Annotated in this window: 53 protein-coding genes, 1 pseudogene and 2 riboswitches (1 of these 56 running past the window's edge); of the genes and pseudogenes, 30 read left to right on the top strand and 24 right to left on the bottom strand. The window is 53.7% G+C overall.

Translation table 11 applies throughout. The features are described 5' to 3' along the window. Positions 1-997: the 5' portion of an NAD(P)/FAD-dependent oxidoreductase gene (locus tag ACRZ91_RS19875; protein WP_480908063.1), read on the bottom strand. It extends 254 nt beyond the left edge of the window; the window shows 997 of its 1,251 coding nt (coding positions 1-997); its start codon is at positions 995-997; its stop codon lies off the left edge, out of view. Beyond that, the gene (locus ACRZ91_RS19870) at positions 994-2,127 is read right to left on the bottom strand and encodes an enolase C-terminal domain-like protein (RefSeq protein WP_480908061.1); all 1,134 of its coding nucleotides are present in this window, start codon (positions 2,125-2,127) and stop codon (positions 994-996) included. The genes ACRZ91_RS19875 and ACRZ91_RS19870 overlap by 4 nt, the downstream gene beginning before the upstream one ends. Before the next feature lie 97 nt (positions 2,128-2,224). Here ACRZ91_RS19870 and ACRZ91_RS19865 point away from each other — a divergent pair, with 97 nt between their 5' ends. Further along, the gene (locus ACRZ91_RS19865) at positions 2,225-3,145 is read left to right on the top strand and encodes a LysR family transcriptional regulator (RefSeq protein WP_480908060.1); all 921 of its coding nucleotides are present in this window, start codon (positions 2,225-2,227) and stop codon (positions 3,143-3,145) included. Here ACRZ91_RS19865 and ACRZ91_RS19860 read toward each other — a convergent pair. Then, positions 3,106-4,800, bottom strand: a complete 1,695-nt coding sequence (locus tag ACRZ91_RS19860) for a thiamine pyrophosphate-binding protein (RefSeq protein WP_480908058.1) — start codon at positions 4,798-4,800, stop codon at positions 3,106-3,108. The genes ACRZ91_RS19865 and ACRZ91_RS19860 overlap by 40 nt on opposite strands. 103 nt (positions 4,801-4,903) lie before the next feature. On the opposite strand from ACRZ91_RS19860, the gene ACRZ91_RS19855 reads away from it, so the two are divergent. The 9 genes from ACRZ91_RS19855 (at position 4,904) to pta (ending at position 13,301) form a co-directional block, all read left to right on the top strand. Further along, positions 4,904-5,608 carry a GntR family transcriptional regulator gene (locus ACRZ91_RS19855; RefSeq protein WP_480908056.1) on the top strand — a complete coding sequence of 235 codons (705 nt, stop codon included), beginning with the start codon at positions 4,904-4,906 and terminating at the stop codon, positions 5,606-5,608. Further along, a complete protein-coding gene (locus tag ACRZ91_RS19850) occupies positions 5,605-6,318 on the top strand; it encodes an aspartate/glutamate racemase family protein (protein WP_480908055.1) in 714 nt (237 codons plus the stop codon). Before ACRZ91_RS19855 ends, ACRZ91_RS19850 begins: the two co-directional genes overlap by 4 nt. A 139-nt stretch (positions 6,319-6,457) precedes the next feature. Beyond that, a complete protein-coding gene (locus tag ACRZ91_RS19845; RefSeq protein WP_170475290.1) occupies positions 6,458-6,856 on the top strand; it encodes a 5-carboxymethyl-2-hydroxymuconate isomerase in 399 nt (132 codons plus the stop codon). Between the two features lie 3 nt (positions 6,857-6,859). Continuing rightward, positions 6,860-8,371: a 5-carboxymethyl-2-hydroxymuconate semialdehyde dehydrogenase gene (hpaE, locus tag ACRZ91_RS19840; protein WP_480908053.1), complete on the top strand. Its 1,512-nt coding sequence runs from the start codon at positions 6,860-6,862 to the stop codon at positions 8,369-8,371. Between the two features lie 42 nt (positions 8,372-8,413). Continuing rightward, complete coding sequence (gene hpaD / locus ACRZ91_RS19835; RefSeq protein WP_480908051.1) at positions 8,414-9,265, top strand: 3,4-dihydroxyphenylacetate 2,3-dioxygenase; 852 nt, start codon at positions 8,414-8,416, stop codon at positions 9,263-9,265. A gap of 91 nt (positions 9,266-9,356) precedes the next feature. Next, positions 9,357-10,211, top strand: a complete 855-nt coding sequence (locus ACRZ91_RS19830) for a fumarylacetoacetate hydrolase family protein (RefSeq protein ID WP_480908049.1) — start codon at positions 9,357-9,359, stop codon at positions 10,209-10,211. Beyond that, positions 10,208-11,008, top strand: a complete 801-nt coding sequence (hpaH, locus tag ACRZ91_RS19825; protein ID WP_480908047.1) for a 2-oxo-hept-4-ene-1,7-dioate hydratase — start codon at positions 10,208-10,210, stop codon at positions 11,006-11,008. The genes ACRZ91_RS19830 and hpaH overlap by 4 nt, the downstream gene beginning before the upstream one ends. Positions 11,009-11,021: 13 nt before the next feature. Next, positions 11,022-12,086: an aldolase/citrate lyase family protein gene (locus ACRZ91_RS19820; RefSeq protein WP_480908046.1), complete on the top strand. Its 1,065-nt coding sequence runs from the start codon at positions 11,022-11,024 to the stop codon at positions 12,084-12,086. A gap of 207 nt (positions 12,087-12,293) precedes the next feature. Further along, complete coding sequence (gene pta, locus ACRZ91_RS19815; RefSeq protein ID WP_480908044.1) at positions 12,294-13,301, top strand: phosphate acetyltransferase; 1,008 nt, start codon at positions 12,294-12,296, stop codon at positions 13,299-13,301. A gap of 266 nt (positions 13,302-13,567) precedes the next feature. Here the strand turns inward: pta and ACRZ91_RS19810 are convergent, their stop codons facing one another. The 9 genes from ACRZ91_RS19810 to ACRZ91_RS19770 form a co-directional block, all read right to left on the bottom strand. Continuing rightward, the gene (locus ACRZ91_RS19810) at positions 13,568-15,625 is read right to left on the bottom strand and encodes an adenylate/guanylate cyclase domain-containing protein (RefSeq protein ID WP_480908042.1); all 2,058 of its coding nucleotides are present in this window, start codon (positions 15,623-15,625) and stop codon (positions 13,568-13,570) included. A 448-nt stretch (positions 15,626-16,073) separates the two neighbouring features. Next, complete coding sequence (locus ACRZ91_RS19805; protein WP_480908040.1) at positions 16,074-17,510, bottom strand: aminotransferase class V-fold PLP-dependent enzyme; 1,437 nt, start codon at positions 17,508-17,510, stop codon at positions 16,074-16,076. A gap of 191 nt (positions 17,511-17,701) precedes the next feature. Further along, positions 17,702-18,751, bottom strand: coding sequence for a cytochrome P450 (locus ACRZ91_RS19800; RefSeq protein ID WP_480908038.1), 1,050 nt, complete (start codon positions 18,749-18,751; stop codon positions 17,702-17,704). Further along, a complete protein-coding gene (locus ACRZ91_RS19795) occupies positions 18,748-18,897 on the bottom strand; it encodes a hypothetical protein (RefSeq protein ID WP_480908037.1) in 150 nt (49 codons plus the stop codon). Before ACRZ91_RS19795 ends, ACRZ91_RS19800 begins: the two co-directional genes overlap by 4 nt. A 49-nt stretch (positions 18,898-18,946) precedes the next feature. Beyond that, positions 18,947-19,351 carry an OsmC family protein gene (locus ACRZ91_RS19790; RefSeq protein ID WP_480908035.1) on the bottom strand — a complete coding sequence of 135 codons (405 nt, stop codon included), beginning with the start codon at positions 19,349-19,351 and terminating at the stop codon, positions 18,947-18,949. Positions 19,352-19,368: 17 nt separating this feature from the next. Next, a complete protein-coding gene (locus ACRZ91_RS19785; RefSeq protein ID WP_480908033.1) occupies positions 19,369-20,661 on the bottom strand; it encodes a TRAP transporter large permease in 1,293 nt (430 codons plus the stop codon). Further along, entirely contained in the window at positions 20,661-21,203 is a 543-nt protein-coding gene (locus tag ACRZ91_RS19780; RefSeq protein ID WP_480908031.1) for a TRAP transporter small permease, read from the bottom strand. Before ACRZ91_RS19780 ends, ACRZ91_RS19785 begins: the two co-directional genes overlap by 1 nt. Before the next feature lie 7 nt (positions 21,204-21,210). Further along, positions 21,211-22,221, bottom strand: a complete 1,011-nt coding sequence (gene dctP, locus ACRZ91_RS19775; protein ID WP_480908029.1) for a TRAP transporter substrate-binding protein DctP — start codon at positions 22,219-22,221, stop codon at positions 21,211-21,213. Between the two features lie 227 nt (positions 22,222-22,448). After that, complete coding sequence (locus ACRZ91_RS19770) at positions 22,449-22,901, bottom strand: Lrp/AsnC family transcriptional regulator (protein WP_480908027.1); 453 nt, start codon at positions 22,899-22,901, stop codon at positions 22,449-22,451. A 113-nt stretch (positions 22,902-23,014) separates the two neighbouring features. Between ACRZ91_RS19770 and ACRZ91_RS19765 the strand changes: the two genes are divergently transcribed. Beyond that, on the top strand, positions 23,015-23,569 hold the full coding sequence (locus ACRZ91_RS19765; protein WP_480908086.1) for a class I SAM-dependent methyltransferase: 555 nt from the start codon (positions 23,015-23,017) through the stop codon (positions 23,567-23,569). Then, positions 23,566-24,489 (top strand): hypothetical protein, encoded by a 924-nt coding sequence (locus tag ACRZ91_RS19760; RefSeq protein WP_480908025.1) that lies wholly within the window; start codon positions 23,566-23,568, stop codon positions 24,487-24,489. Before ACRZ91_RS19765 ends, ACRZ91_RS19760 begins: the two co-directional genes overlap by 4 nt. Positions 24,490-24,640: 151 nt before the next feature. Here the strand turns inward: ACRZ91_RS19760 and ACRZ91_RS19755 are convergent, their stop codons facing one another. The 4 genes from ACRZ91_RS19755 to ACRZ91_RS19740 are packed head-to-tail and all read right to left on the bottom strand — an operon-like array spanning position 24,641 to position 27,758. Further along, on the bottom strand, positions 24,641-25,654 hold the full coding sequence (locus ACRZ91_RS19755) for a FecCD family ABC transporter permease (protein WP_480908023.1): 1,014 nt from the start codon (positions 25,652-25,654) through the stop codon (positions 24,641-24,643). Position 25,655: 1 nt separating this feature from the next. Beyond that, positions 25,656-26,603, bottom strand: coding sequence for an ABC transporter substrate-binding protein (locus ACRZ91_RS19750; protein ID WP_170543947.1), 948 nt, complete (start codon positions 26,601-26,603; stop codon positions 25,656-25,658). Positions 26,604-26,619: 16 nt separating this feature from the next. After that, positions 26,620-27,405: an ABC transporter ATP-binding protein gene (locus tag ACRZ91_RS19745; RefSeq protein ID WP_480908021.1), complete on the bottom strand. Its 786-nt coding sequence runs from the start codon at positions 27,403-27,405 to the stop codon at positions 26,620-26,622. Further along, positions 27,402-27,758, bottom strand: coding sequence for a DUF1636 family protein (locus tag ACRZ91_RS19740; protein ID WP_480908019.1), 357 nt, complete (start codon positions 27,756-27,758; stop codon positions 27,402-27,404). The genes ACRZ91_RS19745 and ACRZ91_RS19740 overlap by 4 nt, the downstream gene beginning before the upstream one ends. 238 nt (positions 27,759-27,996) lie before the next feature. Beyond that, positions 27,997-28,204: riboswitch (cobalamin riboswitch) on the bottom strand. A 332-nt stretch (positions 28,205-28,536) separates the two neighbouring features. Between ACRZ91_RS19740 and ACRZ91_RS19735 the strand changes: the two genes are divergently transcribed. Further along, positions 28,537-29,604, top strand: coding sequence for a catalase family protein (locus ACRZ91_RS19735; protein WP_480908017.1), 1,068 nt, complete (start codon positions 28,537-28,539; stop codon positions 29,602-29,604). A gap of 18 nt (positions 29,605-29,622) precedes the next feature. Further along, positions 29,623-31,275, top strand: coding sequence for a peroxidase family protein (locus tag ACRZ91_RS19730; RefSeq protein ID WP_480908015.1), 1,653 nt, complete (start codon positions 29,623-29,625; stop codon positions 31,273-31,275). On the opposite strand, the gene ACRZ91_RS19725 is transcribed toward ACRZ91_RS19730, so the two are convergent. After that, positions 31,272-34,274, bottom strand: a complete 3,003-nt coding sequence (locus ACRZ91_RS19725; protein WP_480908013.1) for an ATP-binding protein — start codon at positions 34,272-34,274, stop codon at positions 31,272-31,274. The two genes, ACRZ91_RS19730 and ACRZ91_RS19725, sit on opposite strands and share 4 nt — an antisense overlap. A 430-nt stretch (positions 34,275-34,704) precedes the next feature. Between ACRZ91_RS19725 and ACRZ91_RS19720 the strand changes: the two genes are divergently transcribed. The 3 genes from ACRZ91_RS19720 (at position 34,705) to ACRZ91_RS19710 (ending at position 37,630) form a co-directional block, all read left to right on the top strand. After that, positions 34,705-35,934 (top strand): AGE family epimerase/isomerase, encoded by a 1,230-nt coding sequence (locus ACRZ91_RS19720; RefSeq protein ID WP_480908012.1) that lies wholly within the window; start codon positions 34,705-34,707, stop codon positions 35,932-35,934. Positions 35,935-36,077: 143 nt separating this feature from the next. Then, positions 36,078-36,320, top strand: coding sequence for a hypothetical protein (locus tag ACRZ91_RS19715; RefSeq protein ID WP_170543934.1), 243 nt, complete (start codon positions 36,078-36,080; stop codon positions 36,318-36,320). A gap of 32 nt (positions 36,321-36,352) precedes the next feature. Further along, positions 36,353-37,630, top strand: coding sequence for a hypothetical protein (locus ACRZ91_RS19710; RefSeq protein WP_480908010.1), 1,278 nt, complete (start codon positions 36,353-36,355; stop codon positions 37,628-37,630). Positions 37,631-37,944: 314 nt separating this feature from the next. On the opposite strand, the gene ACRZ91_RS19705 is transcribed toward ACRZ91_RS19710, so the two are convergent. Next, positions 37,945-39,420, bottom strand: coding sequence for an aminotransferase-like domain-containing protein (locus ACRZ91_RS19705; RefSeq protein WP_480908008.1), 1,476 nt, complete (start codon positions 39,418-39,420; stop codon positions 37,945-37,947). Positions 39,421-40,057: 637 nt separating this feature from the next. On the opposite strand from ACRZ91_RS19705, the gene ACRZ91_RS19700 reads away from it, so the two are divergent. The 4 genes from ACRZ91_RS19700 (at position 40,058) to ACRZ91_RS19685 (ending at position 43,567) form a co-directional block, all read left to right on the top strand. Further along, complete coding sequence (locus tag ACRZ91_RS19700; protein WP_170543928.1) at positions 40,058-40,558, top strand: TRAP transporter small permease subunit; 501 nt, start codon at positions 40,058-40,060, stop codon at positions 40,556-40,558. Between the two features lie 66 nt (positions 40,559-40,624). Beyond that, positions 40,625-41,674 (top strand): TRAP transporter substrate-binding protein, encoded by a 1,050-nt coding sequence (locus ACRZ91_RS19695; protein ID WP_480908006.1) that lies wholly within the window; start codon positions 40,625-40,627, stop codon positions 41,672-41,674. A gap of 161 nt (positions 41,675-41,835) precedes the next feature. Continuing rightward, positions 41,836-43,143 (top strand): TRAP transporter large permease, encoded by a 1,308-nt coding sequence (locus ACRZ91_RS19690; protein ID WP_010441630.1) that lies wholly within the window; start codon positions 41,836-41,838, stop codon positions 43,141-43,143. A 13-nt stretch (positions 43,144-43,156) separates the two neighbouring features. Beyond that, positions 43,157-43,567: a universal stress protein gene (locus tag ACRZ91_RS19685; RefSeq protein ID WP_010441631.1), complete on the top strand. Its 411-nt coding sequence runs from the start codon at positions 43,157-43,159 to the stop codon at positions 43,565-43,567. 70 nt (positions 43,568-43,637) lie between these two features. Here the strand turns inward: ACRZ91_RS19685 and ACRZ91_RS19680 are convergent, their stop codons facing one another. Then, a complete protein-coding gene (locus ACRZ91_RS19680) occupies positions 43,638-43,937 on the bottom strand; it encodes a CcdB family protein (RefSeq protein WP_010441632.1) in 300 nt (99 codons plus the stop codon). Beyond that, the gene (locus tag ACRZ91_RS19675; protein WP_480908003.1) at positions 43,937-44,167 is read right to left on the bottom strand and encodes a type II toxin-antitoxin system CcdA family antitoxin; all 231 of its coding nucleotides are present in this window, start codon (positions 44,165-44,167) and stop codon (positions 43,937-43,939) included. Before ACRZ91_RS19675 ends, ACRZ91_RS19680 begins: the two co-directional genes overlap by 1 nt. A 176-nt stretch (positions 44,168-44,343) precedes the next feature. Next, positions 44,344-44,449: riboswitch (TPP riboswitch) on the top strand. A 32-nt stretch (positions 44,450-44,481) separates the two neighbouring features. Here ACRZ91_RS19675 and thiB point away from each other — a divergent pair. From thiB to ACRZ91_RS19660, 3 genes are read left to right on the top strand one after another with little or no spacing between them, the layout of a single operon-like run. Continuing rightward, on the top strand, positions 44,482-45,462 hold the full coding sequence (thiB, locus tag ACRZ91_RS19670) for a thiamine ABC transporter substrate binding subunit (protein WP_480908001.1): 981 nt from the start codon (positions 44,482-44,484) through the stop codon (positions 45,460-45,462). Further along, positions 45,438-46,985, top strand: a complete 1,548-nt coding sequence (locus tag ACRZ91_RS19665) for an ABC transporter permease family protein (RefSeq protein ID WP_480908000.1) — start codon at positions 45,438-45,440, stop codon at positions 46,983-46,985. Before thiB ends, ACRZ91_RS19665 begins: the two co-directional genes overlap by 25 nt. Then, positions 46,972-47,664, top strand: coding sequence for a thiamine ABC transporter ATP-binding protein (locus tag ACRZ91_RS19660; RefSeq protein WP_480907998.1), 693 nt, complete (start codon positions 46,972-46,974; stop codon positions 47,662-47,664). The genes ACRZ91_RS19665 and ACRZ91_RS19660 overlap by 14 nt, the downstream gene beginning before the upstream one ends. Here the strand turns inward: ACRZ91_RS19660 and ACRZ91_RS19655 are convergent. The 4 genes from ACRZ91_RS19655 to ACRZ91_RS19640 form a co-directional block, all read right to left on the bottom strand. Further along, the gene (locus tag ACRZ91_RS19655; RefSeq protein WP_480907996.1) at positions 47,652-48,131 is read right to left on the bottom strand and encodes a putative molybdenum carrier protein; all 480 of its coding nucleotides are present in this window, start codon (positions 48,129-48,131) and stop codon (positions 47,652-47,654) included. The genes ACRZ91_RS19660 and ACRZ91_RS19655 overlap by 13 nt on opposite strands. A 17-nt stretch (positions 48,132-48,148) precedes the next feature. Beyond that, a complete protein-coding gene (locus ACRZ91_RS19650; RefSeq protein WP_480907994.1) occupies positions 48,149-49,084 on the bottom strand; it encodes a 4-hydroxyproline epimerase in 936 nt (311 codons plus the stop codon). Then, the gene (locus ACRZ91_RS19645) at positions 49,075-50,034 is read right to left on the bottom strand and encodes a dihydrodipicolinate synthase family protein (RefSeq protein ID WP_480907992.1); all 960 of its coding nucleotides are present in this window, start codon (positions 50,032-50,034) and stop codon (positions 49,075-49,077) included. The genes ACRZ91_RS19650 and ACRZ91_RS19645 overlap by 10 nt, the downstream gene beginning before the upstream one ends. Before the next feature lie 91 nt (positions 50,035-50,125). Then, positions 50,126-50,728, bottom strand: a complete 603-nt coding sequence (locus ACRZ91_RS19640) for a helix-turn-helix domain-containing protein (RefSeq protein WP_480907990.1) — start codon at positions 50,726-50,728, stop codon at positions 50,126-50,128. Positions 50,729-50,873: 145 nt separating this feature from the next. Here ACRZ91_RS19640 and glyA point away from each other — a divergent pair, with 145 nt between their 5' ends. From glyA to gcvT, 6 genes and pseudogenes are all read left to right on the top strand, one after another. Continuing rightward, a complete protein-coding gene (glyA, locus tag ACRZ91_RS19635; RefSeq protein WP_480907988.1) occupies positions 50,874-52,127 on the top strand; it encodes a serine hydroxymethyltransferase in 1,254 nt (417 codons plus the stop codon). A gap of 11 nt (positions 52,128-52,138) precedes the next feature. Further along, entirely contained in the window at positions 52,139-53,518 is a 1,380-nt protein-coding gene (gene lpdA, locus ACRZ91_RS19630) for a dihydrolipoyl dehydrogenase (protein WP_480907987.1), read from the top strand. A gap of 14 nt (positions 53,519-53,532) precedes the next feature. Then, positions 53,533-54,477: a lipoyl synthase gene (gene lipA / locus ACRZ91_RS19625; RefSeq protein WP_480907985.1), complete on the top strand. Its 945-nt coding sequence runs from the start codon at positions 53,533-53,535 to the stop codon at positions 54,475-54,477. Between the two features lie 25 nt (positions 54,478-54,502). Then, positions 54,503-55,876, top strand: a complete 1,374-nt coding sequence (locus tag ACRZ91_RS19620) for an alanine/glycine:cation symporter family protein (protein WP_029621957.1) — start codon at positions 54,503-54,505, stop codon at positions 55,874-55,876. Between the two features lie 78 nt (positions 55,877-55,954). Continuing rightward, complete coding sequence (locus ACRZ91_RS19615; protein WP_010441645.1) at positions 55,955-56,377, top strand: universal stress protein; 423 nt, start codon at positions 55,955-55,957, stop codon at positions 56,375-56,377. 17 nt (positions 56,378-56,394) lie between these two features. Next, a pseudogene (gene gcvT / locus ACRZ91_RS19610) lies at positions 56,395-56,519 on the top strand (glycine cleavage system aminomethyltransferase GcvT); the annotation flags it as partial.

Raw genomic sequence — 56,519 nt, 5'->3', positions numbered from 1 at the left:
TCTTGCGCATCAGTTCAAACGGCGCGCGCGAGGGTGGCGCATCAAGTCCGCCAAACTCCACAATGCCAGCCAAACGAATGCGGCCATCCATCGGTGTGGCAACAAATTTGCCAGAAACCACCATGACCGGACTGCGCGGCATGGCAGAAGGCTCCACCAATTCAAGATGATAGCCGCGTTCGCTCTCAAGGGGAACAGAAATGCCCAGACGCTTGGCTAAAGGTCCTGACCAAACGCCTGCGGTTACGATCGCAGTGTCGCACGGGATGGTTTCCCCACCCGTACGAACGCCGGTTACCTTTCCATTTTCCTGAACCACATCATCAACCGCGGCACGAAGGATCGTGCCTCCATTTGCTTCCACATACGCCGCCAGATCTTTGACATAGCGACCCGGGTCAGTGATATGGCCGTGGTCCGAGAGCTTCGCAGCAAAACCGATGTCTTCACTATAGACCGGATCATAGGCGTGGAAGGCTGGGCCTTCCAACTCGTCCCATATGAAACCGTTCCGACGACGAATGTCCCACCCAAATGCGTCTTCCTTGTAATGCGTCCGGTCTTTGTAGAGGAACAGGTAGTCGGATGGCACGATCCACTTTTCAGCGCCAGTGCCCTCGGCCAGCGCTTTATGGTCGTTCAGGCTATCGCCAACAATTGGTGTCAGAGCTGCAGCGATGCGTTCCACATCTGATGCATTCGCATGACTCAGATAGCGGGTCATCCAAGGGACCAGCTTTGGCAGGTACCCCCATTTCAAAAACAATGGCTGCGACGGGCTGAGCAGCATTTTGGGCGCTTTTCTGAGAAGCCCCGGAACAGTCACTGGCACAATCGAGCAGGACGCCAGCACGCCCCCATTGCCGTGGGAGGTCCCCTCCCCCGGTCCCGCCTTGTCGATCAGGATTACCTTATGTCCTTCCCTCTGCAGCCATACCGCAGCAGACACGCCGACGATCCCGGCACCGATGATCGCTATGGTCTTCTTCTCGCTCACGCCGCCACCGCCTTTGCCACTGCATAATGGTCAAGTTTTGCTATATCTGGCCTATTGCCGAGACCAGGAGCGTCAGGGACGACCACCTCGCCGCCGCTGACTTGGAAGGGGCTTTCCAGAATGTCTTCTTTCAGGAAATAGGAAGCTTGGTAGAACTCACAGCCCAACGTGATCTCAGGGGTTGCCGCAATCATGTGCGTTCCTGCCAGATGTGCCAGTCCAGCCTCGAACATATCGCCGCCATAGGCTGTCAGACCGTGTGCTGCAGCAACACGGGCCACAGACTGCCCCCGGGTCAGACCACCGGATTTCATGATTTTCACAGATACCCCATCACAAATGCCCTCGCGCGCGGCACGTTCCATATCTTCAGGGCCAAAGACACTCTCATCGGCCAGCAGCGGTACGTCGATCATTTGTCGTAGCTTGCCCATCATACCGAAATGGTGGGCCCGGACGGGTTGCTCGATGAAATCCGGAGCGAATTGCGCAACATCACGTACCTGAGCGGGAGCGTCCTCAATACTGAGCCCCTGATTATAGTCCACTCGAACCGAAAGCTCCGGATAATTCTGAGCGATATACTCTAGTCGCATGATATCAAAGGCGTGATCCTTGAACCCGGTTTTGAGCTTCACAAGGCGAACACCATCCGCCTGCAACCGAGCCAAGAGGTCAATATCCTGCACAAAATCTGGATTCGCGATAGAGCAACTGAGCGGGATGGTCTCACGACACCGCCCACCCAGAAGGGACCAAACCGGAACTCCGCTGATCCTGCCTGCAAGATCAAGCAGCGCAGTCTCCAATGCGGCCTTCGCTTCGGTGCAATGTGCGACCGCATAAGCCGCCCGCGCCATGATCGCTGACCGATTAGCGACCACCTCTCCGACCACGAGTGGGCGCAGATAACGATCCAGGGCTGCGTAGGTGGCTTCGGGGGTGCCTGTGAAAACGGACCAAGGGGACGCTTCACCAAACCCTTCGTTGCCATCTTCGGACTTGAGACGCAGAACAACGACTTCGCAGACGCCTTCAACGGACCCAATACCGTGATCTCTGCGCGAGGTAACCGGCAACTCAAGGTGCCAAAGATCATAGCCTATGATTTTCTGTGACAGATTGCCCATTGCGCCCCCAGCCTATGGCGAGAGCCTGCCTTGACCGAGCTATCATTTCAAATACTATATTATCTAGAGATCATCAGAAAAAATGATACTGTAAAACATGTCCCTGCGTTTTCGTCAGCTGCAAGCCTTTCATGCAATAATGGAGACCGGAACTGTGACAGGCGCGGCTTCGGTGCTTGGAATTTCACAGCCGGGTATCAGTAACCTTCTGGCCCAACTCGAACGAGAAGCGCGGCTACCTCTATTTGAGCGTAACAAAGGGCGCCTTCTGCCTACGCCAGAAGCTGAATTGCTGTATCGCGAGGTTGATACGGTTGTTCGAGGCCTGGACCACGTGGCGCAGGCCGTCACGGATCTGCAGAACAAGCACCCCGGCCAATTGCAGATCGCCGCACCACATCTTTTATCCTTCGGCTTCATGCCGCGTGAGATTGCTCGCTTCGCCAAAAGCCGCCCGAACCTATCGGTAAGTTTTCAATCGCAATATTCCTCGAAGATTCAAGAGTGGGTAATCTCTGGCTTGTTTGAGATCGGCATTGTCGAGATGCCCATTCTGCATGACACGCTAAACTACCAAGTCTTTCAGTTTGAAACACTGGCAACCTTCCCAGAAGGAAGCCCATTGGCTGCCCATGATGTGCTCACACCCGAGATACTCGAAAACGAACCGTTCATCGTGATGGGTCCTGAACATCAAACACACAGGCGGACCAGGGACATCTTCCAATCCGCGGGGCGCACCTGGCGGACTCAGATCCACACCCATCTGTCCGAAAATCTGCTGAGCTTCGTTAAGCAAGGTATGGGGGTTGCGATGATCGACCCCTTTACCGTTACTTTTGATGGCGAGAGCGGGTATCAAACCCGCCCTTTCCGACCCGCCGTGATGCTGGATCTGGCAATCATCACCGCCAAAGGACGCCCTCTTTCAACGATTGCTCAGGATTTTCTGGCCCAACTGACCCCTTCAATTGCCTCTTACGCTACCCACTCCGAAACCGGCGCAGCGGCCTCGTGAAGCTGTTGCGAATGGATGTCGACCAGTGTGGGTCCATCATGCTCAATCGCCTGTTTCAGAACTTTCGGTAGATCCTCAGGGTCTTTGACTGTCCAGGATTTCACACCGAAGGCGCTTGCGACGGCGGCGTGGTCGGTGCGGTTGAAATCGACGTTGTAGTAGCGCTGGCCAAACCCCGCGTTCTGTCCCGCTTTGATCCAGCCAAAGACTGAATTCGAGAACACGATCGATGTGATCGGCATGTTGTGCCGCACCATGGTTTCGAACTCACCACAGGTAAATCCAAAAGAGCCGTCCCCCATCACGGAGAGCGTTTTGACCGAAGGCCGCCCGATATGTGCGCCCATAGCAGCACCCAAAGAATACCCCAGCGCCCCATGGGCCCGATTGGTAATGAAATGCCGACCGGGTTTCCGCCAGCGGTAATGTGCACTGAAATAAGGACATGGCGTGCCTGGATCAGCGACCACAATCGCATCGTCATCCAAAATATCCATCAGCGAAGCCATAACCGCTTCGGGTCGGATCGGTGTTTTGTGGCTAGCAGCGAGTGAGTTGAAGGCCGCCATCTTGGCCGCCCATGCGGCGCTGGCTTTGGCAGCACCACCAAGCTTAGGCAGATCACTCCGTTCTTCCAGCGCCTGTGCCAAAGCCTCGAGCGCCAATCGGGCGTCGGCACAAATAGCAACCTCGGTCGGATAATTGGCCCCGATCGCCATCGGATCACTGTCGATATGAATGATAGTGGTATTTCGCGCGGGGCTTCTCCAGCGTTCGGTCGTAACTGATCCGGCACGACAGCCGATGAAAAGAACGACATCGGCCGCGTCCACCACTGCACGGGTGGCTGGAACCCCGCCATTCGACCCGACGACACCCAAGGCAAGAGTATCTGTTTCGGCGATGGAACCCTGCCCGGATACTGTCGTGGCAACGGGCATATCCAACAGCGCCGCGACACGGCGCAGGGCGTCTGTGGCTCCGGACAAAACAGGTCCTCCCCCGCAGACCGCCACTGCGGATTTCGATTCCGCGAGTATTTCTGCAGCCGCCTCGATCGCGTCCGGATCAGGCCCTGCGCGCTCGGCTGGATAACTGCGATGCCGGGCATCCGCCCAGATTTCGGCCTCATCGACCGGCGCTTTCTGAGTGTCAAAGGGCAGAGCAAGATGTGTGGCCCCGGGAGTTCCAGTTGTCATCGCTCGAAAAGCAGCACGCACCATGGCTGGCAGTCGCGTGGCATCATCCAGTGATGCGTTCCACTTAGCCAGCGGTTTGAACAACGCGGGCTGGTCCAATTCGGTGAGCGGATACTTCCCCCGACTGGTCGTTGCCACATCTGAAGTAATTGCCAATATAGGGACCGAGCTTTCATTGGCCTCGACCACACCGGGTAGAATGTAGGTCGCCCCACCCCCAGAAGGGCCTTCGCATACACCTGGCTTACCAGTCACCCGTGCGTAACCATCTGCCATATAGGCTGCATGACGCTCGTCCCGGGTCAGAATGTGCTGAATACCATGATCCATGCGGGCCAGCGCGTCATAGAACGGCAGGGTTGTATCACCACACAAGCCAAACATGTGCTTCACACCATGCGCTTCCAGCATACGAACCATTGCTTCGGCTCCGGTCAGATAATTCGTTCCCGTCATGGTAGATACCCTTTCGATTCTTCCTGCACACAGTACTGTATACAGTTTTGTATATTGATTTCAAGAACGGCGTGTGGCACCTGTAGATCAAGGAGAAATGCTTATGGCGGGTCCACGCGTTGATGACATCTACGATCAGGTGAAGGCGATGGCGGTCTCATTCCGCCTGCGTCCCGGCGATCGATTGAACGAAGTCGCACTATCGAAAGAATTGGGCGTCAGCCGGACCCCATTGCGTGAGGCTTTGAACCGGCTGGTCGCAGAGAGATTGTTCGACTTTCGCCCGGGACAGGGTTTCTTTTGCCGCCCTCTGGATGCCCAAAGCATTTTTGACTTGTTCGAGTTGCGCCAAATCATCGAAACCGCCGCAGTTCGAGCGGCGTGTACTAAAGCCTCTTCAGAACAATTGCAGGCGCTCCATGATGAGCTGTATGCAACCGGTATCGATATCACCGGATTGACGGTCGAAGAAGCGGTGACCCGGGACGAGGCATTCCATCTAGGAATAGCCAAACTATCCGGAAACAAAGAGTTGCTGCAGACGCTGACACGGATCAACGAACGCATTCGCTATATTCGCTGGATTTCCATGAGCCTTGACCGGGTTCAGCGATCAAAAGACGAGCATAAACGTGTCATGCAGGCACTGATGGACCGAGATGCCGATGAAGCTGCATGGGTTTTGGGCGCCCATATCAACAAGCGGATGGATCAGGTGCAGGATGCTGTGCGCCATGGGATATCCAGCATCTACATGGAAGGTTCCAAAGATATCTCGACCCGCATCATTCAGGAGGCGCATTCATGATCGCGAAGGGCGGCAAATCTATCTATGGTGCATCCGTCGGGATTCTCATGCTGGACGCCCAGTTTCCGCGGGTTCCCGGCGATATGGGGAATGCGCAGACATGGTCGTTCCCGGTGTTGTATCGCATTGTTCGCAACGCTTCACCTGATCTTGTGGTCCGGCAACGGGCAGAAGGGCTGCTGGACGCGTTCATCGACGCCGCAAGAGACCTTGTCGAAGATGGGGTGGACGGGATCACCACCAATTGCGGCTTTCTCTCGCTGTTTCAGGAAGAACTGGCCGAAGCGGTATCTGTCCCTGTAGCAACCTCCTCTTTGATGCAGGTTGAGATGGTCAATCGCGTTTTGCCAGCGGGAAAACACGCCGGAGTACTAACCATATCCGCATCGACGCTGAGCAAAGAACACCTAAGAAAAGCTCGTGTTCCCGAGGGCACACCAATCGGCACAACCGAAGGAGGCCTCGAATTTACCTCGGCGATCCTTGATAACAAACTGACATTGGATGTGGACAAAGCCCGCACCGACAATGTCAAAGCAGCGCTTGCCCTTCAGTCCGACAACCCTGGCCTTGGCGCCATCGTGTTGGAATGCACCAATATGTGCCCTTACGCGCCGGATATTCAAAAAGCGACGGGCCTTCCCGTCTTTTCCATCGTGTCTTTCATAAACTGGTTTCATGCCGGACTAGCCCCGCCTAAGTACCTGTAAAGTCCCAGAACATAAGAACTGCCCCTACACACTTAGGAAGACCATATCACCTTCCCTACGGTTAATATGTTAAGGAAAGTGCTTGACCCCAGCGAGCATTTTACTTAACATGTTTATCAAATAATCGCAGAGAGGGACCATGCCGCATTTTCACGTCGACTACTCGGGAAACCTCGAAAATATCGTGGACATGAGCGGTCTGTGCGAATGCCTCCGTGCGACAGCGGCGGATATTGATACCTTCCCTACGCCCGGAATTCGCATTCGCGCGGTGCGGGTCGATCATTATGCCATCGCCGATGGAAACCCGGCCCACGGGTTTATCGACATCTCGATCCGCCTGCGCGCAGGTCGCAGTGAAGATGTGAAACAAGATGCCACTCGGCGCATCTTTGAAGCAGCCAATACTTATCTGGCCCCGGCCATGGCCCGCCATTCAATCGCATTGTCGCTGGAAATGCGTGACATAGATCCTGAGCTTTCCCCAAAAACCGGCACGATCCGCGACCATATGGGCGCGGCCCGTCAGGAGACCTGATACATGAGCGCACTTGACAGCAATATCGAAAAACTGGCTGGCTATCTAACCCGTTTCAAGGAAACTGGAATCAGAAACCGGATCAATGGGAAAGACCACGATGGCTCTGGTGGTGTGTTTCAATCCACGACACCAGTTGACAAAAGCACCATCTGTGATGTGGCCCGCAGCACCGAGGCTGATGTAGATGCGGCGGCCCAAGCCGCAAAGGACGCTTTTCCAGCGTGGCGGGACATGCCCGCAACAGAACGAAAGAAAATTCTGATCAACATTGCTGACGCAATCGAGACGCGCGCCGAAGAGATTGCCCTATGCGAATGCTGGGACACGGGACAGACATGGCGGTTCATGTCCAAGGCAGCTTTGCGCGGGGCCGAGAACTTTCGCTATTTTGCTGATCAGGTGGTGCAGGCCCGCGACGGTCAGCAGTTGAAATCACCAACCTTGATGAATGTTACCACCCGCGTACCGATCGGCCCTGTGGGTGTGATCACGCCATGGAACACGCCGTTCATGCTGAGCACATGGAAGATCGCTCCTGCGTTGGCTGCGGGCTGTACCGTGGTTCACAAACCGGCCGAAGATAGCCCGCTAACCGCAAGACTGCTGGTAGAAATTGCTGAAGTGGCCGGGCTTCCACCAGGTGTTCTGAACACCGTAAACGGTTTTGGTCATGATGCAGGCAAACGTCTGACTGAGCATCCTGCGATCAAAGCAATTGCTTTTGTGGGGGAAAGCCGCACCGGAAGTATTATCACCAAGCAAGGGGCAGATACATTGAAGCGGATGCATCTTGAACTAGGCGGAAAAAATCCGGTGATCGTGTTTGATGACGCCGATCTGGATCGTGCGCTGGATGCGGTAATCTTCATGATTTATTCGATCAACGGTGAGCGCTGTACTTCATCGTCGCGTTTGCTGGTACAAGATACGATCAAAGAGGATTTCGAAGCCCGCTTGATTGAACGTGTCAACAACATCAAGGTCGGGCATCCGCTGGACCCAGCAACCGAGATTGGCCCGATTGTAACCGAAGAACACTACAACAAAGTCACCAGCTACTTTGACATCGCCAAGGCTGACGGTGCCAAAATCGCTGCAGGTGGCGAAAAGGTCGGCGACGAAGGCTATTTTGTCCGCCCCACCCTGTTCACTAACGCCAATAACCAGATGCGGATTGCGCGCGAGGAAATATTTGGGCCCGTTCTGACCTCAATCCCCTTCTCGACCGAGGACGAGGCGCTGACTATGGCGAACGACACCGACTATGGCCTGACCGGCTATGTCTGGACCAACGATCTGACCCGCGCCCTACGCTTTACCGACAAGCTCGAGGCTGGGATGATATGGGTAAACTCGGAGAACGTTCGACACCTACCCACACCGTTTGGCGGGGTAAAGGCATCCGGCATAGGTCGCGATGGCGGCGATTGGAGCTTTGAGTTCTATATGGAACAAAAGCATATCGGGTTTGCCACAGGGCAGCACAAAATCATGCAATTGGGTAAGCTATAATAGGCCAACCCGCTCGAAAGACTGAAAATTCAGGAGGAGATCATGGGCGAAATCGTTCTTGCTGCAAAGATGACCCACGTACCCACGCTGCTTATGTCCGAGCAGGAAGGGCCGATAAAAGGCAAACGTCAGCCAGCCATTGACGGTCACCGCGAAATCGCACGTCGCGCGAAAGAGCTGGGTGCAACCACAGTGGTTATTTGTGACACCCATTGGGTGATCAATGCCGGGTTCCACATCAACGCGAACGAGAAGTTCGAGGGGCTGTTCACCTCAAACGAATTCCCTCAGTTCATTCAAAACCTGCCTTATTCGTATCGGGGCAACCCGGAAATGGGGGATGCGATTGCCAAAATCGCATCGGATAAGGGCGCCTATACGCTTGCGCATCATCTGGACAGTCTTGAACTGGAATATGGCACTTTGGTCCCGATGCGGTTCATGAGCCGCGAGCATGACATGAAGGTCGTCTCCGTCGCTGCTTGGGCCACGGTTCACGATCACGACGAAAGTCGGATCATCGGTGAAGCCATTCGCGAGGCGGTCGAGGCCAGCGATGAGAAGGTGCTGTTGGTCGCGTCCGGTTCCCTGTCGCACAAGATCTGGGCCAACAAGGATTACGCTGCCAATAACGGCACATTTACCATCAGCTCGGAATTCAACCGCCAGATGGACTTGCACGTTCTTGAAATGTGGAAGAACGGTGACCACACCACATTCCTCAAGATGCTGGGCGACTATGCCACTTTCTGCTGTGGTGAAGGTTCGATGCACGACACGGCGATGCTGTATGGCGCACTGGGATGGGATACCTATGACAAGAAGTGCGAGGTCGTGACTGAGTACTTCCCCAGCTCGGGCACCGGACAGACCAATGTCATCTTCCCCGTTTGAACCCTCGAATTGCTGAATCAGAACCTGAGTGTGGCGGCTAACAGTTGAATTTCAGCATGAGACCGGACCCCGCTGACGAGGACAAAAATCAATGCGCTATGCAACTTACACAGCCAATGAAGAACTATTCTACGGGGCTGTTACCGATGAGGGCATGATCGCCCTTTCGCCGGATTTTCCCCACTGGCCATCTCTGTATGATGTTATAGCTGCAGGTGCATTGGACCAGCTAGAGGCGGTTGCCAACAGAAAATCTGTGACACACACCGAGTTCACCTATGAAATGGTCATGCCCAATGCGCGGCGCATCCTGTGCGTCGGAGTAAATTTCCCTGATCGGAATGCCGAGTACAAAGATGGCAGCGCGCAACCGAAATACATGTCGCTGTTTCCACGTTTCGCCAGCGGATTTACGGGCCATGAACAAAACCTCGTTCGTCCCCCCGAAAACCACACATTGGACTACGAAGGCGAAGTTGCAATTGTCATAGGCAAAACGGGGCGACGTATCCCCAAGGATCAGGCCTATGACCATGTTGCAGCGCTGACACTGTGCAACGAAGGCACGATCCGCGATTGGGTCCGGCACGCGAAATTCAACGTCACGCAAGGCAAGAACTGGGATCGTTCTGGGTCCATCGGGCCGTGGTTGGTGCCATTTACCAACGCCTCTCAGCTGGATGACGCCCGTATCGTCACCCGTGTCAACGGAGAGGTACGTCAGGACGATACGCTGAACCGCATGATGTTTCCGATCCGACGCGAGATCGAATATATCTCGACCTTCATGACCCTGCAGCCTGGTGATATAATCGTTACCGGCACGCCCACAGGTGCGGGTGCGCGGTTTGATCCGCCTAAATACCTCAAGCCAGGCGACGCGGTCGAAATCGAAGTCGAAGGCATTGGGACTTTGCGCAATGGCATCGAGGACGAAATTGTATGACACCCGCCGAGCACGCAAAAGCCGCTGCAGACTTGCTTGACGCCGAACGCAGCGGCAATCAGATCGGCCTTCTGTCTTTGCGTCATCCTGAGATGGGGATGGATGATGCTTATGAGGTACAAAACGCTATCTACCGCGCCAAGTTGGCCGAGGGTCGCAGAGTGGTTGGTTGGAAGATCGGCCTAACCTCGAAAGCGATGCAATACGCGCTAAACATCGATATCCCTGACAGCGGTATCCTGTTTGACGACATGATCTTTGACAATGGCGCAACCGTGCCTGCCGACCGATTCATTCAGCCCCGCATCGAAGCTGAGATCGCCTTTGTCACCAAATCTCCGTTGGGTGGAGAAAACGTGAGCCGAGAAGATGTGATTGCAGCCACTGACTATGTCGCACCTGCCATCGAAATTCTCGATACGCGGATCCAGCGTGTAGACCCTGAAACCGGCAAGACCCGAACCGTGTTCGATACCATCAGTGACAATGCGGCCAACGCTGGCATTGTGTTGGGTGCCGTGCGTCATCAGATCGATGCTGCCGATCTGCGATGGGTCGGAGCTCTGACATTCCGCAACGGTGAAATCGAAGAAACCGGACTGGGAGCGGGTGTGCTGAACGACCCAATCGAAAGCGTTGTTTGGCTGGCGCGCCGCATGGCCACATATGGCCAAAGCATTGAGCCCGGCCAGATTATCCTGTCCGGTAGTTTTATCCGACCGGTCGAATGCCCTTCCGGGACCGAAATCCATGCTGATTTCGGCGCGTTTGGGTCCGTTGACATTCGCTTCGCTTAAAAGAGAGTTCGCCATGCCTGCCCCAACAAACCGCTTTAAGATCGCGCTAAAAGAAAAACGCCCCCAAATGGGCTGCTGGATTGGCTTGGCAAGTCCATACGCCGCCGAAATCTCGGCAACCGCCGGATTTGATTGGCTGCTAGTAGATGGCGAACATGCCCCGAATGATCTGCGCTCGATACTGGAACAGGTGCGCGTGATTGAAGCCTCCGACAGCATACCACTCGCCCGCTTGCCGATCGGCGAAACATGGTTGATCAAGCAATATCTGGATGCGGGTATTCAAAGTCTCCTTGTACCAATGGTTGAAACTAAGGATCAGGCAGAAGAACTGGTTCGGGCGGTTCGGTATCCGCCTATTGGGTCACGCGGTGTCGGTTCGTCTTTAGCTAGGGCGTCGATGTTCGCCGCAATCGACGACTATCTCACCACTGCAGATGACCAGATATGTCTGATCGTTCAGGTTGAAAACCGTGCCGGCATGGCGGCACTTGACGGAATACTGGAGACCGAGGTTGACGGGGTCTTTATTGGACCAGCAGATCTGGCTGCTGATATGGGCCATATCGGCCAGGCAGGACACCCAGAGGTCAAGGCCGCCGTGCTTGATGCCATAAAACGCACAGTGGCCGCTGGCAAGGCGGCAGGTATTCTGACCACGGACCCCGAGATGCAACGCCAATGTCTTGATCTGGGTGCAACCTTTGTAGCCACCGACATTGATGTAACCCGGTTTGCTAGTGCTATTCGCACGAGCGCGCAACAAGCGTTGAGCCTGCTTCCTGACCAGACAGCATCCGGGCGGATGACCTCGGCCAACAGCAGCAAATATCTGCAACAACTCTGCAAGCACTGGTCGCACAAGGCCGAGGTTGAATTCAGCGAGACGCACGGCCGGATCAACTTTTCGGATGGCAAATCTGTCGAGATGTCGGCGACCCAAGACTATCTGTCGATTGTCGCTACAACGGGCGCGCGCGGTGATCTGGAGCATTGGAAACAGATTATTGAACAACACCTCTTACGCTTCGCCTTCCGCGAAGACTGCACGCCGATCTGGGATCAGAGTTCTTCCTGATCCGTTCACGCAGATTTGACAGCGACGAGTCAACAACTGGCCCACTTCTGGTCGCTTACTGGCAGCGTCGCGCCGTTTGACGCATTGAACAAAACCATTGTTTGTGAGACGAACCGGCGCAGTGCAACTACGGGCAAGCCAATTGGTGTACTCCAATGTCCTCAACCGAGCGTTGCTGCCAATTCTAGTGGAGAAGGACGGGTACCGATGACCTTGACGCCAATCGAGCTGCTGAAGGCGAATGCGCCGACAACCCGCCCTGTTGTGGCGCTGAGCGAAGGAGCAGACCCGCGGATAGTAGCAGGGGCGCTGGCGGCACATAGTGCGGGTGTCGCCGATATCATTCTGGTCGGACCAAAAACAGAGGTTGAAGCCGCATTGCACGCCGAGGGCGCATCAGCAGGCGACGGTATCTCGATCCACGACCCGGCCCAATCTTCCCTGACTGAGGCTTTTGCAGCCGAGTATTATAACCTGCGAAAACACAAGGGTGTTGACGAAGCCAAAGCGCGGCAGGCGGCGGAAACGCCATTGGTCTATGCGGCGATGCTGGTGAGACTCGGACACGCATCAGGCACAGTGGGAGGAGCGGTACATACAACTGGCGATGTTGTCAGAACTGCAATTCAGGTCATTGGCATGAAACCTGGCGCTGGAATGGTGTCATCCTTTTTTCTGATGTACCCGCCCGAAAACGCACAACCCGGTGCACGTGCGATGCTGTATTCTGACTGCGGATTAGTAATAGACCCGAATTCGGAAGAATTGGCGAGTATTGCTGCTGCATCGGCGGTTTCCGCGCGCGCCTTGCTGCGGGAAGAACCAAAAATCGCGATGCTGAGCTTTTCAACCAAGGGCAGCGCACGCCACCCATCGGTCGACAAGGTAGTCAACGCAACAGAAATACTCCGCGCGAAACACCCGGAATTGAACGTTGATGGAGAACTGCAATTTGACGCCGCATTTGTTCCATCGATCGGCGAACGCAAATCACCCGGATCGACAGTTGCCGGACAGGCGAACATCAAGATTTTCCCAAATCTGGATGCCGGGAATATTGGCTATAAGATGACCCAGCGGTTAGGCGGTTATCTGGCAATTGGACCGGTTCTTCAGGGCCTAGCCAAACCAGCCAACGACCTCTCGCGGGGCTGTAGTGCAGAGGATGTGACACAGATTATCGCTGTGACCATCCTTCAGGCGCTTGAATCCTAAAATCAGGCACCTGGCCTTCAGTTTTGACAGGCTAGCGACCCATTCAAGACACTTGAAGGACCTGTCTGAATGGTCTCCGCCAATGCGTCTCTCCCTCACCTACCTGAAAATGAAACATCGGGAGACGATCTCCTTCGTGTCGCATTTTGCACGCTGGAAATCTGATAAATCCGAAACCTTGGTGTCAGCACCGTGGTGTATAGTTCGGCGGCGCTGGAAACTGCGGTGTAAGCACGATTTCTTGATGATCGCCCGAGCCGGTCAATTCATTTGGAGTCCGCTATAGCAACCCCGTTCCAGTCTGCCGGTGGTGGCGACACCAGATAGGTGTTTGAGCGCTCTATCATAATAGCTGAAGCCTGATCACCGCCCCGGCCTCGTTCTGCAGCTTCGAAAGCCCGGATCGCCGCTTCGAAACGGAGGTTTCGGTAGTGCTCAAGCCCTTCTTCGTAAGCTTTTATCCATGAATGCGATCCCGCAGAACTGTCGGCCATTTCGATTAACTCATAAATCACCAGACCACCTGTTCGACCATAAACTGCCAATGTGTCGAGCTCGCGTACTACAATTGAATCGCCTGCAGCACGGCGCGTTTCCGGGCCGATCAAAATCGAAGTTCTATAAATCTTGTTGGCACCTTCCAGGCGGCTGGCAATATTAACAGCGTCGCCTATCGCTGTATAATTCAATCGCTCTTCTGAACCGATATTCCCGACCAGCGCATCGCCTGTATTTAAACCCACACGTATGCTCAGAGGGCGCCCCTCATCATCTTTGATACCTGTTGCGGCAACGGATTCGACAAGATCCAAAGCCGCCCTGCAGGCATGTTCGGCGTGATCGGCGTCGGCACGCGGAGCACCCCAAAAGGCCATGACAGCATCACCCATGAACTTATCAATCGTCCCATCATGTCGGGCGATAGCGGAAGATGCAGCGCTGAAGAACGGCGCCATTAACTGAACAATTTCGGGGCCCAGCTTTTCCGAAAGCCCTGTAAAACCAGCCACATCACAAAACAGAACTGAAATTCGCTTTAGGTCTCCGCCCGGCTGCGTTTTGATCCCCTCTGCAACCAACATCCGAACAAGATCAGTTGGTACATATTTGCGAAAGGCCGATAGGCCTGCCGCCATATTCGCGGTTGCCGCTGAAAGATTCGAAAGTTCGCGAAGCTTTGAGGGTCTGCGGGTGATCTTTTCAGTATCAAATCTTTCAACGCGGCTCAGGTCTTCGACGATGCGTGCCAAAGGATTTGCGACAACCGTTCGGACAAGCCAAATTGCCAGCGCCGTTGCAACGACGACAACTCCGACCAGAATATAGAGCAAGTTCACCAGTGTCTGATTGATTCCGGACAAGAAAGCAGACTCGGGAATAACCGTCGCCACGCGCCACCCATAAAACCCCAACGGTGTCAGAGCCACTGCATAGGGCACACCATCGTTCACAATCCTAGTTGTAGAGTTCATGGACGCGCGCGAAATCGAATTCCCCAGCAGTTGCTGCCCGGACTTCTTGGCAACTTCGTAAAGCTGACCTTCACCCATCCGGGCAGGTGTGATCTCATCCGCCTCGGGATCAGGAACTGCGATCACTTTCCCGTCAGCATCAAGAATAAATGCAGCGCCAAATTCACCAGGTCGCAGTGTGCCCAGAAAACGCGACAGCCTGTCAGTTTCGATGACAACAGCCAGAACACCCTGACGCTTGCGATTTACGTCGACGGGGCCTGCAAACGCATAAACCGTCTTATGACCACCGGGCAGATCGCGGGCTTCGATCCAGTCGGCAGTGCCCCGGCCTATGAAATTCCGATACCAAGCGTGATCACGCGGATCAAAGGTTGTCGCCGAGAAAGCCCGTTCTTCGAACTGAATATCACCCGGAATAAAAATGTATCGGTCGGTCCGCAGCATTCCATCTCGGATTTCGCTGTCGATCTCGATCATCTCAAGCCCACCATCCCCCAAGCGATGAGCGGCAAAGTAATTCCCGTCTGGCCAACCAAACATGATCCACGAAATGTTTGGTTGCGCCTGCAGTTGCGACAGAAAGACAAACTCGCGTTTGTCGGCCTGTCGCGTGGCGATGACATCCTGAACAAAAATGGTTCGCACGGCTGCCCAGGCTGCCTCGGCAGATCTTAGCGTCAGGCCAACTTCGATCCGAACAGTATTTGCGATCTGACTATTGATCTCAGCCGCCAGCATTCGGCTGTTCTCGCGTGCAGTCGTCCACCAAAGCGAATGCACCAGAAAAGTTGACACGCCAATCGACAACGCAACCAGCAGAGTCACCGCGATCCCTACACTGATGCGCATGTCTGCTCCAACACGATACATCGTCGGGAAATTGCAATTTCAGTGCGCGGTTCAACCATATGATTCCTCATGCCCCGGCCCGACATGGCCAATCTACCCAGATTGACCACTAAATAGCCTGACCATTTGACGCGCCGTGCCAAATGGCCTCTTTCTCGGTGAATGATCGCACACAAACTGGTAGCAGCGTAATCAATTCACATTGAACGAACCCGCGCCTTAGAATTCGAAGGGCCAACGACTTCTACCCAGTCACGGTACAAATGAAAATCAGTCGCACTAATCCCAGGTTCAATGTTCAAGCCCCCGTGTGTGATAGAAACTGAACTTCGATATTTCAATCGTTGCAAAACGACCCGTTCCCGGCTGTTGTCACAATCAGACAGTAAGAAAATTGGCCAGACCCACGGAGGGAGGTCCGACCGCCGTAAGTTCTCGATATCGCCTACTACGCCACTTCAAGCGCGTCGGAATTGATAGCGAAACGAGCGGTTGCTGGATCGGACATGTAACGCACTTCCAACTCGTCGAGACGACCGGTCAATTCGTTCACACAATCGATGATGTACTGAACTTTCGCGTCATCCATCAGGTAACTGAAATTCAGACGTACCCAACCCGGTTTAAGCAACTCTTTTCCATCCCGCAGATCGCTGAATAGCTGTTCGGATTCAGGTTGTCCTATTTCCAGAAGCCGATGCGCATACGGACCTGCGCAGGCACATCCACCTCGTACCTGAATACCATAAACGTCGCTTAGCATTCGGGTAAAAAGCTGGTGGTGGAAACGCGATCCATCAGCACGGCTCACCCGAAATGAAAAGATTGGCAATCGATGCGGATGATCAACGCCCAACAGGGTCAGTTGCGGGTTTTTTGACCACGCCTTCAATGCCATTTCGTTCATCTCTGCTTCGCGTGCAGAGATGAAGGCCTGACCAATTTCGTCTTTGACGATAAAGGCCAGCGCGGCGCGAATATCACCAATAACATTGGGGGTGCCTGCCTCTTCGCGGGCTGCGATATCGGACGAGTACCGATGATCCCACGGAGACACGAAGGTTACAGTCCCTCCTCCTGGCCACGATGGGATATCCAGACAAACAGTATCATCGCGCACTATCAATACCCCGCTGCCGCCAGGCCCCCCCGGAAACTTGTGTGGTGAAACAACGACTGCGTCTTTTTGGCAATCATCGGCGGGGTTCATATCAATCGGCAGATAGGGACCAGCTCCTGCGTAGTCCCAGACCGACAATGCACCATGGGACTTGAGCAAGCGCGTGACCTCATCGGTCGGAGTGACAATACCCGTGACATTGGACGCTGCCGAAAAACTGCCGATTTTGACGTCAGCGTCAGCATGATCCTTCAATGCTGCTTCAAGCAGCGCCAGATCAGGGCCACCTTCTGCGGCTTCGGGGATTTCCACTACTTCAGCTTTTGATTCACGCCATGGCAGCAGATTGGAATGGTGCTCGTAAGGACCAATAAAAACAACAGCCTTGGCAGCGTCGTTGATACCAAACAGCGCGACAAGCCGGTTAAGGCCTGCAGTAGCACCAGAACCGGTAAATATCGTGCTGCACCCTGCAGCATTGGTAAGACGCGAGATTTCTGCCCGGGCTTCGGCGCGCAGACGGGTCATAAAGGAACCGCAGAACGATGCTTCGGTATGGCTGTTGGCATAATAGGGCAGCACGGAATCTCGGATATAGTCCTCAACCTGAGCAAGAGCCCGTCCGGAGGCAACATAATCTGCGTAAACGAGTGATACATCGCCAAACAGGCCCGGGATGCTTGCCCCGTCACCAATTACGCCTTCGCGCAAGTTGCGAACAAGGTTATCGGATTTTAGAGAACTACGAAAATCTGCAAGCGACATGTGAATACTCCTTTGATGAGTATTTTATATGCAAAGATAGAAAAATATGACCCAAAGTTATCACCATTGGCATATTAATCGATAATTATGAACGAATAATAGGGTCGTTATTGGGTTAATTTGCCAACCCTAATTTTCTGCCACACCGTTATCGAGGCGCTCGAGTAGCGCCACCTCCGCATTTGTCAAACTCAACGGAGAAAAACCGGCAGTGAAGTCGGGCCACGAAAAGCAAAACCCCTGAACTCTACTTCCCGCGAGGGATCGGCCTGCATATTCGGAAAACACCGGAACAAATACGGCAGCAGCGCATCGCTTACCAGACGACGATACAGATCGCCCCCCAAACACCGATGCGGACCCAACCCAAAGGTCTGGTTTGCACTAAGCGGGCGATGAATATTGAACAGATGAGGGTCCTGCCAGTAGTCTTCATCATGATTGGCCGAGCCCTGCACAACCATGATTGTTTCACCTTTGGGCAACGTTACTCCGCGTAGGGCAATTTCACTGGCAACTATACGTGGGCTGGCCTGAATAGGGGCAACCCAGCGCAGCCCTTCCTCACATGCCAAGTCCCAACGATCGGATTCTATGCAGTGATTTAGCTGATCCGGATTGCGTAGAAGCCCGTGGATCGTGGTTGAAATCGCATCACGGCTTTCGACCACCGCGCCCCCGATACAGATTTTTAGATTTGTGCGTATCTGACTCAGTGAAATTGGATTAGGCGCATTGACCATCACTGACAAAACGGAAGGATTGGGGTTTTCGCGATGAAAATCGACCATCCTGTCAAAACACCGGTTCATTTCATCGTTGGCACGATCGCTGAGCGCAAATACGGCCGGGTCAAAACCCGAGTTCATGGCCCCCGTGATCAAGGCATTCGCCCAACTGAAAAGTTGATCCTGATCGTCAGGCTGGATGCCTAAAACGTGTTGCAGGTAGAGCGCCGATAGCGGAGCTGCCAAGGTCTGGCGAAGGTCCGTTCTGGTCTGATCGCGCAAAGCGGATACAGCCAATTCAGTGACTGCTTGGAACCTAGCCCTCCAGGTATCGCAAATGTGGCGAGCATGAAAGGTTTCCACCATTGCATTTCGCTCGTCCAGATGCGCCGGACGATCTTTACGCATCAACGTGTCGCCACCAAACGCTCGTTCCATTGCCGTCCTGGAATCGGAAGAATGAAAATGTTGTGTATCCGTTTTGGCCAGATAGGTGTCGTCTGCCTTAGTCAAAACCTCCGGCCGATCGCCTCTATCCGGACCACAGGCGTTTCGCGCCGCAAACGCCGATAGACAGAGGCTGGATCTCTGTCGAGCATTTCAAGGGTCGTGTCGGAATCTACGGGAACTTCGTGCCTCGCAGCAGAGGGTTCGGTCATGGCTCTGCTCCTTGTACCCAGAAATTGGCTGGCAGCGGCATTCAGGCGATCAGGCCGCCTGAATGTTGATCTCGACTTCGGTATTCAATGAGTTGCTGACAGTGCAAATAGCTTTGGCCTGCTTCAAGATGCGGGTGGCCATCACCTCATCATCCACCACATCGCCGATGATCGTGATCTCGGCCTTCTCCAACCGACCGGGCAATTCAGGAGACTTGGTGCCTACAATTTTGACTGTGAAAGGATTCAACTGCGATTTACGTTGCGCAGCCGCCCACTCGACTGAACGTATGATACAAGAACCAAGCGAAGCAATCATCGTGTCCACCGGGGTTTCATGCGGCGGATGAGGAGTAATGTCGTCAGTATCCCCATAGGCATAGCTGAGTTGTGCACCTCCATCGAAGAACACAAAGACCGGTCCGAAACTCTTGGGCCTCACTTTCAGAACCATAGGGCTGAGCTCCTTTATCAGAATAGCAGATTTGGCAGGAAAAGCGCCAATGCAGGGAACATCGTCAGCACCAGAATGGCGAACAGATGGATCAACCAATAAGGCACTGTTGCTGCCGCAACGCGTCCCAAGCTGACTTCATTACTAGTCAGAGCCGTCAGGACAGAAAGATTAAGTCCCACCGGGGGTGTGACCTGTCCAATCTCGATCACGATGGTGATGATTACTCCGATCCAGATCGGATCAAATCCCAAGCCCGTCAAAAGCGGAAATACGACCGGCAACGTCATGATCATCAGGGACAATCCGTCGAAGAAACATCCTAGAATCAGATAAATCAGAACGACGATTAACAGCACACTGTAGGTTCCCATGCCGCTTTCTGCGACCACCTCGAGAATTTGCTGAGGGACACCCAGGATACTTGTGGATTTTGCCAAAATGGTTGCGCCCAGCACCAGAAAACCAACTGCAGCGAACAACAGAACGGACTGATACACCGCCTCAACCAATTTCTTCCAGGTCAAATCCCCCCAAATCGAAGAGATAATGACTGCCAGTACAACGCCCACACCTGCTGCTTCGGTTGGCGTTGCCAAACCACCCACAATGCTGCCGATCACCGCGAAAATCAGGGCCAGAAGTGGCCAAATCTGTTTGAAGCCTGCTAAGGCTTGCCACAACGATACCGGCTCCTGGTCACGCGGAGCGATCGACGGGTTGCGAGAGCATTTGACGAAGAGATAGGCCATGAACATCAGACCCACTAGGAAACCCGGAATAATGCCTGCGGCAAACAGGCGGCCGATCGAGGTTTCCGTCAATGCGCCGTAAATCAAGAAAGATAGGCTCGGCGGTATTAGTAACCCCAATGTGCCTCCGCCGGCCAGACTTCCAACCACGGTGTCTTTGTCATAGCCGCGCTTGGACATTTCGGGATAAGCAACCGATCCGACCGCGGCTGCTGTCGAAAGACTCGAGCCGCTGACAGCTCCAAACAATGTGCAAACCGCAATGTTAGTGTGCAGCAACCCACCTGGAATTCGCCGAAATAGAGGCGAGAATGCGGAATAGGCTTTCTCGCTGATTCCGCTCCGCAGCAACACCTCACCAAGCAAGATGAACATTGGCACCGCGCTGAGTGTGAACGAGTTGAAAACGCTCCAGATTGCGTCGATTGCAAGCGAGGTCGCGCCGTTTGAGAAAAAGTAAAGGATAATAAGCCCAGTCAGGCCCAATGCGGCACCCAAAGCGACGCCAGTACCGGCGGTGGCGACCAGCACCCCAATCAGAGTAAACCAAAATGACATTAGCGGGCCTCGTCGGTAAAGCTTTGTTCCATATCTGCTTCTGAGTCATCCACTCGGTCTAGAACACCGACCAGACGGGCCACAAAAATGGATATGGTTAGCGTCAGAGAGATCGGCATTAACGCCATCCAGGGATAGAGCAGAATCCGGGTGGTTTCCGTCTTGAGATTGCGCTTGAAAGCAAACTCGAACCAAGGAATCGTCTCGACGATCAACCAGAGAAAGAAGACTATACCAACCAGCAGCGCGGCTATCTGCACAACGACATGCATCTTGCCTTTTAGCCTGTCGGCCAACAGCGAAACGCGCACATGTTTGGCCCGCAAGGTGACCATCGGCAAACCCAAAAATAACGAGACACTCAATAACAGTCCAACCACTTCCTCGGTGATGTGAAGAGGCGAGTTGGCAAACTTACGCATCAGGACACTGGTTACGATAATGCCAACAATGGCTATCATTCCCAGTGCTGATGCCGCCGCACACGCAAGGGCCAGACGATCCAGCCCCCGCGCGATAAAGTGTTTTAAACTTGTTGCCATCTTTGAATTAGCGGCCCAAAGCGGTCAGAACACGTTCGCGGTAGGCCGGTGCGTTTCCACCAGCTTCTTCCGCCAGCATTTTCCATGTTTCGGTTACCGAGGACACAAAGAGGGCCCGGTCTTCGTCAGAGAAGTCTTCACCCCAGGTCACACCCTCTTCACCAAGTTTTTCGCGGGCAGCAAGCTCACGCTCGAAGTCATCTTCATACTGGTTGGTACGGTCCCACAAATCATCTGCCGCTGCAGTGATCGCCGCTTTGGTCGCCTCATCCGTCGCGTCCCACTTGTCGGTGGCCACACCGATTACGTATGGACCGGATGCCATCGGATAAAGGAATGACGCATACTTAGCCACTTCCTGCAACGAGACCGTATGCGCATAGAGCGCCGGGTAAAGGGCACAGTCAACGACCCCGGTCTTGAGCGCCACATACATTTCTTCTTGTGGGATGATCTGCGCGGCAACACCCAGACGGGTGAAGGTTTCGACCTGATCACGCGCCCAGACACGCAGCTTCTTTGATTTCAGATCCTCAAGGGTGCGCACGGGCTCATCCCGGCAGAAAACTGAAACCGACAGCATCGGGATTGCGACATAACCCACTGAGGACACACCCCAGTCAGCAAACTCTTCTTCATAGATATCGCGGACTGTCGGGATTGCTTTTTCGAACTCCTCGATCGAGCCGATGGTGCCCTGAACAACTACGGAGCTTAGCGCAGGAGCGTCACGCCCTAAATAGTTGGCCCACATCAGGCTCATTTCCACTGCGCCTTTGGGCAAAAAACGCAAGGTATCCGTGTTTGGCAAACCCAGCGAACCGCCGCTGTAGAGAGTAATCTCAGTGCCTTCTGCGAGTGCGCCGTTCACATCTTCAACGAATTGCTCCAGCTCAGCCGTTTCCGGGCGCGTTTCCGGAAGAAAGTTGTTAAAGCGCCACTCATCGGCCATCGCTGGCGAAATGGCTGTTCCTATACCCGAAATACTGAATGCGGCAGCTTGGATAAGTCTATTCATATCGTGTCCTCCTGATGGAAATGCTATCTGCGACCTGGTGAATATTATCACCAAAATATCAACTGATTTCAGATTATCCTGTGTATGTGGCCACAAGAATGGGGAAAACTTCGCCTAAAGCTTACGATCGCCCCTAGTGCGATTCTTCCCAATCGAAAACTATCCAATCATGCACTTACAATTAGTTTGGACCAACCAAATCGGGCTGTTCACGAGAAGATCAAGGTTCAAGAGATTTTTAATGGCCGCTGTTCAGCGATCGCTTCCATCGAGAAATAGGAGGTAACCGAGTCAAGCTCTACTTCTGAAATCAAGCGCTGATATACCATATCATACGAGTTCATATCCTCAGTGATGACCTTTATCATGTAGTCGTAATCGCCCCCGATCCGGAAAAAATCTACGACATCCGGAATTTTCAATACGGCGCGGCGGAATGCATCAAGCCATTCCGTCGAATGATGGCGCGTTTTCACCATCATGAAGACCACCAAGCCGAGGCCAAGTTTCTCGCGGTTAACGCGCACCGTCGAACCAACGATTACTCCGGTTTCGTTCAACCGCTGCAAGCGTCGCCAACAGGCGTTCTGAGACAAGTTGACCTTTTCGGCAAGCTCTCGCTGGGAAAGAGAACTGTTCTTTTGCAATGCCTCAATGATTTTTAAGTCTTTGTCATCCATTTATGCACGCAATTCATTCAATTGACCCACAAAACAACAAAAAACACAGGAATCTCTTACACACAACACAATAGTATTGGGTCTGCCACGATTTCTCTGACCCCACGAAATGAATCGAGCCCTATCAACCGCCAGACTCGTCCATCAACAAGGTCGACGCTTTTCTTGCCGAGCGAGACACCCCACGCGTTTTTGAATACGGCAGCGGTGCAAGCACAATCTGGGCCGCGCGGCGCGCTCATCATGTCACCAGTGTCGAACATGATGTCGATTGGCATCCTGTAATTTCCAACCGGCTGAGCGCGTTTTCCAACATTGAATTGAGGCTGATTGAGCCCGATGCCAACTACAATCCAGAATACGGATCAAAAAAACCTGGCAATACTTCGCGCAGCTTCGAAAATTATGTCACTGCAATCGAAGGCGCAGAAGGTCCATTCGACGTCATCATCATAGACGGACGCGCTCGGGTGGCTCGTTTGAGGCACGCGATAGCACACGTTGCACCTGGTGGCATGATCGTATTTGATAACTCCGGCAGACGGGAATATCGTCGCCCGATTGAAGCGGTGGAGGCACAGGTCAAGACCTACCGGGGGCGCGTTCCCTCACTGCCCTATCCCGATCAAACGACGCTGATCCAACCCACCCCTGTAGCAGAGAAATGACACTACCAATCAAGTTAGGGCGTGGACAGCGCCGCGCGCTACGCGTGATAGGCTGGGCCATTGTTGCCGTGACTTTGTACTATTTTACCGTCGCGGTTGCACAGCACTGGTCCCAAATTGCGGCATGGTCTCCTGGCTGGCAGGCGTGGGCAATCGTATTTGCGGCAATATTTTTTTATGCAACCGCTTTGCTGCTATTGGCCGAGCTTTGGCATGGACTGGTCCAGGGAACGCAAGACCAAACATTTTCACGTGCACTGACGTTTTCAACCTACTCCAAAACGCAGATCGCGAAATATCTACCGGGAAACGTGTTTCAATATTTGGGCCGACATGTCGTTATGGCTGACCATGGAGCAAGTCAGGGTGGGTTGGCGCTCGCAAATATTCTTGAAATTTGCACTCTTATTCTGGTCGCGGGGCTTTTCGCTCTAATCGGATTTACATTTGGTGCAGCTCCCCACGCACTAGAATTATCTGAGGTCATTCCTATTCATTGGCTTGTACCAACAGCGATGGTTATTGCCATTTTCCTGATCATACTGATTACAAGAATGCTTGGTGCGCACCCCAACACGCCGTCGCGACAAAGGCTTATCTACGGATCGTTGCTTGCTTCCATCTTCTTCTTAGCCATGGGCTTTACTTTGTTGGTATTGGTTGGATTGGTTTCCGGTGACTATGACCCTGCCATCATAGTCATTGCCGTGACGTCTTGGCTGTTAGGCTATGTCACTCCTGGCGCGCCTGGAGGGATCGGAATACGTGAGTTTGTTCTGCTCATCTTCTTACAGGCCTACATACCTGAGGCAGAAGCGCTGATTGCAATCGGGTTGTTCCGCGTGGTCACATCACTAGGTGATCTGGTATTCTTTATCGGCGGCGCTTTTCTGTGGCGTATCTCGCCAACAGTAGAATGATCATTTGATTGCCAAACTTGTAACCCGACTACACCTTTTAGATAGATTAAACTATTGAGAAGTAGGCAATTTTAGCCTTAATGCAACCATCAAAAAGCGGATGTGCTATTAAATCTGGAAAGCGATAGCTGCGGCTGTTAGTCACTTAAATTCACCGCTGGTTTCTTGCTGTTCTGAACAAAAGTAAAAATACAAAAACCGAACCTATGGAAGTCGTGACAATCCCTACTGGCAACTCCTGTGGCGCCAGCAAAAGCCTGCTGAGAATATCCGAACCGGTCAATAACGCAGCGCCAACAATCGCGGCAGTCGGTACAAGGTGGCTGTGCAAAGGTCCCGCAATTCCGCGGGCTATGTGTGGCACCATTAGGCCAACAAATCCGATCACACCCGCCACTGAGACAAAAACTGCAGTTGCCAAAGCTGCCGTGAAAAACATGCTGAATCTCAATCCCTGAACAGGGACCCCAAGAGTTGCTGCGGTTAAATCCCCCGTAAGCAGCGCGTCCAACCAACGACTGCGATACAGCGAATACGTTAGGATCAGGATCAGCCCAACACAAACAAGGGGAAACGTCTCCCAGCGGGCCAAGCCCAATCCACCTAACATCCAGAAGATCACCGAGTGGGCAGCGCGGTTGTCACCCGCAAATATCAAGTAATTGGTGATGGCTGAAAACAGGAATGAAACCGCCAATCCCGCCAGGATTAGTTTCTCAGGCGCACTTGTGCGCAAACCGTGAACCAGCGCCAATACAACGCCCGACGCGACGAGCCCTCCGCAGAAGGCGGCGAGTGGCAGTGTCCAGAAACCCAGCACATCTCCGGTTACGGTGATGACAAACACCGCACCTGCGGCGGCCCCCGAAGACAAGCCAAAGAGAAAAGGGTCGGCAAGATCGTTGCGAGTCGTGGTTTGTAGGACGACGCCAACGATACCAAGTCCGGCGCCTATCACAGCGGCGAACAATGCACGGGGCAACCTGAGATCAAACACGATCCGGTGCATCGGCGACATCTCGCCGTCGTCGATACCCGAGCCACGCATAATAGCAATAAATGTCTCAGACACCGGGATCGAGGTGGTTCCGTAAATCGTGGAAACCAGCACAAGGGCGGCCAAAATAGCCGCCCCCAGCAGAATTGTTAGGCCAAATCGGCCCATATCAATTGAGGCCCGGATGCATCGCTTGAGCCATTTTCGAGATCGCCTCAATATTTGCGGGGCCAGGTGTCAATTCTTCGTACCGCAAGCCGATCCAACGCTCATTCTTGACGGCATCTGTCTGCGACATCACCGGATGCTCTTGCAGGAATTTGAAGGTATCTGCCGCGCCGTTGCCGGTCTGATAATCCAGCAGCACCAGGAATTCGGGGTTAGATGCGGCCACGGCTTCCCAGGAACTACGCCCCCAGCTTGTATCCATGTCATGGGTGACATTCTCACCACCCGCCGCAGCGATCATAGCATCGGGAATGGCAAACTTCCCAGCAGTGAACGGTGCATCCGCCGGACCATCCAACAAGAAAACTCGAGGTTTCGGCAACTCGGTCGTTTGCGCCTCGATCGCGGCCAATTCGTCTTTCCATTCGCTCACTAGCGCCTCGGCCTTGTCCTCGACCTGCATAACCTTGCCAAGACGCAGAACATCGTCAAACAGCAGGTCCATGCTGGACTCGGGGCGATCCTTGTCCAAATGCACACAGCTTTCGGTCAGGATCATGGTTTTGATCCCGAAGGGTTCCAATGTGTCTGGTGTCACATCCCCACCCGGTTTCATTCCATAATACCAGCCCGCGAAAAACAAATCTGGGTCCGCTGCGACGAGATTCTCAACAGTGGGGTATTTCGGCGCGAGCTCCGGAATGTCACCCCGCAAGGTATCGAATTCCGGGCTGGTCTTGTACCAGCCGGTGATCCCGGTGAGGCCGACGATCTTGTCCTGTAGCCCCAAAGCAAAAGCCATATCCGTCATGTTCATGTCATGCACGACCAACCGTTCCGGCAACGTCTCAAACACAAGGGGTTCGCCGCAATTGTCCACGGTGACTTCCTGCGCTGCAGCGCTGCTTGCAATGGCAGTGACCAAAGCCACGGACCAGATGTGTTTCATCAATATTCTCCTGAGTTTATGTAGAAACAGTGGTTCTTCGGATATCAAGAGCCGGTATCACGCGACCCTCATGGTGAAAGCACAGATAATCCACGCCAAAGGTTTCACGGACCCGTTCGGGCGTCAGAACTTCGGCGACCGTGCCAAATCCGGTCAGGCGCGTGGATTTCATCAAAGCAACATGTGTAGCGAATTCAGGGATCATGACCAGATCGTGCACGATCATTACCACTGTGACCCCAAGATCAGCGACCAGCGATAGCATCCGCCCCTTTGCGTCAGGGTCCAGATGATTTGTGGGTTCATCGAGAAACAGCAATGAGGGGTTTTGTGCCAAGGCGCGCGCAATATGCGCACGCTGACGCTCGCCCCCAGAAAGCTGAGCCATCCGCTTTTCTGCCAATGGAGCCAGATCGGTGAGGTCAAGTATCCGGTTCAGTTCGCACGCATGATCTTCGGCCGAGCGATCTGCGCGAATGGGAATCTGACCCAATGCCACATAATCACGCAGTGACAGACGCCCGTCAGGAAATTCCTGCTGGCTGACAACGGCTATCATGCGGGCGCGTTCATTTGCGGATAGGTGCTTGAGGCTTTGTCCATTCATACGCACATCCCCCAATGCCAGTGCCTCGGCACCACAGAGTAGATTCAAAAGCGTTGTTTTACCTGCCCCGTTCGGACCAGCGATTGCAAGAATAGCGCCTTCGTCCAAGGCGAACGAAACGCCTTGCAACAAGATATCTCCGTTAAGCGCGTAATATTCCAGATTTTCGGCAATCAGAAAGCTTTGCTTGGTCATAGCGCTTCCTCAAGCTCAATACGCGGCAGGCGTGAGAGAGTTTTTGTGAACAATGCCCGTGGCCGATCAGTGGCATTTGTCCAACCATCGCCACTGCGCAGATACTGATGGGCAAATTCAACGATCGCGTCCAAATCTTCATCTGTAGAAATGTCACCAAATAGATATTGTGCTTTGCCAAAGGACTGAAAGCCGATGGTGGTTGGCCTTTCACAACCCGCCATACAATTCACAGAGCGGATCACAAATTCCCTCGGCAATCTATGCTTCAACGCCTGGGGTACTTTGTTTGCACTTTCGCCACTTCTGCAGCTCGCGCAGACAAGAAGGATATGATCAACATTGTTCGTCATCTCGCCACCGTTTATTGCGCAATTAAGGTTTTTGCAATGTTATATCGTAACACATTGAATATTCTGAACACCGCTTTGGGCACCCCGCGTCGGCGGTTCACGTTGTCGACAATGTATTGATCAGCGATTTTCGCATTTCTCACTCCGCTTGTTTCCAAGCGCAGACGGAAGCTGCCAGTCGTGTGCACACGTGTGAAACGTGCCATCAATACCTCCTTCCAGGACGCCCCGCCCCGGGTTGGTTGAACAATTGATGGCAGGTCTCCTGACTTGCGGGTCCGCGCTTGGCCAACCTTCCCGACCCTTGGGGTCAGTGGCTATTTGGCATAGCTCACCGCTTACAGTTGCGGGGGCAGTTACGGAATTGGCGCCGCTTGGCATTCCTCACCGTATTCCCTTTTCATCCCTCTGACGTATCGTTGGGAACCATCTGCTGCCTGAGTGCCCGAGATCAAGAAATGCGTCAATAACTTTCTGTCAGCTTAAGTCTTCGAAGGTAAGCCAACGCAACGCCAGCGAATACGGCGCCAACCGTGTCCGTTTTGAAGTCGTAAATCGATGGATCCCACCCTACCAACTATTGACCGGTATACTTCATTCTGACGCGAAAACGGCTGTTTGAGATCAAAAGGAATGAGGCAAAAAGGCTGCCATAAGTCACTTCGTTTGAAAGAAAACCCAAAAAGGGTTAATCTGCGGGCATTTAGAAGGGGCTGGCTGTCGGATATATTTGTAGAGGTTAATTATTGCCTGGGCTTGCTCGGGAAAAGGGGGTTCGTTGACACATTCTTTGCCAAACACTTCACCTGAAGACGTGGTTGACGATATCATCGATCAGAATTTTGAAGTGATCGCGAAGTGGAAAGGTCGAAGGTTAAGAGCGCAACATGGGCGCAGCCATGGATGTGTCAAAGCCACTTTCACAATCCGGGACGATCTGCCGGAAAGGTTGCGCCATGGCCTTTTCGAAAAAGCAGCAAGTTATTCTGCAGCAGTTCGCTTTTCCAACGGTGCGCATCTGGACGATCGTAAAACCGATGCCCATGGAATGGCGGTCAAACTATTTGATGTGCCGGGCACCAAACTGATCGACGTCGAGGCACTTTCACAACTCAACATCTCGCAAATCAGCGATGAGTTTGACTTTGTTCTTGTCGATCAGGACACTTTCCCCAGCTACCTTTCCGACGACTATGAACGGCTAAGCAGCCTGATCGCCACGCTGCAAGCCCTCCAGCACGCGGCAAATAAGCGTCGCAGCTGGTCATTGAAGCTGATCGCTCGAGGGTTGGTGGCCCTGTTTCGCGCATTTGCCACACAAAAAGGCAGGCGACATCTTAAGACTGCGAGCGATTTTGCCTCGAACTACATGCAGTCGCCATTTGAGGCGCATTTCTGGTCAACGACGCCCTATCGTCTGGGGACTGAACTGACAGTACGATACCTCGCCCGCAGCGTTCGCCATAAAGTAGCAACTAAACCGGTGGACGAGCATGACGGCATCAGCCTGAAACTCCGTCAGGACGTCGCCAGTGACGGCAATCGATTTGAGTTCTGTATAATCGAACCACCGCGCAGCGATGGCGACTTCGATCCGCTCGATAACCGCGTCAGATGGGCCTGCGATCCACAGCCGGACGCACCACTTGACCCGTTTCATCGCACGGTTACACCCATCGCAGATATTACCATCGAAAGAGATGCAGAATTCGATCCGCTCGATGGTGATACCCTGTCATTTTCGCCATGGCGTGTGACCGCCGAGCACAAACCTCTGGGCCCGATCAACGCAATCCGGCTTAAGACTTACCTCAGCCTCGCCCGCGCCCGTTTTCCAAACCGATGATCAATTGGAGCCATTTAGATGCTGAATATTGATGATCTTATCAATCTTGGGTTCAAGATCGCACCACGCACGACAAGCTATATCTCAGCCATGAGGCTTGCGAATGCAGCGCGGGTGCACCGGCCGCGGCCCTATACATTGGGTGCGGACTATACCAGCTGGCCAGGCGTCTATTCCAACCGTTGGATTGGTCGTCACACAACGCCCGAAGATCCTTCTCCGATCCTGCCATCGGAAAGCGAAGTGGCCGACTTATTTCGCCGCAGAACACAGATAGATGGCAGCCCGCTTACCTTGTTGTGCCCGCAAGGCACGACCGTTCTATTCATCTCGGTCGCGCAATGGTTCACCGACAGCTTTCTGCGGACCTTCGGGCCAACTGGACCGTTTGATCAGACTGATTCAAACCACGAAGTCGATTTATGCCAGATCTACGGGTTGAACGATTTTCAAACTGATATGCTGCGCGAAAGAGACCCCGAAACAGGCGAAATGACCCACCGACTGGCGTTTCGGATGGACGACAATGGCGAGATGTGGCCGCCGAAGCTGTTCAAAAAAGATCAATCCGGTGGAGTTAAGCTGGCCCCGCCATTTGATGGCAGTCTCGCCGAGGGTGATAATGCCGCGCGGCCCCTGCATGATCCGTGCAAGCTGCGCAACTCCTTGAAACGCGCACATCCCGAGCTGACGTGTCAACAGGTCGATCAAAGGCTACTTGATTTTCACGCAACCGGCCTGGACAACGGCAACGGCACGATCGGCTATACTGCCATCAACACATTGATGATGCGCGCGCACAATACATTTGCCGATCTTCTCTGGCGCGAGAAACGCGGCACTGACGGTTGGGATAAAGAGCGCGTGTTCCAAACCACGCGGTGCACTCTGATCGCGCTGCTGATCAAGCTGGTGATTGAGGACTATATCAGCCACGTGGCAAACATGCCTTTTCATCTGCCGGTCGGCGTCAACCGCTGGCAGCGTTGGCATCATTCAAACCAAATCGCGATTGAATTTAACTTGCTGTACCGTTGGCATTCAATGATCCCCGAGCGTTTCATCATCGACGGCGCTCAGGTCGAGCCGACTGGATTCCGGTTCAACCCTCGACTCGTCGAACAAACGGGACTTGAGGAAATGATCCGCTCTCTCTCGCGCCAACCCGCAGCTAGGATATCGCTGCGCAATACACCTGATTTTCTGTTCGAAAGGCCTGCAGAAGGTGTGCCCTCACCGGTCGAAGCAACGATTGCCCTTACACGCAAAGCACGACTTCCCTCACTGAACGCCTATCGTCATCATTTTAAACGTCGAGTACACTCGAGCATCGCGGATCTTGTGGGGGATCAGCCCTTCGCCGACGAGCTAATCGCCGACCTGAGCAGAATGTATTGCAATGTTGATCGGATCGAGTTGTTTCCGGGCTTGTTCGCCGAGCAGCACAAGGGGACCGTCATTATGGGTGACTTGATGACGTCAATGGTGGGGTATGACGCGATCACGCAACTCATGAACAACCCAATGGTCTCAAAGAACCTGTACTCGGCCAAGACCTTTTCGCAAACGGGTCATCGGCTGCTGCTAAAAACCTCTTCATTTGCGCAGGTCGCTGAATTTGTTGGTCTGAATCTTGCCCCGGATGACTGTGCATTGGGCCGAAGGCGCTAGGCCGAAACCCCGGCATCATTCAGCTTGGCAAGACGTGCAGCAATCTCAGGGTCAACTGGTCGCAGACGGGCCAGATCTTCTAATGCTCGTTTCTCATACAGAGCAGCTCCCTGATCACGGGCCACTTGTATCGCCGTTCGGCACGCGGCCTCGGCCTCATCAGAAGCGTCTTCCTGCTTTGCCAGCAGCGCAGCTCTGATCCGGTTTAGCTCGGCTTCGTAATTCCGCTCTCCGGTTTGATCCGCAAATCTTAAACCAGCATCAACTGCTTCCAGACCTTGCAGGATTTGACCAAGCGCGAGAAAGCCACGCGCAAGTTCAGTATGGACAAGAACACCTGCCGCCTTGGCTCCGGTCGCATGCATTTTTTCCCAGGCCGATTGCAGCAAGGCGACGCCCTTTGCTGGTTCGCCCGAACGTATCGACGCACCCGCGAGATGCGCGGTTGCAACCGCGTTGTAATATGGGCCAACACTGTCTCGCACGATCTTTGCAAAAGTCTTTGCCATATGCGGATAATCCGGATGATCGGTCTGCATGTAGATCTCGGTCTGCCAATGCATCGCATTTGCCACTGTCAGCGACTGCCCCAATGCCCCTGCAGCATCAACCGCACTTTTGGCGCGAGCCAAAGCACGTTCAGTGTTCCCCAGGAAACTGTCGACCAAGGCAGCCATGCTCTCGATCTGTAACATCGCCGCGACATCGGGATCGTTTCCTGCCTCAGCAGCGTGTGCTTCGGCGTGCAAAGCTGCTTTTTCCAGCGCAGTCGCCGCAGCTATGAACTGTCCACGCGGTGCAAGCGCTGATCCACGTATGTAATTGCCGACCATGCACGTATGGTGATCATCATGGGCATCGATCATCGCCTGTCCCCAATGCTCGGCCTTGCGATAATCCCCTTTGACCATCGCGGCGGTAAAGAGACCCCTGCCGGCGCGCACCAAAGTGCGGCGATCTCCGAGTTTCTTGGAAAGCTCAAAGCTACGGTCGAACGCTGAAATTGCAGAATCCGCGCCATATCCGATCCGGACGCGTTCGGCGGCTGCAAGCAGAAACTGCAAGGAAAGTTCCGCCTCTTCACGATGTTCGGCAGGCAGTTTCTGCAGCAATCGCAGTCCGTTTCTAACGTGCTGCGCACCTTCTTGATTGGCATGGCGACGCAGGTTTATGCGAGCGGCTTCGATCCAGGCAGCCACGGCTTTGTCGGGCGCACCTGCCAACTCCCAGTGACGTGCAATCTGTTCCGGTTTGCGGGCCGCCTCCGGCTGTTCATTCAGGGCTTCGGCTGCGCGTCGATGTAAATGCGCACGCCGGTCCCGTACGAGGCTTTGATAGGCTGCTTCGCGGACAAGTTCGTGCCTAAACCGCCAGGCCCCGCTCGCATTTTTCCCTGAACCCGGAAGGTGTTGCAGTAAACCTGTTGAGGCTAACTGGTGTATTGCCTCATCAGCTTCAGCTTCTGAGATGCCGCTGACATGCGCCATCATTGGTACGCCAAATGTACTACCTATGACTGCCGCCTCGACAGCTGTACGGCGCAATTCACCCACTTCGTCTATTTGCTGCGCCAATAGGTCGTGAAGTGTCGCGGGAATGACCCCCAGCCCACGTTGGGGTGAAGCTGCCATAGCAGTCGCGCATTCTTTGATGAAAAGAGGAATGCCGTTCCCACGGGTCACGATCTGCGCCATGGTTTCATCACTAAGCTGCGCATTTGATGCGGCACCGGCCAAAACCGCAGCGGTGTCATCATCCAGCGGTGATAGTGCAGTTATCTGCAGCGAAGGGATGCTTTCTTCCATAGCCCGCGTGACAGGATTTCGCCCGGCCAACAATAGCAGAACAGGTAATTTGCTAAGATGCTCTGCCACAGCTTGAAGAACCGAAAGGGTCGACGGATCTGCCCATTGCAAATCCTCGACCACGACAAGCACCGGCCCTTCGCGGCTTAACCCTTCAAAGACACGACGGAATATCGTAACGATTTCGGCGCGCAGCGCCTCTTCGCTGGCGGGTCCATGATCGCCGGGTCCTGGCGCGAGAACAAAAAACAAGGTGCCCAACTGGCCGTCATCCAGAATATAGCCCAGATGTTCCGTCATTCGGTTTCGTCGGATCGCGATGTCGTCGCTGTCGAGAATTCCGCACCAGCGTTCAATTTGTGAGATGAATGGAAAAAAGGGTGAGCTCACATGAAAAGGACTGCAATGATACGTCACCCAGGTCTGGGGGCCCACCGACGTACGCAGGTCCCGGATCAAGTGGGATTTTCCAATTCCTGCTTCACCTTGCAGATAAATTACCCTTCCTTTGCCGGTTTCCACGTCAGACCAAGCCGCATGAAGTTGTGCTCTCTCAGCGTCCCGCCCGATCAAAGGTATCCGGTCTTTATCCAATACCTGAATTCGGGTCTCACCTGCCAAGCGATACACTGGAACGGGCCGATCAAATCCTGCGAGGCTCTTTGCACCCAGGCCATCGAACTCAAGCTGCTCGCCCCCCAGTGCGCGGGTCGCAGCGGATATCAGCGTCCCACCGGGTTCAGCAAGGGCCTGTAACCGCGCAGCAAGATTCAGCGTAGATCCAAAGATCGCATCCGGCTGGATGTTGCTCCCGAGTGCAATATCCCCGACCAGCACGACGCCAGAAGCGATTCCGATGCGGCACTTCAATTCGGTCGGGCCAGACAACTCGGCCAGATCAGAATGTATGCGCAAAGCCGAGCGCATGGCCCTTTCGGCATTGTTTTCACAGGAAGAAGGCCACCCAAAGACCACCAAAACTCCGTCACCGACGATCTGCAGCACGCTGCCTCCAAAGGCATTGGTGGCATGTTCGACCAATTTCTGATAGCGCAGCGTGGTCGATAGCAAATCCTCGGGATCAAGGGTCTGGGCAAGAACAGTTGATCCGACAAGATCCACCATCATGACTGTGAGATGGCGATGCTCCATCGCGCCAAGATCAGTATCAGGACCAGCCGGGTATAGTACCATCAGCTCACACCGTTTTCAGACATCGCATGACTATGCGATTGTTTGCTCACAATTGAACTAACACTGAACAATGAGAACATGCCCCCCTCGCAAAGCCTCATATAAACCTGCACTCGCCATCGCAGTCTGGCGACATGTAAGCTGCGAACACAGCCTATATGATGCAAGGCTATCTGGCTATGTCCAGCGTTACTCAGGTGCAGACTGCCTTCCCGTGCGAAACTTCATTGGTCCAATTTCACCAATCACTACACAAAAATTGCCCTAAGCTCCTGTGGTCTGGTCAAACAAATCGGGGGTGGTAGTGTTTCCTCAAAATTAGGCATCTACCATTCTGGAAGAATTGATGCGATTGCAGCATTGAAAACCTCAATGGCGGTATTGTGAGACGCGGCGTGCACCGTCGTTTAACGCAGGTGGGACGATAAGAATGACAACTGATAAGCTACTTCCGGTCGGGCTGGATTCTGAAACAGGTTTTTGGCTGGACACGCCAGAGCACCAGAACTGGTTGATGGAACAGGCTCGTCATCAGCTTGAATTTTTCAGTGCAAGCTGCCGAAATGGGCCTGGTTTCTTTCTGCTTGATCATGACGGCACCCCCCTGCCTGGCGAGGTGCAGGAACTGCACACGACCACCAGAATGATCCATTCTTATGCCTTGGGTCATCTCTTCGGATTTAAGGGTGCCGAAAAGATAGTTGACCACGGTATGGCATATCTTGAGCGCTATCACCGAGACGCGGAATTTGGTGGATTTTTCTGGGCGCTGGAAGGTGACCGCGTCGTTGATGATCGCAAACTGGCTTACGGGCACGTCTTTGTTCTTCTTGCGGCGGCGAGCGCAAAGCAGGCAGGTCATCCGGGCGCGGACAGGCTCATGACTTACGCTCGAAAGGTTCTGGATACACATTTTTGGGACGAAGAAGCGGGACTGTTTTGCGACGAATGGAACAGAGATTGGACGCCGTTCTCCGACTATCGCGGGATGAATGCAAATATGCATGGTGTCGAAGCCCTGCTTACCGCTTTTGAAACAACAGGGGACAAGGTGTATTTATCCCGTGCAGGCCGCATTCTGGATTTCTTTGTCGGCAGAGTCGCACCCAAAGAAAACTGGCGATTGCCAGAACATTACACGAGCGACTGGCAGATTGATCGCGCATATGCGGGCAATCCGATGTTTAGGCCAGCCGGTACAACTCCGGGACATTCGTTTGAATTGGGACGGTTGCAACTGCAATATTGGGATCTGTCGGGTCGCCCGAACACCGGCGCACCGCATTCTGCGCGTCAGTTGATTGAACAGGCCCTGCGTGATGCCTGGCTTCCCGGCGGAGGCATCGCTTATACGTTGGACTTTGATGGACAAGTTTCAAACGAGAACCGGTTCTGGTGGCCTGTAACCGAAGCGATCAGTGCCGTCGCTGCATTGATCAGAATTGATAGAAAAGCAGAAGATGAGCGCTGGTACAGAACTCTCTGGGGTTATGCGAATGAACGATTTGTGGATCATCAAAACGGCGGCTGGTTTCCGGCTGTGGACGAAAACGGCAAGGTCGTAACATCCATCTTTAACGGGAAACCAGACATCTATCATTCCCTACAGGCCTGCCTGTTTCCGTGTTCAGGTCGCCTATCGAGAATGCTGCCGTTTTGACCTGCCAATCCCTGTCATTCAAAAGCGTGCAGAAGCCCTTCAATTGAAGAATCGGGGAAAATCTGGTAATGTAGGCATATTCAACATCATCTGACGACCCGCCAATTCGGATACGTTTCCAAACGAACGGATAGGAGAGATGAATGGCAAATCAAGCTAGCAAAAAGCACAGTACCCGCAAAGGAAATGTCGAGGTTCGACCGCAACCGTCTGCCCATTCCGCTTTAGGTGAAAGAGCAGAAGCATCGGGCCTGATGACACCCCAAACTCTTAGTGAACGCGACGAGAAGGTTTCAAAGGTTCGCCGAAAGGGTGGTCCGCCATTGGAGGAAGACAACTCTGCCAGTTCTGCAAGCGAGGCGGACCCAACCGAATTGGATTACTGACACATTTTGACATTACTATTACGGAGGCTGCCATGCCCTCGACCCATCAGCCAAGGATATTCAACACAGTAAATCTAACAGATTTTGATACAAACGGGCAAACGTCGACAGTCGGCGAGCCCACAGTCTCAAACAACGGAAATCAGATACTGGCCACTGGAAACTGGTACGCCAGCCGGTCATTGGATGGTGGCCAAAGCTGGTCGCATATGAGCCCCTTCACCTTGTTTCCGCCAGCAGATGGAGGTTTTTGCTGCGATCAGACCACCATTTATGACCCAAGCCGGGATTTATTGATCTGGCTGCTTCAATATATCGAACAGAACGGGACCAACACATTACGTGTTGCGGTCAAGCAAGGCCGCACACTTGGAAATGACAACTGGAACCTCTGGGATTTCACACCGGCGGGAATTGACCCATCGTGGAACGGCGAATGGTTTGACTACAACCATGTCTCTCTTTCAGAAAACTACCTGTATGCAGGAACCAACGTGTTCTCGGCCAGCAGCAACCTTTTTAGGAGGTGCGTCATATTGCGAATATCGCTGGACGAACTTGCAGCTGCCGCTGGATTATCTTTTGACATATTCGAAACGCAGCACAATTTCTCACTACGTTGTGTTCAGGGTGCGCGCGGTTCGATGTACTTCGCCAGCCACAATTCGAACTCGCAAATCCGCGTGTTCAGGTGGCCAGAGAACTCACCGGACGTTGATGAATTCGACATCGATGTCACTCCGTGGTTTGCGGGCAGCTATTCCGCGCCTACGGTTGGAGGCGGCGACTGGATGTCCAGGACCGATCCACGCATAATGGCCGGTTGGTTAGGGCGAGGCACGATGGGGTTCATGTGGACAGCCAACCAACAAGCCAACAGGCCAAACCCATTTGTCCGGACCGTTCGCATCGACGAAGCCACAATGTCCCTGATCGACGAGCCTGACATCTGGAATGATCAGATCGCGTTTTCCTACCCCTCTACAGCCGTCAATCGGTTCGGCGACGTCGGGCTGTCGATTTTCGCCGGTGGTGGCAATCTGCATCCAAGTCATGTCATTGGTACCTATGACGATATAGATGGAGTTTGGCGATTGTCCCTCGCCCGGCAAGGAACGCATACGCCGTCCTTGGGCAAATGGGGTGACTACACGAACTGTGCCGAGATTGCAGATGACGGGTTTACCTGGCTTGCCGCTGGCTACACGCTGCAAGGTGGGAGCACGCAAAGCGACATCGAACCAACAATGACTTGGTTCTCACAGCAGCGCTATGACGCGCCTCGACGTCATCCTCCTGCAATAGTCTAACCAACTAGATTAGTTTCAAAAGATTGGATCATACCATGCATACAGCGATGAAATCACAAGGAATAAAGTCTTTTTTGCGCCAAGAAGGACCGTGGTTGTTGAGTGCATTCGTCATAGCCGACTTATTTTATAAATGGGGCTCATTTGCATTGGAATGTGTTGGCTTCTTACTGACATGGTACGCCCTAAGCTGGATCTCGAGCCTGCTTGTGCGGGTCTTCACGGGTGAAAACTCCGCTCTCGGCGATTAAACTTACCGAACTCCTACACACAGACTTCTCGGGATCAGCTTGGGCTTCATTTCAAACAAGCCTTCACATACCCTGCAACTCAGTCACGACGTTGGATAACAGCTCAATTCCTTGCGGGATTAACCCCGGTTGGATTGATGAGACACCAACCCGGAAATGATGCTTCCCTTCCGCTGCCTTCGAGAAACACGGTCCAATCGGCTCTACGATTACGCCCCGTCTGAGTGCTGCATCACAGATTGTCTTAGCCTCGAGTTTTTCATCGGGATCGGCTAGAACGAAAACAGTACCACCGAATTCACCTGCTCTCAGAAAGCTGGGTAACCGCTCACGAATCATCGAGTCTGCCAAATGCCAGCGTTGTTGATAGTTCTGCCGCACACGGCGTAGCAAACCGTCGTAATATCCTAACCTGATGAACGCGGCGGCAGTATGTTGCAGTATCATGGGTGGGTGGCGCATCATCATGCCCCGACAATCTCGCGCTGCATCGATAAACTCAGGCGCTGCTGCCAGATACCCCAGTCGCAAACCTGGCGAGAGCCCCTTGGATAAGCTGCCCAGATAGATTAGGCGGTCGGTATCATCCAGGCTCCGCAGTGGTAGAAGCGGTGAATGACGATAGTCCACATCGCATTCATAGTCGTCTTCGACGATGTAAAAGTCATAATCTTCAGCAGCTTGCAACAGTGCGCGCCGACGGCGTTCAGACAACGTGACTGTGGTTGGGTGTTGACGGTTCGGCGTGATGAACACCAGATCCGCACCGCGCAGGCGCTCGTCAACAATGAGACCTTCCTCATCCACGGGTTGAAAGCTCACCTTACCGAAATTGGCCTGAAGAATCTTGCGAGCATCCGGATAACCCGGATCTTCCATTACCGCAGTACGTTCACGCCCGCCAAAGAGCAGGCTGGTTATAAAAAGCCCATTCTGTGAACCCAATGTAATCAGTATCGATTCACTGGGCTCGAAAATTCCCCGCCGTGGCAAAATGCGTTGCCTGACCTGTTCGACAAGTTCTAGGCTGTCATCATAAAGTCCATCTGCAGACCAGATCTTGAGGTCTTTTCGGTTCATTGCCAGCCGGGTGCACTCACGCCAATCCGCAACTGGAAACACACCATCATCGATCTGATTACACACAAAGGGATAAGCGTATTTATACCAGTCTATTGGGCGCGGGATTGTCTCAATCTCTTCAGTACGACGCAGTTTGTTCAGTTTCTGGCTAATTGATGTAGCGGGCCTGGTATTCGACCGGCCAATCGCATCACTGTCCGTTCGTATCCCGCGGTCAGAACACACAAAATAGCCGGATCTTGGCCGTGCCTCGATCAGTTGTTCTTCCTCAAGCTTACGATAGGCTGCGACAACCGTATTAATAGAAACATCTAAATCCCGCGCCAACACGCGGCAGGACGCAAGCTTCAGACCGGACGGCATCAAACCTTCAAATATGAGCCGCGATATCTGCGAGACAATTTGGTCACGCAAGCCGCTGGACTGAGATTTATCAATACTCAATCGTTGTGTCATATCCTACAGGGTCCCAGTCACAGTTTCCGCCGCGCGACTTGCAAACTGTATCCTTGTTTTCAAGTGTTCCTTGCGAAAGGCAAAAGGCAAGTTATGCCCAATCGTCGCTCCGGAATCGCAGTCGGAAACAGGTGATCTGATTACGAGTCGATTGATGATAACTCAAAAAGAAACTTCCACCAACTTCATGTAATAAAAGCGCTTCTACCAAAACGTGACTTCAATAAGTGTCCGGTAGGTGGGTATGTTCACCCGCCATCAGTATGCGGTCAGATACAAATCGTGGCGATCACCGAACGCCTCGCGCGATACAATCTGTACCCATTATTACAAGCAACTGTATCTTTCTCAGCGGTACTCCATCGCGTTTGCTGTAGCGATCCGGAAGGCTCCGCACTGAAACTAGGAGTAGTTCGGATCGTTCGATGCGATAAGGGAGGGAGACCGTTCGCATGGTTTTGCATGAGTGGAATACGCGTCAACACTCTGAGATGAGCTTCAGCCAACGACTGCATGGTATACGTCTGAGTTAGCTACCTTTGAACTTTGTCGCCAGAGACAGAGACAGAGAACATCGAAGTTACACTCGGAATTTTTGAGGGAGAACCATATCCATGAAAAACACAGTGAGGTCGGAATGCTGATGCGCGGATTGGAAAAACTGACAAGCGCAATCTCAGAGGTCATGGGCCGTATCGGTTGGTTCCTGATCTTGTATTGCATGGCATTTGGTGTGTCGGATGTGTTCATGCGCTACGTACTCAACGCACCGTCACAGTGGATTGGAACCACTTTGCAGGCAGCAATGGTATTGTTGGCCTGTACCGGAGGTGTTTACGCGCTGCAGCATGACAGCTTTGTCAAACTTGACCTGTTCTACGCAAATGCAAGCAAGCGATCAAAAGCGATCTTGGACGTCCTGACGGCGCCGATCGCTATTCTGTTTCTGGTCGCCTTGATCTGGAAAGGATACGAGGCCGCGTCATTGTCATTGATGCTCAACCAGAAAACTCCGACATCTATCCCGATCCCGATCTATCCAATCAAGTTTGCCATTCCGCTTAGCGGTGTCATGGTACTTTTGGTGGTCTTGAAACACTTGCTCCGCGATCTGCAAACGATCTTCGGGCGGGGCTAAGGCCGTTTGCCCGATTACTCATAATTTCACGAAAACAAACTGATCCACTAACGAGGAGGAACTAACATGAAACCAAACTGGTTTATGCATACCACGATGTGGGCGGGTGCCTTTGCGGTGACCGCAAGCATAGCCGTCGCTCAGGACGGGCCGCCGGATGAAGTCACTGAATGGACTTTCCAGCCCGCGTTTGACCAGACCGATGCTGGCTGGGACAACGGCCTGATCCCTTGGGTTGAAGCTGTTGAAAAAGCGACCGAAGGCACCGTTAAAATCCGCGTTGAGCCCGCCGGGGCACTGGTCAGTGGCGCAGAGGCCTTTGGCGCCGCCGCAGCTGGTTTGACCGACGGCTATGCCGGATGGGGCTCGGTCTATGGTGGCGATATGCCCGAAGGCATGCTGGCCTTTGGTATGGCCATGGGCGCCAACAACACCGAAGAAGCCTGGGAAGTGATGTGGGGCAACCCTGATTATCGCGTAGGTGACATCGTTCAGGAAGCGGCGCATGCCCGTAACCTGCATTGGGCTGGTTGGACCAATCAGGGCCCGAACGCGATGTTCACCAAGTTCCGCGTCGAAAAGATGGAAGATCTGGAAGGGCACAAAATGCGTGCCGGTGGTCCTCAGGCCATCTTCCACTCGACCATGGGCGGCGCACCGGTTTCGATGAATGGCGGAGAAATCTATACGGCCATCAAACTGGGCACGATCGAAGGCACATACTGGGACACTGGCGGCATCGACGACATGTCGTTCCACGAAGTGATCGATTATGCGATCATGCCCGGCTGGAACCCTGCCCAGCATCAGGAGATCTTTATCAACCTGCAAAGCTGGAATGCCCTGACCGACTGGCAGCGCGAAAAGATCGATGGCGTCTTTGAAGAAACCTACTTCGAAACCAGCCGCATGCATGCGGAAGGCGTGGAAGAGGCGCTGCAGATCCTGCGTGATGCCGGTGGTGAAGTGATCGAGCTGAGCGACGAAGAAGTTGCTCGTATGCGCGAAAAGTCAATTGCCGAGGTGTGGCCGCAGGTTGCAGCTGCTTCGGATGGCAACGCCAAAGGCGTCGAAATCTTCAAGAAGTTCTTGGAAGACAAGGCAAACGCGCAATAATCCTGCGCCGCGTGAAAGCTCACGCATTGCTTAAAACACTTCTGCTGGCCCGACTGTTGGGCCAGCAGATTAGATAGGCGCATGCCAGCGTTCAAAAGATTGCAGGCAAGCAACCTGACATAGACCGCGCGAACGGCCACTAGGTAAGGAAACTAAAGATCATGAGCCTCGAACTAATCACAGCGCTGTATTTCTTAATACTGTTTGGGATCCTTTTTATGGGCCTGCCAGTTGCGTTCGGTCTTGGCGGAACAGCAGTGCTGTTTGCCTTAGTTTTTGAACCCCGCGCGCTGCTTTCGGTACCAAGTGCCTTCTATTCAACACCCTGGAACTCGGTTCTGGTAACAGTTCCCCTATTCCTGTTTATGGGCTCACTGATAAGATTTTCCGGGATAGCCGAGACGGCCTATGATGCCGTGTACAAACTGATTGGCCATATTCATGGCGGTCTCGCCATGGGCACGGTACAGGTTTGTACGGTGTTTGCTGCCATCACCGGCATCACACCTCCGGCAACGACCACAATGGGTCAAATCGCTTACCCGTCAATGATGCGCTATAAATATGATCGCCGTATCGCGATTGGCTGTATCGCGGCTGGCGGTGCGTTGGGCGCACTGATCCCTCCCAGCGTTCCGTTCATCTTTTATGGTTTGCTGGCCAAGGTTTCGATCGGTGATCTGTTCATGGCAGGCCTCTTGCCGGGCCTGATGCTGGCGACATTCTATACGATCTATATCGGTGTACGCTGCAAAATTCAGCCTGAACTGGGCCCCGCGCTGCCTGCAGATCAGAAATTTACCCGCGCCGAAAAACTGACCGCAGTTCTCAGCATCTGGCCATTTGCACTGCTGATCATCATCGTTCTGGGTGTCATCTGGGGCGGAATCGCGACCCCTGCCGAAGCTGCGGCATTTGGTGCAGCAGGTGCGTTTGTCATAAACCTGATCTACGGAAAGCTGACCTGGGAAGTTTTGAAGGAATCGCTGGTTTCCACTTTGAAACTCAGCGGCATGGGTCTGTGGATCCTGATCGGTGCAACTGTCTATCTGAATGTGTTCAATACTCTGGGCAGCCAGGACCTTTTGACCAACCTGGTACTTTCCATGCCGGGCGGCAGCACAGGCATCCTGCTGATGATGATGCTGATCATCCTGGTTCTGGGTATGGTGATGGACGATTGGGCTATCATCATGCTGTGCACCCCGCTTTTCATCCCGATCATTGACGAGTTGGGAATCGACAAGCTGTGGTTTGGTGCATTGTTCATCGTGAACATCCAGATCGCCTATCTGACACCTCCGTTTGGTTTCGTGCTGTTCTGGATCAAAGGGGTGCTACCCAAAGATGTCAGCATGGGCGACGTCTACAACTCGGTTGGCCCGTTTGTTGTGCTGCAGTTTGTTGGTCTGACACTAATCTTCATCTTCCCGCAGATCGCAACCTGGCTGCCAAGCATCTTGAAATAATTCGGAGGTTCCGATGTATAACCATATCCTCGTTCCAGTCGCACCCGATCACATCAACGACTGCTCCTTGTCTCTGGATGCTGCAAGCCGTCTGCTGGCAGACGGAGGGACCGTATCGGTGCTATCGGTTCTCGAAGAACTTCCTTCGTATATCGGCTCGTACTTTCCTGCGGAACAGGTTCAGAAAAGCGTTTCAGAGTTTGAAGAAAGACTGGGCACAGCCGTGGAGGCTTCGAACATCAGTACGCATGTCGTGACCGGGCATCCCACAAACTCGATCCTCGATTGGGCTGAAAAGCACAAAGCGGATTGCATCATCGTGGCGTCGCATCAACCGGGTCTTTCGGACTATCTGATCGGCTCAACGGCTGCACGTGTTGTCCGGCATGCCCAATGCAGCGTTGTTGTACTTCGTGGAAAATAGGACCGAAGACCAATAACCTACCGCTTCTGCAAATTGTTGATGGCTGGCCTATTTGGCCGGCCATCGCTTTTCAGAAGCCTTGCATCAGCATATCGACAGCAACGGTAATTTTTTCAAACTCGTCAACGAGATTCCCTACAGGCGACTTGAGAACCCCTGTCGGAACAGCGGCCATAAACTGGGTCACCATGACAACCGGTTCATCCATAATCATGAACTCTGGGTTAAGACGGGTTGCAGGTTTCGGCGCGTACGATTTCGGCAATAGGGGTACGACCACACGTGTGTTCAAATCGCTCAGAAGATCCGATTGGACATCCAACAAGAAGCCATCGCCAGAGGGGTTGGGAAACACATCGTATTTCGGCATCAGAACTGACGAAACCGCTCCAGGGGCAATCCATGCTTTTCAACATAAGAGTTGGAGCTTTGCAGAGCTTCGGCGTTCTCCGCTTGCCATTGCTCTGCCTTGGCTGCCGCCACGGCTACACGAACCCCCTCTTCCGCGGCCCGCGAAAGGTTCACTTTCAGTTTTCGAGCCTCGGTAAGCAAAGCGGGATCGAGCGACAGATTGGTCGGTTTCCGTGCTTGGACATTCATATAATCAACCTCCTCATAAGCAAATTTAACACCATATATTATGCGCGTCAAATATGCGTATAAAAACGCGCATCAATTTCAACATCAAACTGAACGATGAGTCGGCAAAAATCGACATGCTGCAGGCTTGAAGCTCAGGATTTTGGTTGTATTTGCGCTCGTGTCACCCTAATCACAGCCCTACCTCGGGGTGCGCGCGATACTGCGCTGAGATGTCCACTGGCAAACCCGTTGAACCTGAACCGGCTAGAACCGGCGGAGGGAAAGGTACAGGTTTTGTCCATCCTTACCCTCTCGCCGCATTGGAGGATGATATGAAACATCTGGCAATTGCTGCGGGAATACTGACTGCAACATCGGCTGTTGCAGCCGACAAACCACAGTTGACCGTTTATACGTATGACAGCTTCGTCTCGGACTGGGGCCCTGGCCCGAAAGTCGAAGAAGCATTTGAGGCAGTATGTGACTGTGACCTTAATCTTGTGGGTGTCGAAGACGGTGCTGCCCTGTTGTCACGCATCCGTCTTGAGGGTGAGAACACCGATGCAGATGTTGTGCTGGGGCTAGATACCAATCTGATCGCCGCCGCCAAGGAAACCGGCTTGTTTGCCCCTCATTCGGTAACCGCTGATTACGCGCTGCCAATCCAATGGACCGACGATACTTTCGTTCCTTTTGATTGGGGTTACTTTGCCTTTGTTCACAACGCTGATGCGTCAGCGCCCGCCAATTTTCGGGAACTGGCGGACAGCGAGGCTAAAATCATCATTCAAGACCCACGCTCATCTACGCCGGGTCTGGGCCTGCTTTTGTGGGTCAAGGCGGCTTATGGTGATGAAGCCCCGGCAATCTGGGCTGACCTTTCCGACAACATCGTGACTGTGACCAAAGGCTGGTCCGAAGCTTATGGGCTGTTTCTCGATGGCGAGGCTGACATGGTGTTGAGCTACACAACATCCCCTGCCTATCATCTGATTGCCGAGGAAGATGCCAGCAAAGCAGCTGCAGCCTTTGACGAAGGCCATTATATGCAGATCGAAGTTGCGGCAAAATTGGCTGGCTCGGATCATTCAGAATTGGCCGACCAGTTTTTGAATTTCATGGTTTCCGACGCGTTCCAGCAGATCATCCCGACAACCAACTGGATGTATCCAGCCGTCACCCCGTCCTCGGGGCTGCCCGAAGGTTTTGACACTCTGGTCGTTCCTCAGAAATCTCTGATATTTGATCCCAGCGACGCTGCAACCAAAAGAGATGAGGCATTGACGGAATGGCTGGGCGCACTCAGTCAGTAAGCTCATGGCCAGGTATCAGCGCGGCGGTCCTTGTCGCCGCGCTGATATTGGGAACTTTGGCCACCGTTGGCTTACGTGCCGAAACCAGCGGCGGATTCAATCCCTCTGACTGGGCGGCACTGCGCTTTACGCTTTTGCAAGCAACGCTCTCTACAGCGTTCAGTTCTATACTGGCCATCCCAGTGGCGCGTGCATTGGCGCGGCGGCGGTTTCGTGGACGACGGGTATTGATAGCGCTCTTGGGGGCGCCATTCATCCTCCCGGTGATCGTCGCGATATTGGGACTGCTACAGGTATTTGGCCGCTCTGGATGGATCTCGGATGTTTTGGGCGTATTTGGCCTTCCCCCAATCCAAATTTACGGGTTGCATGGTGTCGTTCTGGCCCACGTGTTCTTCAATCTCCCTCTAGCAACGCGGCTGATTTTGCAAGGATGGCAGGAGGTTCCAGCAGAACGATTTCGTCTTGCCGCACAGCTTGGATGCGATGGGATGGCAATGTATCGTTTGATCGAATTGCCCATGCTGCGGCGCGTTTTGCCCGGCGTGCTGGCCGTTATTTTTGCCATCTGCCTGACCAGTTTTGCCGTTGCTCTAACGTTAGGCGGCGGCCCGCGCGCGACCACGATCGAACTCGCTATTTATCAGGCGTTTACATATGATTTCGACCTTGGCCGTGCAGCGCTGCTATCCGCATTGCAACTGGCCCTGACCGCGGCTGCCGCACTGGCGGCCCTGAAGTTTTCGAGAGGGGACGGCTTTGGGGCGGGCCTCAACCGTGCAATCCGCCGTTGGGATGGTGGAACGCCTTTGTTGGACGCGTTTTGGATTATCGCCGCAGCAACATTCCTACTTTTGCCATTGGCATCTGTGGTGATTTCAGGCGCATTGGGACTGTTCGAACTACCCACCCTAGTGTTTCGCGCAGCCGCCACTTCGATCCTCGTGGCCACCATCAGCACCATGCTTTTGTTGCTGCTCGCGGTGCCTATGGCTGTTTCTGCGGCGACCGGAAGGTACGGCATCGTTGAACTGTGCGGCATTCTCGGCCTCGCTGCATCACCACTGGTTATCGGCACCGGTCTGTTTATTCTGATCCGCCCTGTCGCCAATCCAGCTATGCTGGCCCTTCCCGTCACTGCACTGGTTAACGCCGTGATGGCCTTGCCTTTCGCGCTTCGAATACTCGTACCCGCTGCGCGCGACACGATAGAACGGCACAGACGTTTGGCCTTGTCTTTGGATATGAACAAACGCACATTTTTCACCCGCATCATAGTGATGCGTCTTCGCCCACAAATCGGTTTTGCTGCAGGTTTGGCTGCTGCCCTGTCGATGGGTGACCTTGGCGTTATCGCATTGTTCGCTGATGCGCAGATCGCAACCCTTCCATTGCAGATTTATCGCCTTATGGGGGCCTACCAAATGCAAGCGGCTGCGGGCGGAGCGTTGTTGCTGCTTCTACTTTCGATGGGTGTGTTTTGGATACTAGATCGTGGAGGGCGTTGGCATGCTGAAGCTTGATGAATGCATCATCTCGAACGGCAGCTTTCTGCTGAATGCCGATTTTGAAATCGAAACCGGAGCCAAGGTCGCGGTCATTGGCCCATCTGGCGCAGGGAAATCTACGTTGCTGGAAACCATTGCCGGATTTCGGGATTTGAAGGCCGGGCAGATGCGCTGGAATGACCAAAGTCTGACCACACTGTCTCCGGGAAAAAGACCGTTTGCGATGCTGTTTCAGGACGGAAATTTGTTCCCGCATCTGACCGCAGCCCAAAATGTTGGCTTGGGCATCCGCCCGAATGGGCGCTTGTCAGATGAAGAAAAGGAAATGGTAAGGACGGCCTTGCATCGCGTTGGCCTACCGGAAATGGGAACCAGAAAACCTGCCGAATTGTCCGGAGGACAACAGAGCCGGGTCGCGCTGGCTAGAATATTAGTTCAAAATCGAGATGTCTTGTTGCTGGACGAACCCTTTGCGGCCCTTGGTCCTGCGCTAAAGGCCGAGATGTTAGATCTGGTGGCGGATCTGGTGGCTGAGACCGGAACAACGCTGCTTATGGTCAGTCATGATCCTCAGGATGCGCTTCGGATAACCGAGCAAACGGTATTTATTACGGATCAGGTTGCACACGCACCTGTTGCAACCAAGCAGCTATTTGAAAATCCACCTCCAGCGCTGCGTGATTATCTGGGGTAGGCAAATTCATCTAGACAACCCTCAAGTAGATCTCGCACCTGCACATCCAGACCGGGCGCCTCTGACCCGCGTGGACCGGCAATGTTCAAGACTTCAACCGGATTTGTGCGCAACCAATCCCGCAGTTTTTGTTGGCAAAACTCCGTTCCCTGCCTGACATCAAGCACCAGGTAAGGCTTTCCGGCCTCCCTTGCAAAAACAACTGTTTGTTGCGTGCCAGGACTGTCTGAACCATTCACAACTATCAGAGTTGCATCGCTGGACTGAACGTTCAGCTTTGTCCGCTCGATCACTTCCGGTGAATGGGTCTCGACCAATCCAGCGTACTCAACAGAGATCAGACCGGCCTCGTTTGTTCTGCCTTTTGGAACCCAACCACCATAAAGGATATGGTGCTTTCGTGCGAAATCCAGTGCAGCCAAATCAACGCCCGATTGCCCACCCGCCACGATTTTGGAAACAGACATTCATTTCTGCCCTTTGGTTACGGTCTGATTATTCCGGTTCGGAACGGATCGTCCTCAGCAAAGATCAATGTGCTTTCAGCCATCACGTATGCTTGCCCGGTTAAACTTGGAACAACACTCCCACCCTTTCCGGGTTTATAGAACAACCGGTAGCTGCTTCCGATCACACTCTCCTGCACAATTTCTTCTCCGGCTTGCAGTTGCCCGCTGGCCGCCAGACAAGCCAAACGCGCCGAACTGCCGGTGCCGCAGGGTGAACGGTCATAATCGTTATCAGGGCATAGAACAAAGTTTCGGCTGTGGACCCCTTTATTCGGAGACTTGCCTTGCAAAATAACATGGTCGACAGGCTCGCCATTCTCACCGCCAACACCATGGGAGATACAGGCTTCGCGGATAGCAATGGTAAAGTCAGTCAATGAACGGATGTTTGCAGGTTCAACAGACATTGGGCTCGGGTCGACAATAAAAAACCAATTGCCGCCATAAGCTACGTCTCCGGTCACTGACCCGTAGCCGTCGACATCAATAGTAACCGCCTGACGCACCCGGCGGCTTTCGATATTCGTAACCTCAACGGTGTTTGGGTCCTTCAGGTCAATCACCACTTCTCCTGCAGGGGTTTCGATCCGGTGCACACCGACTCCGATCCGACCCAAATGAGCCAGTGTCACACCCAGACCGATCGTGCCATGCCCGCACATTCCCAGCACCGCATCAGCGTCAAAATAGATAACGCCCGCGGCACAGTCCGGGTTTACGGGCTCCACAAGAAGTGCACCAACCATTCCGGGCTGGCCACGCGGCTCTAGCAGAATGGATTTGTAGAACTGCTCGTGCTGCATCGCCAATCGTTCTGCCCGCTCTGCCACCGAGCCAGACCCCAGATCGGGACCGCCATCCAGAATGACACGCGTTGGCATTCCCCCGGTATGGCTGTCGATCACATGCATTCAGCAATGACCCCACCCTGTTGGACCCAGTCGTTGAACCAGTTGCGGAAAAGTTCATACTGCTGTTCGCAATAGTTTCGCTGCGCGTCAGACAACTCGTCTGTTTCGTTGAAATGCAGACGGTATTCATCTTCGCCATTCAAAACCAGAAGATGTTTATAATACAGAACGAGGTCCGTATCTTCGTCAAAACTGGCCAATACGCCAAACGCCTCATCCAATTCGCGTGCGCGCAGGCGGGCTTCGGCGTGACCAGTCGCGGCTTTCTTGGCCAGTGCCGCCAGCAGCAGTGCCTCTTTCGGCAGCGCCGTGCCGATCCCGGTAATTGACCCTGTGGCTCCACAATTTACGAAACCGTGATAGACCTCGGTGTCTACACCGACCATTAACGTAACTTGATCGTCCTTAGACGTAATGAATTCGGCAGCATATCTCAGATCGTCTTTGCCTCCGAATTCCTTGAAACCGACCAGATTTGGATGTTCGGCCCGGAGTGCGAAAAACAAGTCAGCGCGGGTCGCAAAACCGTATACTGGGCTGTTATAGATAATCGCTGGTACGTCGGGTGCTGCTGATAAGATGGCTTTGAAATGGTTCTTTTGTGCCGCGATCGACGAGCCACGCGAAAGAACACGTGGAATCACCATCAGACCTGATGCGCCCACTTTCTGCGCATGAGCTGCATGCGCGACCGCTGATTTTGAGTTAATGGCACCTGTGCCAACAACCACAGGCAATCCAGCATCAACCAGCCTTTCAACGCCTTCCATCCTTTGCGCATCCGTTAGCAAAGGCCAATCGCCCATCGATCCACAATACACCACGGCAGACATGCCGGCGTCGATCATCTCTTTGCCCTTTTTGACCAAAGCATCGAAATCCGGCGCCCGATTAGGCAGGCAGGGTGTCATTAATGCAGGCATCGTGCCGGCAAAGATATTTTGTGTCATGTGCTTCTTCTTTTGTTCGGATTGAGAGTGCTCAAATTCTAATTCCGTCCCAACAACAACGCGGTTATCAAAACAAACCGTCACATCGGTTTCACTCGAGCGATACCCACAACACCCGGGCATCTTCTTTGCTGGTTGAGATGCATCCGTGCCCCATACTGCTGTCGTAATATAGTGAATCCCCAGCTTTCATGGGCAATGGTCGATAGTGTTCGGATACAAACGTCAACTCGCCGCTGATTACATACATGAACTCTTCGCCACTGTGCCTGATCCAAGTATCATACTCTGAAATATCTCTGGCTTTGATCGTCGCGATATAGGGAAGCATCCGCTTGCTTGTGAGCTCTGTGCACAGAAGCTCATGCAAATAGGTAGGTGTGTTCTTGATTTCACCCTCACCCTTGGCGGTGAAATCGCGTCGCCCTGATATGCCGGTCTGTCCTGACTGCAGGAACAGTTGAGGCGTGCTCATACCCAGTGCCTGTGTCAGCCTTCGCACGATGTCAAAACTAGGTCGCGTTTGATTGTTTTCAATTTTCGAAAGCGTGGATCGACCGATTCCCGCTGCCCGACCAGCCTCTTCCAAAGTCCAGCCTTTTTCACGACGCGCATCACGGATCGAGCGTCCTAGTACAGCTCCATCGCCCAATTCATCCGGTCCAGAAGTATCATTTGGGTGGTCCTCAACCATATAATTCTCCCCTTTTTCTGAAGGTTAAAGGTTTCCACAACATCCTACAACTTTCCTGTTGCTAAATATTTGTTGCCTTATCGGTACATTTTCCACTATAGGAAACTTAATTTCCTTTTTGGGAGCATGGTCGATGGAGGAGATAATGTTCAAAAAGTCGCTCATTGAAGCCGATCCGGTCATCGCGTCATCGATTGCGCGCGAAGGCAAACGCCAGGCTGAACAGATCGAACTGATCGCTTCTGAAAATATTGTCTCTCAGGCTGTAATCGATGCACAGGGTTCTGTGCTGACCAACAAATATGCCGAAGGCTATCCTGGCCGCCGCTATTATGGTGGATGCGAATATGTGGATGAAGTCGAGGCCGAAGCGATCGAACGGTTGAAACAATTGTTCGGTTGCGAGTATGCAAACGTCCAACCCCACTCGGGTGCACAGGCCAACGGGGCTGTCAAACTGGCGCTGCTTAGCCCTGGCGATACCATCCTTGGCATGTCGCTGGATGCTGGTGGCCACCTGACTCACGGTGCAAAACCTGCCCAATCCGGCAAGTGGTTCCGTCCGGTCCAGTACGGACTGACCGAAGCCGGGCTGATTGATTATGATCAGGTTGAAGCACTTGCCAAAGCCGAAAAACCCCAACTGATCATTGCAGGCGCATCGGCCTATTCGCAAAAAATTGACTTTGCACGCTTCCGCGCCATCGCGGATGAAGTTGGTGCTTGGTTGCTGGCCGACATGGCCCACATAGCAGGGCTTGTCGCGACAGGTCTGCATCCCTCGCCAGTTGGCCACGCCCACGTTGTAACATCAACCACGCACAAAACCCTGCGTGGACCGCGTGGCGGGGTTATTCTGACCAACGACGAAGCGTTAGCAAAAAAGATGAACTCAGCCGTTTTCCCCGGCTTGCAGGGCGGCCCTCTGATGCATGTGATTGCAGGAAAAGCCGTTGCATTTGGAGAAGCACTGAAACCCGAATTCAAAGAGTATATGAAGCGTGTCGTGGATAGCGCGTCAGCATTGGCGAATGTAATGATAGCGCGCGGCTGCGATATCGTTTCGGGTGGAACCGAAAACCACCTGATGCTGGTCGACCTGCGCCCAATCGGCGTAACCGGAAAAGACGCTGAAGCTGCGCTCGAGCGTGCAGGCTTCACTTGCAACAAAAACAGCGTTCCGGGTGATCCCCAGAAACCAACGATCACCAGCGGCATTCGTTTGGGCACCGCAGCTGGCTGCAGTCGGGGTTTTGGTCCGGAAGAGTTCAAGCAGATCGGTCACCTGATCGGCAAGGTATTGGACGCATTGGCCCAATCGCCGGACGGGGATGAAGCCGTCGAAAAGGAAACCCGCGAAAAAGTCCGCGCCCTTTGCGCAAGCCACCCGATCTACTGAGAGAAGACCAAATGACTTACGATCTTATTGTCATCGGGGGCGGACCAGGCGGCTATGTCGCCGCGATCCGCGCGGCTCAATTGGGCATGAAAGTAGCGTGCGTTGAGGGCCGTGGTGCGCTCGGCGGGACTTGTTTGAATGTGGGGTGCATACCCTCCAAAGCGTTGCTGACCTCCTCGGCCAAATATGCCGAACTTGCACATCTCTCCTCCCACGGTATTGCGGTCGAGGGGGCCAGCATCGATGTAACAGCGATGATGGGCCGCAAGGACAAGATTGTAGGCGACCTGACCAAAGGCATCGCGTTCCTGTTCAAGAAAAACGGCGTCGATCTGATCGAGGGGTGGGCCAGCATTCCCACCGCCGGGCAAGTTAAAGTTGGAGAAGATGTCCACACAGCCAAGAACATCCTGATTGCCACGGGCTCGGAACCCACCCCATTGCCGGGAATCGAGATAGACGAGCTGGACATCCTCAGCTCAACAGGTGCGATCGCATTGGAGACGGTTCCCGAACATCTGGTGGTGATCGGTGCAGGCGTTATCGGTCTGGAGCTGGGGCAGGTCTGGGCACGTCTGGGCGCTAAGGTCACGGTGGTCGAATATCTGGATCGGGTGTTGCCCGGAATTGACGGTGAGATTGCCAAACTGGCGCAGCGCGCCCTGTCCAAACGTGGATTGAAGTTCCAATTGGGTCGGGCGTTGAAATCGGTCGACAAAACGGATGCAGGTCTGACCCTGACCGTGGATCGCGTTGGCAAGGACAAGGAAGAAGTGATTGAGGCCGACAAGGTGTTGATCGCTGTCGGTCGCCGCCCCGTCACCCGAGGGCTTGGCCTAGAGGAGCTGGGCGTGGTTGTGAACCAACGTGGCGTCATAGAAGTTGACAGTACATTCCAGACATCAGCGCCAGGCATTTACGCCATCGGTGACTGCATTCCCGGTCCAATGTTGGCACATAAAGCCGAAGAAGACGGCGTTGCCTGCGTTGAAATGCTGGCAGGCGAAGCCGGGCATGTCGATTACAACACCGTGCCGGGCGTTGTGTACACAGATCCCGAGGTCGCCTCAGTAGGATTGACCGAAGAAGCGCTGAAAGACGCCGGAGCCGAGTATTCCGTCGGCAAATTCGCCTTCATGGCGAACTCGCGCGCGCGCTCGACCGGAGAAATAGACGGTGCGGTGAAAGTACTGGCAGACACTAACGGCAAGATTCTGGGCGCGCATATCTGTGGCGCTCATGGTGGCGATCTGATCGCAGAATTGGTGTTGGCGATGACCAAGGAGGCAACCGTGTCCGAAGTTGCTGCAACCTGCCATGCGCACCCTGCGATGGGTGAGGCTGTCAAAGAAGCCTGCCTCGACGCCCTAGGCCGCGCGATTCACGCCTAAACCGGAGCCGCCAGATGACCATCCAGCTTCGTCCCCGTCACCCGGAAAAAGCCAAAAAGGCAGATAGCGTTATCCCACGCAAACCCAAGTGGATTCGCAAGAAAAAGGTAGAAGGTCCCGAGTTTTATGAAACCCGCCGCCTGATGCGGGACCACGATCTCGTGACGGTCTGCGAAGAGGCAGCCTGCCCAAATATGGGTGAATGCTGGTCTAAGCGGCACGCTACCATGATGATTATGGGCGAAGTCTGCACGCGTGGCTGTTCATTCTGCAATGTCTCAACCGGGCGTCCCGATGCCCTGGATGTTTTCGAACCTGGTCGGGTGGCCGCAGCGGTGAAGAAACTGGGCTTGCGTCATGTCGTCATCACATCTGTTGATCGCGATGACCTAAACGATGGCGGGGCTGAGCATATTGCACAGACAATCCGTGCGGTCCGCCATCAGAACCCTATCACAACGATCGAGGTTCTGACCCCCGATTTTCTGGGTAAGGGAGAAGCTGCAGAAGTGGTGTTTGAGGCTGCTCCGGATGTGTTCAACCACAATCTTGAGACTGTTCCGCACCTCTACCCAACTGTACGCCCGGGTGCGCGTTACTATACTTCGCTACGGTTGCTGGACGATGCCAAACGCGCAAATCCCGAAGTTTTCACCAAATCCGGTTTGATGGTCGGATTAGGTGAAACGCTGAATGATGTCCGACAAGTCATGGATGATCTGCGTGCTGCAAACGTCGATTTCTTGACAGTCGGTCAATACCTGCAGCCGACGCCGAAACATCACCCGATCGACCGATTCTGGACTCCGGAAGAATTCGCCAAACTGGAACAAATCGCGCGTTCCAAGGGCTTTTTGCACGTGTCAGCAACCCCGCTGACCCGTTCGTCGTTCCACGCGGACGAAGACTTTGCCGCCCTTAAGCAAGCCCGCCAGCGGGCCATCGCAAACAGGGCATAAACCTGACGCAAATGGGAGGGAAACCATGGAAGCGTTAAATTCAATCGTAGGGGCTATTAATAGCGTCGTGTGGGGGCCGCTAATGCTGGTCCTCATCCTCGGCGTTGGCTTCTTCCTGCAAGTGGGGCTGAAGTTCATGCCGATCCTGCGCATCGGCACAGGCTTCAGCCTGCTGTTCAAAGGCCGTGAAGGTCAGGGCGAAGGGCAGATCAGCCCGTTCAACGCGTTGATGACCTCGCTGTCGGCGACAATCGGTACGGGTAACATCGCCGGTGTGGCCACTGCTGTCTTCCTGGGCGGTCCGGGCGCCTTGTTCTGGATGTGGATGACCGCCCTGGTGGGCATGGCCACCAAATATGCCGAAGCTGTCTGCGCCGTGAAATACCGCGAGAAAGACGAGCTGGGCAACTATGTCGGCGGTCCGATGTACTACATCAAAAACGGTCTGGGTGCGAAATGGGCCTGGCTGGGCGTTGCGTTCGCTCTGTTCGGAGCTGTCGCAGCCTTTGGCATCGGTAACGGTGTACAGGCCAACGGTGTCGCCCAGGTTCTGGAAGCGAATTTCGGTTTCAACACCTCGGTCACCGGTGTTGTTCTGATGGTTCTGACAGCAGCCGTGATCTTGGGCGGCATCACCCGGATCGGTGCAGTTGCCGGTAAGTTGGTTCCGTTCATGGCAATCGCCTACATCATCGCGGGCTTGCTGGTACTGCTGATCAACATCGGCAACATCGGACATGCGCTGTCACTGGTCTTCACCTACGCCTTCACCCCCTCGGCCGCCGAAGGTGGTTTCGCGGGTGCCGCTGTTTGGGCTGCGATCCGCTTTGGTGTGGCACGTGGTGTCTTCTCGAACGAAGCGGGTCTGGGTTCCGCTCCGATCGCGCACGCCGCAGCCGAGACCAAAGGTCCGGTCAACCAGGGCCTGATCGCGATGCTGGGGACGTTCATCGACACTATCATCGTTTGCTCGATCACCGGTCTGGCGATCATCTCGTCGGGTGCATGGACGTCTGGTGAATCCGGTGCCGCTCTGACCAGCCACGCGTTCGAGCTATCGTTGCCGGGGATCGGTGGATATCTGATCGCCATCGCTCTGTCGATCTTTGCCTTCACCACCATCTTGGGCTGGTCGTTCTACGGCGAAAAATGTGTCGAGTTCCTGCTCGGCGTCAAATCGCTGATGCCTTACCGCGTCCTGTGGATTGTCATGATCTATTTCGGAGCGACCGCGGATCTAGGCTTCATCTGGCTGCTTGCCGATACGCTGAACGCCATGATGGCTATCCCGAACCTGATCGCCCTGGCGCTGCTGAGCCCGATCGTCATCAAGCTGACGAAAGAGTTCTTCGCTTCGGGTGGCAAGTCCGAAGAGCCAGGTGGCACACCAGCCGAATAAACCTGGATAAACATACCCCGGGGGCCAGAGTGGCCCCCGGGCTTTGAAACAGATTTCTATATCTCGAGGAGAGACGTGATGGCCACGAAAATCCTGCTGCCAATTGATCACACCGACGACCGCTCATGGAAGAACGCCCTGCCGCTCGCGCTGGAACAGGCAAAATTCTATGGTGCTGAATTGCACGCAGTGGCCGTTATCCCCGAGATCATCCAGCTCCCTAACCTGCCTGCCAACTATGGTGCGGGTGCCAAAGAGCATGTACGCAACGCGATTCAGGCCATTCTGGATCACGGCAATGCCGGTGACGTTCCGGTACATGTCGAAGAAGGCAGCGTCTACCGCGAAATCCTGAAGCTTGCGTACAAGGAAGGCTTCGATCTGATCGTCATGGCATCGACCAAAGGCGATTTCCCGAATTATGAGATTGGCCCGAACCTGTCACGTGTCGTGCGTAACGCGCATTGCACTGTAACAGTCGTTCGTGACCAATCCCGCTGATTAGAAAGGCTCTGGCTATGGGCGAGATTAAACGCACGCCTCTTCACGCTTTGCATGTTGAGTTGGGTGGTAAGTTGGTTGATTTTGCTGGGTGGGAGATGCCTGTTCAGTATCCATTGGGGATTATGGGGGAGCATAAGCA

The organism is Ruegeria sp. O11, assembly GCF_056535285.1.
This window is presented reverse-complemented; position numbering and strand designations above follow the sequence as displayed.

What these genes read in the sequence shown, in the direction of transcription:
- ACRZ91_RS19870 (WP_480908061.1), bottom strand. Translation starts at nt 2,127, where the DNA reads ATGGGCAATCTGTCACAGAAAATCATAGGCTATGATCTTTGGCACCTT.
- ACRZ91_RS19865 (WP_480908060.1), top strand. Translation starts at nt 2,225, where the DNA reads ATGTCCCTGCGTTTTCGTCAGCTGCAAGCCTTTCATGCAATAATGGAG.
- ACRZ91_RS19860 (WP_480908058.1), bottom strand. Translation starts at nt 4,800, where the DNA reads ATGACGGGAACGAATTATCTGACCGGAGCCGAAGCAATGGTTCGTATG.
- ACRZ91_RS19855 (WP_480908056.1), top strand. Translation starts at nt 4,904, where the DNA reads ATGGCGGGTCCACGCGTTGATGACATCTACGATCAGGTGAAGGCGATG.
- ACRZ91_RS19850 (WP_480908055.1), top strand. Translation starts at nt 5,605, where the DNA reads ATGATCGCGAAGGGCGGCAAATCTATCTATGGTGCATCCGTCGGGATT.
- ACRZ91_RS19845 (WP_170475290.1), top strand. Translation starts at nt 6,458, where the DNA reads ATGCCGCATTTTCACGTCGACTACTCGGGAAACCTCGAAAATATCGTG.
- hpaE (WP_480908053.1), top strand. Translation starts at nt 6,860, where the DNA reads ATGAGCGCACTTGACAGCAATATCGAAAAACTGGCTGGCTATCTAACC.
- hpaD (WP_480908051.1), top strand. Translation starts at nt 8,414, where the DNA reads ATGGGCGAAATCGTTCTTGCTGCAAAGATGACCCACGTACCCACGCTG.
- ACRZ91_RS19830 (WP_480908049.1), top strand. Translation starts at nt 9,357, where the DNA reads ATGCGCTATGCAACTTACACAGCCAATGAAGAACTATTCTACGGGGCT.
- hpaH (WP_480908047.1), top strand. Translation starts at nt 10,208, where the DNA reads ATGACACCCGCCGAGCACGCAAAAGCCGCTGCAGACTTGCTTGACGCC.
- ACRZ91_RS19820 (WP_480908046.1), top strand. Translation starts at nt 11,022, where the DNA reads ATGCCTGCCCCAACAAACCGCTTTAAGATCGCGCTAAAAGAAAAACGC.
- pta (WP_480908044.1), top strand. Translation starts at nt 12,294, where the DNA reads ATGACCTTGACGCCAATCGAGCTGCTGAAGGCGAATGCGCCGACAACC.
- ACRZ91_RS19810 (WP_480908042.1), bottom strand. Translation starts at nt 15,625, where the DNA reads ATGCGCATCAGTGTAGGGATCGCGGTGACTCTGCTGGTTGCGTTGTCG.
- ACRZ91_RS19805 (WP_480908040.1), bottom strand. Translation starts at nt 17,510, where the DNA reads ATGTCGCTTGCAGATTTTCGTAGTTCTCTAAAATCCGATAACCTTGTT.
- ACRZ91_RS19795 (WP_480908037.1), bottom strand. Translation starts at nt 18,897, where the DNA reads ATGACCGAACCCTCTGCTGCGAGGCACGAAGTTCCCGTAGATTCCGAC.
- ACRZ91_RS19790 (WP_480908035.1), bottom strand. Translation starts at nt 19,351, where the DNA reads ATGGTTCTGAAAGTGAGGCCCAAGAGTTTCGGACCGGTCTTTGTGTTC.
- ACRZ91_RS19785 (WP_480908033.1), bottom strand. Translation starts at nt 20,661, where the DNA reads ATGTCATTTTGGTTTACTCTGATTGGGGTGCTGGTCGCCACCGCCGGT.
- ACRZ91_RS19780 (WP_480908031.1), bottom strand. Translation starts at nt 21,203, where the DNA reads ATGGCAACAAGTTTAAAACACTTTATCGCGCGGGGGCTGGATCGTCTG.
- dctP (WP_480908029.1), bottom strand. Translation starts at nt 22,221, where the DNA reads ATGAATAGACTTATCCAAGCTGCCGCATTCAGTATTTCGGGTATAGGA.
- ACRZ91_RS19770 (WP_480908027.1), bottom strand. Translation starts at nt 22,901, where the DNA reads ATGGATGACAAAGACTTAAAAATCATTGAGGCATTGCAAAAGAACAGT.
- ACRZ91_RS19760 (WP_480908025.1), top strand. Translation starts at nt 23,566, where the DNA reads ATGACACTACCAATCAAGTTAGGGCGTGGACAGCGCCGCGCGCTACGC.
- ACRZ91_RS19755 (WP_480908023.1), bottom strand. Translation starts at nt 25,654, where the DNA reads ATGGGCCGATTTGGCCTAACAATTCTGCTGGGGGCGGCTATTTTGGCC.
- ACRZ91_RS19750 (WP_170543947.1), bottom strand. Translation starts at nt 26,603, where the DNA reads ATGAAACACATCTGGTCCGTGGCTTTGGTCACTGCCATTGCAAGCAGC.
- ACRZ91_RS19745 (WP_480908021.1), bottom strand. Translation starts at nt 27,405, where the DNA reads ATGACCAAGCAAAGCTTTCTGATTGCCGAAAATCTGGAATATTACGCG.
- ACRZ91_RS19740 (WP_480908019.1), bottom strand. Translation starts at nt 27,758, where the DNA reads ATGACGAACAATGTTGATCATATCCTTCTTGTCTGCGCGAGCTGCAGA.
- ACRZ91_RS19730 (WP_480908015.1), top strand. Translation starts at nt 29,623, where the DNA reads ATGCTGAATATTGATGATCTTATCAATCTTGGGTTCAAGATCGCACCA.
- ACRZ91_RS19725 (WP_480908013.1), bottom strand. Translation starts at nt 34,274, where the DNA reads ATGGTACTATACCCGGCTGGTCCTGATACTGATCTTGGCGCGATGGAG.
- ACRZ91_RS19720 (WP_480908012.1), top strand. Translation starts at nt 34,705, where the DNA reads ATGACAACTGATAAGCTACTTCCGGTCGGGCTGGATTCTGAAACAGGT.
- ACRZ91_RS19715 (WP_170543934.1), top strand. Translation starts at nt 36,078, where the DNA reads ATGGCAAATCAAGCTAGCAAAAAGCACAGTACCCGCAAAGGAAATGTC.
- ACRZ91_RS19710 (WP_480908010.1), top strand. Translation starts at nt 36,353, where the DNA reads ATGCCCTCGACCCATCAGCCAAGGATATTCAACACAGTAAATCTAACA.
- ACRZ91_RS19705 (WP_480908008.1), bottom strand. Translation starts at nt 39,420, where the DNA reads ATGACACAACGATTGAGTATTGATAAATCTCAGTCCAGCGGCTTGCGT.
- ACRZ91_RS19700 (WP_170543928.1), top strand. Translation starts at nt 40,058, where the DNA reads ATGCTGATGCGCGGATTGGAAAAACTGACAAGCGCAATCTCAGAGGTC.
- ACRZ91_RS19695 (WP_480908006.1), top strand. Translation starts at nt 40,625, where the DNA reads ATGAAACCAAACTGGTTTATGCATACCACGATGTGGGCGGGTGCCTTT.
- ACRZ91_RS19690 (WP_010441630.1), top strand. Translation starts at nt 41,836, where the DNA reads ATGAGCCTCGAACTAATCACAGCGCTGTATTTCTTAATACTGTTTGGG.
- ACRZ91_RS19685 (WP_010441631.1), top strand. Translation starts at nt 43,157, where the DNA reads ATGTATAACCATATCCTCGTTCCAGTCGCACCCGATCACATCAACGAC.
- ACRZ91_RS19680 (WP_010441632.1), bottom strand. Translation starts at nt 43,937, where the DNA reads ATGCCGAAATACGATGTGTTTCCCAACCCCTCTGGCGATGGCTTCTTG.
- ACRZ91_RS19675 (WP_480908003.1), bottom strand. Translation starts at nt 44,167, where the DNA reads ATGAATGTCCAAGCACGGAAACCGACCAATCTGTCGCTCGATCCCGCT.
- thiB (WP_480908001.1), top strand. Translation starts at nt 44,482, where the DNA reads ATGAAACATCTGGCAATTGCTGCGGGAATACTGACTGCAACATCGGCT.
- ACRZ91_RS19665 (WP_480908000.1), top strand. Translation starts at nt 45,438, where the DNA reads ATGGCTGGGCGCACTCAGTCAGTAAGCTCATGGCCAGGTATCAGCGCG.
- ACRZ91_RS19660 (WP_480907998.1), top strand. Translation starts at nt 46,972, where the DNA reads ATGCTGAAGCTTGATGAATGCATCATCTCGAACGGCAGCTTTCTGCTG.
- ACRZ91_RS19655 (WP_480907996.1), bottom strand. Translation starts at nt 48,131, where the DNA reads ATGTCTGTTTCCAAAATCGTGGCGGGTGGGCAATCGGGCGTTGATTTG.
- ACRZ91_RS19650 (WP_480907994.1), bottom strand. Translation starts at nt 49,084, where the DNA reads ATGCATGTGATCGACAGCCATACCGGGGGAATGCCAACGCGTGTCATT.
- ACRZ91_RS19645 (WP_480907992.1), bottom strand. Translation starts at nt 50,034, where the DNA reads ATGACACAAAATATCTTTGCCGGCACGATGCCTGCATTAATGACACCC.
- ACRZ91_RS19640 (WP_480907990.1), bottom strand. Translation starts at nt 50,728, where the DNA reads ATGGTTGAGGACCACCCAAATGATACTTCTGGACCGGATGAATTGGGC.
- glyA (WP_480907988.1), top strand. Translation starts at nt 50,874, where the DNA reads ATGTTCAAAAAGTCGCTCATTGAAGCCGATCCGGTCATCGCGTCATCG.
- lpdA (WP_480907987.1), top strand. Translation starts at nt 52,139, where the DNA reads ATGACTTACGATCTTATTGTCATCGGGGGCGGACCAGGCGGCTATGTC.
- lipA (WP_480907985.1), top strand. Translation starts at nt 53,533, where the DNA reads ATGACCATCCAGCTTCGTCCCCGTCACCCGGAAAAAGCCAAAAAGGCA.
- ACRZ91_RS19620 (WP_029621957.1), top strand. Translation starts at nt 54,503, where the DNA reads ATGGAAGCGTTAAATTCAATCGTAGGGGCTATTAATAGCGTCGTGTGG.
- ACRZ91_RS19615 (WP_010441645.1), top strand. Translation starts at nt 55,955, where the DNA reads ATGGCCACGAAAATCCTGCTGCCAATTGATCACACCGACGACCGCTCA.